Source organism: Streptantibioticus silvisoli (genome assembly GCF_027947535.2).
GTDB classification, from domain to species: Bacteria; Actinomycetota; Actinomycetes; order Streptomycetales; family Streptomycetaceae; genus Streptantibioticus_C; species Streptantibioticus_C silvisoli.
Window position 1 is genome coordinate 1 of record NZ_JAAGKO020000012.1, and the last position, 57671, is coordinate 57671.

Consider the following 57671-nt stretch of genomic DNA (forward strand, 5'->3'; position numbering starts at 1 on the left):
CCGTCCCACCCCGGCCGGCGCCGGGCCCCGCCCCCGTTCGTCCCGGGCCGGAACCCCCGTCGTCCCGAACCGGACCCGCCCCCGCCCCGAACCGATCCCGGCCAACCCCTGGCCCCCTGTATCGTTGGAACGGTACCGTTACGCCGTACCGCTACCGTACCGCCCGGTGACCCGGCGGCTCAGGGCGGCATGCCATGATGATCGAGGCCCGAGAACGCGGTGAACCCGCGATGGAAGCCTCCTGACCGGCATCCGATAACCTCTGCCGTCGAGCCCGTCCGGGACACCGCGGGGACGCGGTCGCCGCGCCGTGCCCGCAGCGGGCGCGCGACGCATCCGGAGGGCACGCGGGCCCGTCACACCGGACCACCGAGCACGGTGGCCGAGCCGCCGCCATGCCTCATCAGGGAGTGAGTTCACCTGTCGACCGCCATCCTCACCGGCACCCCGGCCGCGGGCTCGCCCCTGGAGGACGACCTGCGCGGCCTCGGGTTCGACGTCACCGTGGCGGACGGACCCGACGACCTGGCCGTCCGGCTGGCCGCCGTGCCGCCCGCCGTCCGCGTCGCCCTGGTGCACCCCCGCTTCACCGGCCACCGCCACGCGCTGCGCCTGGCGCTGACCGACCCGCGCTTCCCGGCCGGCGCGGTCCCCGGCGCGCTGGCGGTCGACGCCACCGCCCGCGCCGAACTGGCCGCCGCCGTCAAGGAACTGGGCGCCACCGCGGCACCCGACGCCGTCGCGGAGGCCATCGAGACCTCCGGCACCGCGGTCCACCGCCCCGAACTCGGCGTGCTGACCGCCTCGGTGCCGTCCGACGACGCCGAACTCGCCGCCGCCCGCGCCGCGACCGCCGCCGTCGACGACGAACGGGTCCGGCTGCGATCCGCCGTCAAGTCGCGCGACGGCTTCTTCACCACGTACTGCGTCAGCACCTACTCCCGCTACATCGCCCGCTGGTGCGCCCGGCGCGGCCTGACGCCCAACCAGGTCACCACCGCCTCCCTGGTCGTCGCGCTCATCGCCGCCGCCTGCGCCGCCACCGGTACCCGTACCGGATACGTCGCGGCCGGCGTGCTGCTGCTGGCGTCCTTCGTACTGGACTGCACCGACGGCCAGTTGGCCCGCTACTCCCTGCAGTACTCCACGCTCGGCGCCTGGCTGGACGCCACCTTCGACCGGGCCAAGGAGTACGCGTACTACGCCGGACTCGCGCTCGGCGCCGCCCGCAACCACGACGACGTGTGGGCGCTGGCGCTCGGCGCGATGGTGCTCCAGAGCTGCCGTCACATCGTGGACTTCTCCTTCAACGAGTCCAACCACGACGCCACCGCCAACACCTCGCCCACCGCCGCGCTGTCGGACAAGCTCGACAGCGTCGGCTGGACGGTGTGGGTGCGCCGGATGATCGTGCTGCCCATCGGCGAGCGCTGGGCCCTGATCGCCGTACTGACCGCCGCCACCACCCCGCGCGTCGTCTTCGTGGTGCTGCTGATCGGCTGCGCGCTGGCCGCCTGCTACACCACCGCCGGCCGGGTCCTGCGCTCGCTGACCCGCCGCGCCCGGCGCACCGACCGCGCCGCGCAGGCGCTGGGCGAACTCGCCGACACCGGTCCGCTGGCCGAGGTGGTCGCCCGGTTCGCCGGCCGCGGCGTGCCCGGCCTCGCCGCGCCGGCCCTCGCGCTGCTCGGCGGCGCCGCGGTGGTCGCCACCGCCTGGCTCACCCCGTACGGCAGCTGGTGGCCGCTGGTGGCCGCCGCCGTCTACACCCTCACCTCCGGCGTCGCGGTCGCCGGCCCGCTCAAGGGCTCACTGGACTGGCTGATCCCGCCGTTCTTCCGGGCCGCCGAATATGTCACGGTGCTGGCCCTGGCCGCGCGTTCCGGCGTGCACGGCGCGCTTCCGGCGGCGTTCGGGCTGGTGGCGGCGGTCGCCTACCATCACTACGACACGGTCTACCGCATCCGCGGCGGCACCGGGGCGCCACCGCGCGGCCTGGTCCGCGCGACCGGCGGCCACGAGGGCAGGCTGCTCGTGGTCACCGCGCTCGCCGCCCTGCTCGCGACCCGCCCGACGTATCCCACGGCGCTGGCGGTCCTCGCCGGGGTCCTGGCGCTGATGGTGCTCATCGAGTCCATCCGCTTCTGGGTCTCCGCCGGAGCCCCCGCGGTCCACGACGAAACAGGAGAACCCTCATGATCGGCCTCGTGCTGGCGGCCGGCGCCGGACGGCGTCTTCGCCCCTACACCGACACCCTGCCGAAGGCCCTGGTCCCGGTGGACCCCGCCGGCGAGGGCACCACGACCGTCCTCGACCTGACCCTGGGCAACTTCGCCGAGGTCGGCCTGACCGACGCGGCGATCGTGATCGGCTACCGCGGCGAGGCCGTCGTGGAGCGCAAGGCGGCGCTGGAGAAGAAGTACGGCGTCAAGCTGCACCTCGTCGAGAACGACAAGGCGGAGGAGTGGAACAACGCCTACTCCCTGTGGTGCGCGCGTGACGTCATCAAGGAAGGCGTCATCCTCGCCAACGGCGACACCGTCCACCCGGTCTCCGTCGAGCACACCCTGCTCGCCGCCCGTGGCGACGGCAAGAAGATCGTGCTGGCCCTCGACACGGTCAAGAAGCTGGCCGACGAGGAGATGAAGGTCGTCGTCGACCCGGCCACGGGCGTGCGGCGCATCACCAAGCTGATGGAGCCCGCCGAGGCCACCGGCGAGTACATCGGCGTCACCCTCATCGAGGCCGAGGCCGCCGAGCAGCTCGCCGACGCGCTGAAGGCCACCTACGAGCGCGACCCGCAGCTGTACTACGAGGACGGCTACCAGGAGCTGGTCAACCGCGGCTTCCAGGTCGACGTCGCCCCGATCGGCGAGGTCTCCTGGGTCGAGATCGACAACCACGACGACCTCGAGCGGGCCCGGGGGATCGCGTGCCTGTACTGACCCGGCTGATCCCCTCGCCGGTCGTCGTCGACATCCGCGGCGGCGCCCTGGGCGACCTGGCCGCGCTCCTGGCCGACCAGCGGATCTCCACCTCGGGCAAGCTGGCCGTGGCCATCAGCAAGGGCTCCGGCGCCGCGCTGCGCGAGCGGCTGGCGCCGGCCCTGCCGGACGCCGACTGGTTCACCGTCGGCGGCGGCACCATCGACGCCGCGGTGAAGCTGGCCGACGCCATGCGCGGCAAGCGCTACGACGCGGTGGTGGCACTCGGCGGCGGCAAGATCATCGACGCCTCCAAGTACGCCGCCGCCCGCGTCGGCCTGCCGCTGGTCGCGGTCGCCACCAACCTGGCGCACGACGGCATCTGCTCGCCGGTCGCCACGCTGGACAACGACAACGGCCGCGGCTCCTACGGCGTGCCCAGCCCGGTCGCCATGGTCATCGACCTCGACGTCATCCGGGCCGCTCCGGCGCGCTACGTGCGGGCCGGCATCGGCGACGCCATCTCCAACCTGTCGGCGATCGCCGACTGGGAGCTGTCGCACCGCGAGAACGGCGAGCGCATCGACGGCCTGGCCGCCGCCATGGCCCGCAGCGCCGGCGAGTCGGTGCTGCGCCACCCGGGCACCATCGCCGACGACGGGTTCGTCACCACCCTCGCCGAGGGCCTGGTCCTGACCGGCATCGCCATGTCGATCAGCGGGGACTCCCGCCCGTCGTCCGGCGCCTGCCACGAGATCAGCCACGCCTTCGACCTGCTGTACCCGCAGCGGGCCGCCTCGCACGGCGAGCAGTGCGGCATCGGCGCCGCCTTCGCCATGCACCTGCGCGGCGCGGCCGGTGAGGCCGGTCACATGGTCGAGGTCCTGCGGCGGCACGGGCTGCCGGTGCTGCCGGGCGAGATCGGCTTCTCCGACGAGGAGTTCGTGACGGCCGTGGAGTACGCGCCGCAGACCCGCCCGGGGCGGTACACGATCCTCGAACACCTCAACCTGGACACCGACGCGATCAGGGATGCGTACGCGGACTATGCCAAAGCCATCAGTAGCTGAACTGCGCCCGGTCGTCCATCCGGCCGGCGTCAAGGACCGGCGCAGTGGTGAGCACTGGGGCGGGCGCCTGTACATGCGGGAGATCTCGCTGCGGATCGACCGGCACCTGGTCGGCACCCGGGTCACGCCCAACCAGCTGACCTACCTGATGACCTTCTTCGCCGTGCTGGCCGCGCCGGCCCTGCTGGTGCCCGGCATCGCCGGCGCCGTGCTCGGCGTGCTGATGGTCCAGCTCTACCTGCTGCTCGACTGCGTCGACGGTGAGGTCGCCCGCTGGAAGAAGCAGTTCTCGCTCGCCGGGGTGTACATGGACCGGGTCGCCGCCTACGTGTGCGACGCCGCGGTCCTGGTCGGCTTCGGCCTGCGCGCCGCCGACCTGTGGGGCTCGGGGCGGATCGACTGGCTGTGGGCCTTCCTGGGCACCCTCGCCGCCCTCGGCGCCATCCTGATCAAGGCCGAGACCGACCTGGTCGGCGTCGCCCGCCACCAGGGCGGTCTGCCGCCGGTGAAGGAGGCGGCGTCCGAGCCGCGTTCGTCCGGCATGGCGCTGGCCCGCCGCGCGGCCGGGGCGCTGAAGTTCCACCGGCTGGTGCTGGGGATCGAGGCGTCGCTGCTGATCCTGCTGCTGGCCGTCGTGGACACCGTCCGCGGCGGGCTGTTCTTCGAGCGGCTGGGCGTCGCCGTGCTGGCCGCCGTCGCGGTGCTCCAGTCGCTGCTGCACCTGGTGTCCGTCCTCGCCTCCAGCAGGCTGCGATGACGGCCGCGATGAAGCTCGGCGCGGTCGTGCTCACCATGGGCAACCGCCCCGTGGAACTGCTCGCGCTGCTGGACTCCGTGGCCCGGCAGAAGGGCGACCCGGTCGAGGTCGTCGTGGTCGGCAACGGCGCCCCGCTGCCGTCCCTGCCCCCCGGGGTGCGCACCGTCGAGCTGCCGGAGAACGTCGGCATCCCCGCCGGGCGCAACGTCGGCATCGAGGCGTTCGGAGCGAACGGCACCGAGGTGGACGCCCTGCTGTTCCTGGACGACGACGGCCTGCTGCCCCGTGAGGACACTGCGGAACTGGTCCGTGAGGCGTTCGCGGCCGACCGGGAGCTGGGCATCATCAGCTTCCGGATCGCCGACCCGGAGACCGGCGGGACCCAGCGCCGGCACGTGCCGCGGCTGCGGGCCGCCGACCCGATGCGCTCCTCGCGCGTCACCACCTTCCTCGGTGGCGCCAACGCGGCGCGCACCGCGGTCTTCGCGCAGGTGGGCGGCCTGCCGGACGTCTTTTTCTACGCCCACGAGGAGACCGATCTCGCCTGGCGGGCGCTGAACGCCGGGTGGATGATCGACTACCGTGCCGACATGGTGCTGGAGCACCCGAAGACGGCGCCCAGCCGGCACGCGGTCTACCACCGGATGGTGGCCCGCAACCGGGTGTGGCTGGCCCGGCGCAACCTCCCCGCACTCCTGGTCCCGCTCTACCTGGGGACCTGGATTCTGCTCACCCTGGCCAGACGCCCGTCCGGACCGGCGCTGCGCGCCTGGCTCGGCGGCTTCCGGGAAGGCTGGTCCACTCCCTGCGGACCACGCCGGCCCATGAAGTGGCGTACGGTATGGCGGCTGACCCGACTGGGACGACCGCCCGTCATCTGACAGTCTCGGATGACAAGCTCGGTTCGAAAGGCATCGGACGCGACCCGGGACCCCGCCCCGGCGCGCACCACCAGGACGAAAGTGTCAATTGTGAGCGATACCACGCACAACGGCGCGGTCGCCGTGAGCGCTCCGGAGAACGCCCCCCGGGTGCCGTCGGTGGACGGCGGTCTGTCCCTGCCCGAGCTGGCGACCAAGTACGGTCTGACGGTCAGCGGCGCCCGGCCGGGTCTGCTGGACTACGTCCGGCAGCTGTGGGGCCGCAGGCATTTCATCGCGGCCTACTCCATCGCCCGGCTCAGCGCCCAGTACACCAAGGCGCGGCTGGGCCAGCTGTGGAACGTCATGACCCCGCTGCTGAACGCGGCGGTCTACTACCTGATCTTCGGCGTGCTGCTCCAGACCAACCGGGGCATCGACAACTTCATCGCCTACCTGGTCACCGGCGTCTTCGTGTTCAACTTCACGCAGGCGTCGATCCTGGCCGGCACCCGCGGCATCTCCGACAACCTCGGCCTGATCCGCGCCCTGCACTTCCCCCGGGCGTCGCTGCCGATCTCGGTCACGCTCATCCAGCTCCAGCAGCTGCTGTACTCGATGATCGTCCTGGTCGCGATCGTGCTGATGACCGGTGAACTCCCGGACTTCTCCTGGTTCCTGATCATCCCCACGCTGGTGCTCCAGGCGATCTTCAACATCGGGGTGGCGCTGATCGTCGCCCGGCTGGGCGCCGAGGTCACCGACCTCGCCCAGCTGATGCCGTTCCTGCTGCGCACCTGGATGTACGTCTCCGGCGTCTTCTACAGCATCGCCAACGTGGTCAAGCACCTGCCGACCTGGGTCGGCTGGATGCTGGACCTGAACCCGGCGGCGGTCTACATCGACCTCATCCGGTTCTCGCTGATCGACAGCTTCACCCCCGCTCAGCTGCCGCACCACGTGTGGCTCGCGGCGGTCGCCTGGGCCGTGATCGCGGGCGTGGGCGGTTTCGTGTTCTTCTGGAAGGCCGAGGAGAGTTACGGTCGTGGCTGACATCCAACGCGGCGAAGACCGCAACAAGGAACTGGACGACCCGCGCGGCGACGGCCGCGTGCCCACCGTCATCTGCGACAACGTGCACATCGTCTACCGGGTGCACGGCGCGGGCAGCGGCAAGGGCAGCGCCACCGCGGCACTCAGCCGCATCGTCACCCGCAAGGCGTCGCCGAACGTCCGCGAGGTGCACGCGGTGCGCGGCGTCAGCTTCGTCGCCTACAAGGGCGAGGCCGTCGGCCTGATCGGCTCCAACGGCTCCGGCAAGTCGACCATCCTGCGCTCCATCGCCGGCCTGCTGCCGCCGGAGTCCGGCCGGGTCTACACCGACGGACAGCCCTCCCTGCTCGGCGTGAACGCCGCCCTCATGAACGACCTCACCGGCGAGCGGAATGTCATCCTCGGCGGCCTGGCGATGGGCATGGGCAAGGACGAGGTGCGCGAGAAGTACGAGTCCATCGTGGACTTCTCCGGTATTCAGGAGAAGGGCGACTTCATTTCGCTCCCGATGCGCACCTATTCGTCGGGTATGGCGGCCCGTCTGAAGTTCTCCATCGCCGCCGCCAAGAAGCACGACGTCCTCATGATCGACGAGGCGCTGGCCACCGGTGACCGCCGATTCCAGCGCCGGTCCGAGGAGCGAATCCGGGAACTGCGCAAGGAGGCCGGCACGGTCTTCCTGGTCAGCCACAACAACAATTCGATCCGGGACACCTGCGACCGGGTGCTGTGGCTGGAGAAGGGCGTCCTGCTGATGGACGGCCCGACCGAAGAGGTCCTGGAAGCCTACGAGGAGTTCACCGGCGGAAAGTGACGAACCGACCGTAAGGTGCGCGACGGCCCCCGCCGACTTCGGCGGGGGCCGTACGTGTGAAGGGAAAGCAACGGACCGGGGAACCGGGAAGTTTCATCAGCCAACGTTTGTTGACAGTTCGCAGCGGGTGCCACCCCGCCGTCGAGCAGTTCCTTGTACGGCGTACGCTAACGAAGTCCCGCCGCCGTCCCGCCGAAGACCGGGCATTACCGTCCGGGGCGCGGCACGGACAGCGCGGACCGAATGGGAGGGTGGCATTGGGTGCGGCGTGTCCGAAATGGGAAGTGCCTGAGGATCAGTGTAGAACGGGGGATGTGGCGGCCATGACGACGGGAACCAACCGGCTCCGGGGCACGTCCGCCGCTCACACCTGGGACCCCTCATGGTGACCGCGGGGGACAGTGCGCGGACCGGCTCCGCCGAGCCCAAGAACGTTGCGCCCGGCGGCGATCCGGCCGCGGCGCAGTCCCGCGCCGTGCTGGACAAGGCCGCCCGGGAGAACTTCCCCGTGGCGCCGTTCTTCCTGCCGCGCGCCTGGCGCCGCGACCTGATGGCCGTCTACGGATACGCCCGCCTGGTCGACGACATCGGCGACGGCGACCTGCCGCCCGGCCGCGACGACGCCGCCTGGCTCGGCGTCGAACCCGCGCTGAGCGACGACCGGCTCGCCATGCTCGACGCCTTCGAGGCCGACCTGACCCGGGTCTTCGGCACCGGCGCCGAGCAGCCCGGCCACCCGATCCTGCGCGCCCTGGTGCCCACCGTGCGCCGCCACCGGCTCACCCCGGAACCGTTCCTCGGCCTGATCGGCGCCAACCGGCAGGACCAGCGGGTGCGTCGCTACGCCAGCTGGGAGGAACTGCTCGCCTACTGCGAGCTGTCGGCCAATCCCGTCGGCCGCCTGGTGCTGTCCATCACCGGCACCAGCACCCCCGAACGCGTCCGGCACTCCGACGCGGTGTGCACCGCGCTCCAGGTCGTCGAGCACCTCCAGGACGTCGCCGAGGACCTGGCCCGCGACCGGATCTACCTCCCCCAGGACGACATGGCCCGCTTCGGCGTGTCCGAATCCGACCTGGCGGCACCCACCGGGGGCGCGTCGGTGCGGGACCTGGTGAAATACGAGGCGGAACGCGCCCGCGATCTGTTGAATGAAGGCACCCCGCTGGTGGGTAGCGTCCACGGCAGGCTCAAACTGCTGCTCGCCGGATTCGTGGCCGGAGGACGGTCCGCGCTGACCGCGGTGGCGGCGGCACGCTACGACGTACTGGCGGGGGCGCCGAAGGCGACGAAGACGGGACTGCTGCGCGAGGTGGGGTCCACATTGCGACGGAAGGGGTGAGCCGGACAGTGGACGGCATGGCGCACATGTCCGCGCCGGTGCTCGCGGCGTACCGGTACTGCGAGACCGTGACGAGCCGGCAGGCCCGCAACTTCGCCTACGGGATCCGCCTGCTGCCCGGCGAGAAGCGGCAGGCCATGTCGGCCCTGTACGCCTTCTCCCGCCGGGTGGACGACATCGGCGACGGCGAACTCGACCTGGCCACCAAGCGGGTCCGGCTGGAGGAGACCCGGGCGGTACTGGAACGGGTCAGGACCGAGGCGGTCGCCGAGGACGACGTCGACCCGGTCGCGGTCGCCCTGGCCGACGCCGCACGGCGCTTCCCGCTGCCGCTCGGCGGACTCGACGAACTCATCGACGGCGTGTGGATGGACCTCACCGGCGAGACCTACGAGACCTGGGACGACCTGAAGGTCTACTGCCGCTGCGTGGCCGGCGCCATCGGCCGGCTGTCGCTGGCGGTCTTCGGCACGGTGCCCGGCGCCCGCGACGCCGAGCGGGCCGCCGCCTACGCCGACACCCTCGGGCTGGGTCTGCAACTGACCAACATCCTGCGCGACATCGTGGAGGACGCGGACAACGGGCGCACCTATCTGCCCGCCGACGACCTGGCCAAGTTCGGCTGCGCGGCCGGGTTCTCCGGCACCCGGCCGCCCGAGGGCTCGGACTTCGAGGGCCTGGTGCACCACGAAGTGCGCCGCGCCCGCGCCCTGTTCGACGAGGGCTACCGGCTGCTGCCGATGCTCGACCGCCGCAGCGGCGCCTGCGTCGCCGCCATGGCCGGCATCTACCGCCGCCTGCTGGAGCGCATCGCGGCCGACCCGCGGGCCGTGCTGCGCGGCCGGGTCTCGCTGCCGGGGCGTCAGAAGGCGTACGTGGCGCTGCGCGGCCTCGCCGGACTCGACGCCCGCCAGGCCGCGCGGGGGCGCAGTTGACGCCCGTCCCGCCGGCCGGGCCGGGCGGTCGCCGGAACAACCCGCGGTGCCGCTCAACCCCGCGGGCCGCCAGCGCGTCCATGATCACGTCGTCACGTCCCGGCCCGGCCCGGGACGGCGGAAGGAGGAGTTCGTGAGCCAGGGCCCGACACCGCGGCCGGACGACGCGGGCCGCGCGACGGCCGTTGTGGTCGGCGGCGGCCTGGCCGGCGTCACCGCCGCGCTCACCCTCGCCGACTCCGGCGTCCGGGTCACCCTCGTCGAGGGCCGGCCCCGGCTGGGCGGCCTGGCGTTCTCCTTCCGCCGCGACAGCGAGGTCGGCGAACTGAGCGTCGACAACGGCCAGCACGTCTTCCTGCGCTGCTGCACCGCCTACCGCTGGTTCCTCGACCGGATCGGTGCGGCGGACCTGGTCACCCTCCAGGACCGGCTCGACGTTCCCGTGCTGGACGCCGACCGCCAGCGGCTGGGCCGGCTGCGCCGTACCGCGCTGCCGGTGCCGCTGCACCTGGCCGCCTCGCTGGCCACCTATCCGCACCTGTCGCTCACCGAACGGGCCACGGTCGGCCGGGCGGCCCTCGCGCTGCGCGGCCTGGACCCCGACGACCCGGCGCTGGACGCCACCGACTTCGGCAGCTGGCTGCGCGCCCGCGGCCAGTCGGCCCGTACCGTCGAGGCGCTGTGGGACCTGGTCGGCGTCGCCACCCTCAACGCCACCGCCGACCACGCCTCGCTGGGCCTGGCCGCCAAGGTGTTCAGGACCGGCCTGCTGTCCGAACCCGGCGCCGCCGACATCGGCTGGGCCGCCGCGCCGCTCGGCGACCTGCACCACGACCGCGCCCGCGCCGCCCTGGAGGCGGCCGGCGTCGAGGTGGTGCTGCGCGCCCGCGCCGCCACCCCGGTGCGCGGCGCCGACGGCCGCTGGCTGGTCCCGGTCGCCGAAGGGCCCGGCGCCGCCCGCGAACTGGCCGCCGACCACGTGGTGCTGGCGGTACCGCAGCGCGAGACGCACGCTCTGCTGCCGCCCGGCGCGCTGAGCGACCCGGACGCGCTGCTGGCCATCGGCACCGCCCCGATCCTCAACGTCCACGTCGTCTACGACCGCGTGGTCCTGCGTGAACGGTTCCTCGCCGCCATCAACAGCCCCGTGCAGTGGGTCTTCGACCGCACGCAGTCCTCCGGGCTCGCCGCGCTGCCCGGTGCGGCCGGTTCGCAGTACATCGCGCTGTCGCAGTCCGCCGCGCAGGACGAGATCGACCTGCCGGTCGCCGAACTGCGGGCCCGTTACCTCCCCGAACTCGAGCGCGTGCTGCCGGCGGCCCGCGGCGCCGGGGTCCGGGACTTCTTCGTCACCCGGGAACGCACCGCCACCTTCGCCCCGGTACCGGGCGTCGGACGGCTGCGGCCCGCGGCGGCCACCCGTGAGCCCGGCCTCCACCTGGCCGGCGCCTGGACCGCCACCGGATGGCCCGCGACCATGGAGTCCGCCGTCCGCAGCGGCGCCCTGGCCGCCGGCCACGCCTTGACGGAACTCGGCCGCCCGGCTCCGCGCGGGGCCCTGGAAGCCGTTTGAGCACCCATGCCGTATGAGCACCCATCAGGAAGCAGAGGAGAGCCCGTGATCCCGGCCCACGAGCAGGTAGCAGCGCCCGATACGCGCGAGGGCGTGACCGCGCTGCTGGAGCGCGGGCGGACCCTGTCCACCCCCGTGCTGCGCGCGGCGGTCGACCGGCTCGCGTCCCCGATGGACACCGTCGCCGCGTACCACTTCGGCTGGATCGACGCCGAGGGCAACCCGGTGGACGGCGACAGCGGGAAGGCGGTCCGCCCGGCGCTCGCGCTGCTGTCCGCCGAGGCGGCCGGCGCCGCCCCGCAGGTCGGCGTGCCCGGCGCGGTCGCCGTCGAACTGGTCCACAACTTCTCGCTGCTGCACGACGACCTGATGGACGGTGACGAGCAGCGCCGGCACCGCGACACCGTGTGGAAGGTGCACGGCCCGGCGCAGGCCATCCTGGTCGGCGACGCGCTGTTCGCGCTGGCCAACGAGATCCTGCTGGAGCACGGCACCGTCGAGGCGGGCCGGGCCACCCGGCGCCTGACGGTGGCCACCCGCAAGCTGATCGACGGTCAGGCCCAGGACATCTCCTTCGAGCACCGCGAACGGGTCACCGTGGCGGAGTGCCTGGAGATGGAGGGCAACAAGACCGGCGCCCTGCTGGCCTGCGCCAGCTCCATCGGCGCGGTGCTGGGCGGCGCGGACGACGTCACCGCCGACGCGCTGGAGTCCTACGGCTACCACCTCGGCCTGGCCTTCCAGGCGATCGACGACCTGCTCGGCATCTGGGGCGAGCCCGCGGTGACCGGCAAGCAGACCTGGAGCGACCTGCGGCAGCGCAAGAAGTCGCTGCCGGTCGTGGCGGCGCTGGCTGCCGAGGGGTCGGCTGCCGGGCGACTGGGTGAACTCCTGGCCGCTGACGCCAAAAACCCTGAGATCGGGGAGTTCAGCGAGGAAGAATTCGCCATCCGCGCCGCGTTGATCGAGGAGGCGGGCGGCCGTGAGTGGACCTCCCAGGAGGCCCGCCGTCAGCACGCCACCGCCCTCGACGCGTTGAACGGAGTGGAAATGCCGGAAGACACCCGGCGCAACCTTCTCGCGCTCGCCGACTTCGTTGTGGTACGAGAAAGATGATAACTGCAACTGCCTAATCGCGGTCGCCGACCGGACGTTGCACCGTGACGACGGCCGACGGAAGCCCCACAGGCGCAGTTCTGCACTGTAGAAGGGGAAGCCATGACAGCGACGACCGATGGAAGCGCGGGACCTCGGCGGTCCCGCGCCACCTCGGCCAGTGAATCGACCGATCCGACTCCCGTCGCCTTCGACCCGAATCATCCTGCCGCAGACGCCAGCCCGCCCACTTCGACCACCGCCCCGAAGGAGCGGACCGCGCCGCCCGGGGGACCGCTGCTCGACGGCCCCCTGCTCGACGGCGCCACGTTCGACGCCCTGCTGTCCGACGCTCCCGCGCCCGCCGGACCCGCCCCCGAGGCTCCCGCGCCCGACGGCGCGGAACCGCTGGAGCGGGTGGCCGCCCGCATCACCGAGCGCGCCACCGCCCGCCTGCTCGCCTCGCAGGACGAGGAGGGCTGGTGGAAGGGCGACCTGGAGACCAACGTCACCATGGACGCCGAGGACCTGATGCTCCGGGAGTTCCTCGGCATCTCCGACAGCGCCATTCTGGAGGCGGCCGCCCGCTGGATCCGCGCCCAGCAGCGCGAGGACGGCACCTGGGCCACCTTCCACGGCGGACCCGGAGAGCTGTCCACCACCGTCGAGGCCTACGTGGCGCTCCGGCTGGCCGGCGACACGCCCGAGGCGCCGCACATGGCGTCCGCCGCGGCCTGGGTGCGCGACCACGGGGGCATCGCCGCCACCCGGGTCTTCACCCGCATCTGGCTGGCCCTGTTCGGCTGGTGGAGATGGGAGGACCTGCCGGAACTGCCCCCCGAGGTCATCTACCTGCCCCGCTGGTTCCCGCTGAACATCTACTCCTTCGGCCAGTGGGCCCGGCAGACCATCGTGCCGCTCACCGTGGTCGGCGCCCACCGCCCGGTGCGCCCGGCCGCGTTCCGCCTCGACGAGCTGCACACCGACCCCGCGGTGCCCAACCCGCCCCGGCCGCCCGCCCCGCTGGCCAGCTGGGAGGGGTTCTTCCAGCGGCTGGACAAGGCCCTGCACGTCTACCGCAGGTTCAGCATCCGCACCGTGCGCCGCACCGCGCTGGGCCTGTGCGCCCGCTGGATCATCGAGCGCCAGGAGAACGACGGCTGCTGGGGCGGCATCCAGCCGCCGGCCGTCTACTCGGTCATCGCCCTGCACCTGCTCGGCTACGACATCGACCACCCGGTGATGCGGGCGGGCCTGAAGTCGCTCGACCAGTTCGCCATCTGGCACGAGGACGGCAGCCGGATGATCGAGGCATGCCAGTCCCCGGTCTGGGACACCTGCCTGGCCGCCATCGCGCTCGCCGACGCCGGCCTGCCCGCCGACCACCCGGCCCTGGTGAAGGCGGCCGACTGGATGCTCGGCGAGCAGGTGCTGCGGCGCGGCGACTGGTCGGTGCGCCGGCCCGAACTGCCCTCCGGAGGCTGGGCGTTCGAGTTCCACAACACCAACTACCCGGACATCGACGACACCGCCGAGGTGGTGCTGGCGCTGGCCCGGGTGGACCACCCCGACCCGCAGCGGATGCGTACCGCGATCGAGCGCGGCGTGGTGTGGAACCTGGGCATGCAGTCCAAGAACGGTGCCTGGGGCGCGTTCGACGTGGACAACACCAGCCGCTTCCCCAACCTGCTGCCGTTCTGCGACTTCGGCGAGGTCATCGACCCGCCGTCGGCCGACGTGACGGCGCACGTGGTGGAGATGCTGGCCGCCGTCGGCATGGAGCACGACCCGCGCACCCGGCGCGGCGTCAGCTGGCTGCTGGCCGAACAGGAGGCCAACGGCGCCTGGTTCGGGCGCTGGGGCGTCAACTACGTCTACGGCACCGGCTCGGTGGTGCCCGCGCTGGTGGCGGCCGGGGTGCCGGCCTCCCATCCGGCGATCCGCCGCTCGGTGCGCTGGCTGGCCGACGTGCAGAACGCGGACGGCGGCTGGGGCGAGGACCTGCGCTCCTACCCCGAGCAGGAACTGGCCGGGCGCGGCGAATCCACCGCCTCGCAGACCGCCTGGGCGCTGCTGGCGCTGCTGGCGGCCGGTGAGCGCGACGGCGACGCGGTGGCCCGCGGCATCCGCTGGCTGGCCGACACCCAGTTGGAGGACGGCTCCTGGGACGAGCCGTACTTCACCGGCACCGGTTTCCCGTGGGACTTCTCCATCAACTACCACCTGTACCGGATGGTGTTCCCGCTGACCGCGCTGGGCCGCTACCTCCACGGTGAGGCACCGATGCGGGTGCCGGCACCGCTGGTCGAGGCGGCGTGATGGACCCGTCACCGGGCACGGCGCCCCGGACCCGTCCGGCGGAGCACGCCGGCGCCGCGGCCGCCCCGGGGCCGCTGCTGGTGGTCTGCGCCCTCGGGGTCGAGCGGTACGCGCTGCGTGCCGCCGACCGCGCGGGCCCGGCGGTCGCGCTGCTGCGGGCCGGCATGGGACCGCGGCGCGCCGGTGACGCCGTCACCGGCGCGCTGGTGCGCGACGGCCGGCCGGCCGCCGCGGTGCTGGTCACCGGGTTCTGCGCCGGCCTCGCCCCGGGCGTGCTGCCCGGTGACGTGGTGGTCGACGACCGTTCCGACGCCGCCGCGGTCCTCGCCGCGGCGGCGCGGCACGCCGTCACCCCGGTGGCCGCCCGCCGCCCGGTGACCGTGCACACCGGCCGCGTCGCCGGCGCCGACCACGTCGTGCGCGGTGCCGAACGGGCCGCGCTGGCCGCGAGCGGCGCGCTGGCCGTCGACATGGAGTCCGAGGCCGTACGGCTCGCCGCGCTGGCGGTCGGCGACCGGCCGGTGGCCGCCGTCCGCGTGGTGGTCGACACCCCGCAGTACGAACTCCTGCGCCCCGCCACCCTCCGCAACGGATACACCGCGTACCGGGTACTGCGCTCCCTGGTGCCGGCCTTCCTCGACTGGCACCGTTCTTCCCAGCTCCCCTGGAGGTGAGCCAGATGGCCATGCCGCTTCGCCGGACCGTCCGGGCCGGCGGCTGTCTCCCCGGGCAGCGCGTGCTCGGGCGCCGGGAGAGGCTCCCGCACCCGGCAGTCGACGGGATCGTCCGCCGGCCGGCCGGGCGCGAGAAGTACGTTCCCCTCTGCACCGACGCCGTGCTGCTGCGCCGGGAACTCGACACGTTCACGCCTTCGAGGTATTCCGCCTTGGCCGTCCCCATCGACGGCCCGCGCGAGCGTCACGATGAGTCGGTCGCCGAGGAAGGCGTGTCCGACGAGACGGTCGCGGCGATCAAGGAGGCGAAGGCGCGCGCTTTCCGGGTGACCACCCCTTCCCTCTCCTCCACCACCGACACCCCGCCGGCCGTCCTCGACGACGTCGACGTTGCCGATCTCCTCACCGACGACCCGGCGGTGGGCGAGCCGCTGAACCCGCCCGCCCACGCCCACGAGACGGCACCCGGCCAGGAACACCTCCGCCGGGCCCGGCAGACCCGCGACCCGTCCAAGAAGGCGGTCGCGGGCGGCAACCGCAAGAAGTGGCGCCTGAACCACAGCCCGCTCCTCCCGGACTTCCCGGAGGGCAGGGCGGATCTCCCGCGCACCGCGCGGGCGGTCCCGAACCACTCGCTGCTCGGCTGGCAGCGCCCGTGCTATCTGATGAGCGACGGCCACGTGGCCACGTACCGCGAACTCCTGGAGAAGACCGACGGGGAATCCCCCGGCTGCGGCAAGGACCCGCACTGCGCCAATCGCATGGCGCACCGCGGGGACGAGCCGACCGCCGTGCCGGCGCCCACGGGGTCCGGCAAGGAGACGCTGCGCGCGGCCCGCGAGACCGTTGTCTCGAATCGAGGCTGAGAACACATGAGTACGACGGAGCCTGTTTCACTCGGTATGCCCGCTGTTCCGCTGAAGCTGGCCGAGCGCCGGCGGTCGCGTCAGATCCAGGTGGGGTCGGTGGCGGTGGGTGGGGACGCGCCGGTGTCGGTGCAGTCGATGACGACGACGGTGACGGCGGACATCGGTGCGACGTTGCAGCAGATCGCGGAGTTGACGGCGTCGGGTTGTCAGATCGTGCGGGTGGCGTGTCCGTCGCAGGATGACGCGGATGCGTTGGCGACGATTGCGCGGAAGTCGCAGATTCCGGTGATCGCGGATATTCATTTTCAGCCGAAGTACGTGTTCGCGGCGATTGACGCGGGGTGTGCGGCGGTGCGGGTGAATCCGGGGAACATCCGGCAGTTCGACGACAAGGTGAAGGAGATCGCGCGGGCGGCGTCGGCGGCGGGGACGCCGATCCGGATCGGGGTGAACGCGGGGTCGCTGGACAGGCGGTTGCTGGAGAAGTACGGGAAGGCGACTCCTGAGGCGTTGGTGGAGTCGGCGTTGTGGGAGTGCTCGCTGTTCGAGGAGCACGGGTTCCGGGACATCAAGATCTCGGTGAAGCACAACGATCCGGTGGTGATGGTGAATGCCTATCGGTTGTTGGCGCAGAGGTGTGATTACCCGTTGCATCTGGGGGTGACGGAGGCGGGGCCGGCGTTCCAGGGGACGATCAAGTCGGCGGTGGCGTTCGGTGCGCTGCTGGCGGAGGGGATCGGGGACACGATCCGGGTGTCGTTGTCGGCGCCTCCGGCGGAGGAGGTGAAGGTGGGCATTCAGATTCTGGAGTCGTTGAATCTGCGGCAGCGGCGGTTGGAGATCGTGTCGTGTCCGTCGTGCGGTCGGGCGCAGGTGGATGTGTACAAGCTGGCGGATCAGGTGTCGGCGGGGCTGGACGGTCTGGAGGTTCCGTTGCGGGTGGCGGTGATGGGGTGTGTGGTCAACGGTCCGGGTGAGGCGCGTGAGGCGGATCTGGGGGTGGCCTCGGGCAACGGCAAGGGGCAGATCTTCGTCAAGGGCGAGGTGATCAAGACGGTGCCGGAGTCGAAGATCGTGGAGACCCTCATCGAGGAGGCGATGAAGATCGCCGAGCGGATGGAGGCAGCGGGACAGGGCACGGATGACGCGGGGGGAGGGCCGACGGTGACCGTCGCCTGACCCGCGCGCCGCACGTCGCACCACCGGACGGGGACAACCAACGAAAGGAAGCCTCACATGTCGTTGTTGGAGAGCATCCGGGGCCCGCAGGACCTCAAGGCGCTCGCCCCGGAACGGCTGGAGGAACTCGCCGAGGAGATCCGCACGTTCCTCATCGACTCCGTGGCCAGGACCGGCGGCCACCTCGGACCCAACCTGGGCGTGGTCGAGCTGACCATCGCCCTGCACCGGGTCTTCGACTCGCCGAAGGACCGGGTGCTGTTCGACACCGGTCACCAGTCCTACGTCCACAAGATCCTGACGGGCCGTCAGGACTTCTCCAAGCTCCGGGTCAAGGGCGGCCTGTCCGGCTACCCCTCGCGCGCGGAGTCCGAGCACGACGTCATCGAGAACAGCCACGCCTCCACGGTGCTCGGCTGGGCCGACGGGCTGGCCAAGGCCAACGAGGTCCTCGGCCGGGACGACCACGTGGTCGCGGTCATCGGCGACGGCGCGCTGACCGGCGGCATGGCCTGGGAGGCGCTGAACAACATCGCCGCCGCCCGCGACCGGCCGCTGATCATCGTCGTCAACGACAACGAACGCTCCTACGCGCCCACCATCGGCGGCCTCGCCAGCCACCTGGCCACCCTGCGCACCACCAACGAGTACGAACGCGTGCTGTCGTGGGGCAAGGAGCTCATCCAGCGCACCCCGGTCGTCGGCCAGCAGCTGTACGAGTCGCTGCACGGCGCCAAGAAGGGGTTCAAGGACGCCTTCGCCCCGCAGGGCATGTTCGAGGACCTGGGCCTGAAGTACGTGGGCCCGATCGACGGCCACGACACGGCGGCGGTGGAGGGCGCGCTGCGCGGCGCCAAGCGGTTCCGCGGCCCGGTCCTGGTGCACTGCCTGACGGTCAAGGGCCGCGGGTACGCCGCCGCCGAGCAGGACGAGGCCGACCGCTTCCACTCGGTCGGCGCCATCGACCCGCTCACCGGCGTCGCGCTGGCCCGGCCGGCGGGCAAGTCGTGGACCTCGGTCTTCGGCGACGCCATGGTGGAGATCGGCCGCGAGCGTGACGACGTCGTCGCCATCACCGCCGCCATGCTCCAGCCGGTCGGCCTCGGCCCGTTCGCCGCCGAGTTCCCCCAGCGGGTCTACGACGTGGGCATCGCCGAGCAGCACGCCGCCACCTCCGCGGCCGGCCTGGCCACCGGCGGCCTGCACCCGGTGGTCGCGGTCTACGCCACCTTCCTCAACCGCGCCTTCGACCAGGTCCTGATGGACGTCGCGCTGCACCGCTGCGGCGTCACCTTCGTGCTGGACCGGGCCGGCATCACCGGCACCGACGGCGCGTCGCACAACGGCATGTGGGACATGTCGATCCTCCAGGTCGTCCCCGGCCTGCGGATCGCCGCCCCGCGCGACGCCGACCAGCTGCGCGACCAGCTGCGCGAGGCGGTCGAGGTCGACGACGCGCCCACCGTCGTGCGGTTCCCCAAGGAGACCGTCGGCGAGCCGCTGCCCGCGATCGACCGGGTCGGCGGCATGGACGTGCTGCACCGCGGCGACCACCCCGACGTGCTGCTGGTCGCCGTCGGCGTGCTCGCGCCGACCTGCCTGACGGTGGCGGAGCTGCTGCGCGACCGCGGCATCGGCACCACCGTCGTCGACCCGCGCTGGGTCAAGCCGGTCGACCCGGCGCTGCCGGAGCTGGCCGCCGGCCACCGGGTGGTCGCCGTCGTCGAGGACAACGGCCGGGTCGGCGGGGTCGGCGCCGCCGTCGCCCAGGCGCTGCGCGACGCCGAAGTCGACGTCCCCGTGCGGGACTTCGGCATCCCGCCGCGTTTCCTGCCGCACGCCAAGCGCGCCGAGGTACTGGCCGACCTCGGCCTGACCCCCGCCGAGATCGCCGCCCGGATCGCCGCCACCGTGCACCGCACCGCCGGCGCGCACCACACCGCCGCGGACCCCGCCGCGCCGCCCACGGTGCCGGCCCCCGCCGCCCGCCGGGGCCGCGCTCCCGCGACGGGAACGGCGACGCGGACGGTGACGAAGACAGCCGCGAAGTCAGCGGCCAGGACGGCGACGAAGACAGCGGCGAAGTCAGCGGGCAAAACGGTGCCGAAGACAGCGCCTGTGCCCACCGCGAAGCCCGCGGCGGACGCCGGGACGCCCACCGCGCCCGCCGGGCCCGCGACCGCGAAGCCCGCGCCCGCCGAGCCCGCCACCGCGAAGCCCGCGACCCCTGCCAAGCCCGCAACCACCACCAAGCCCGTGACGAAGAAGGAGACATCCGATGGCCGACGAGCCTGAGGTCGGCAGCCCGGTCAAGGGGTTCGACCTCGCGAGACTGCTGGCCGAACGCGGCGCCGAGCGCTACGAGTTGCACGCCAAGCACCTCAACCACCAGCTGCCGCGCATGCTGCACACCATCGGCTTCGACAAGGTCTACGAGCGGGCCGAGGGCGCCTACTTCTGGGACGCCGACGGTGACGACTACCTCGACATGCTCGCCGGCTTCGGCGTCATGGGCCTGGGCCGCCACCACCCGGTGATCCGCAAGGCGCTGCACGACGTGCTCGACGCCGGGCTGGCCGACCTCACCCGCTTCGACTGCCCGCCGCTGCCCGGCCTGCTGGCCGAGAAACTGCTGGCCCACGCCCCGCACCTGGACCGGGTCTTCTTCGGCAGCAGCGGCACCGAGGCGGTGGAGACCGCGCTGAAGTTCGCCCGGTACGCCACCGGCAAGCAGCGCATCCTGTACTGCACGCACGCCTTCCACGGCCTGACCACCGGTTCGCTGTCGGTCAACGGCGAGGCCGGATTCCGCGACGGCTTCGCACCGCTGCTGCCGGACACCGCCATCGAGATGGGCGATCTGGCAGCGCTGGCACGGGAGTTGAAGCGCGGCGACGTGGCCGGCTTTGTGGTCGAGCCGATCCAGGGCAAGGGCGTCCACCTGACGCCGCCCGGATTCCTGCTCGCCGCCCAGGAGTTGCTGCACAAGCACAAGGCGCTGCTGATCGCCGACGAGGTGCAGACCGGCGTCGGCCGCACCGGCCGGTTCTTCGCCTACGACTGGGAGCCGGGCGTCGAACCCGACCTGGTCTGCGTGGCCAAGGCGTTGTCCGGCGGCTACGTGCCGATCTCCGCGACGCTCGGCAAGGACTGGATCTTCAAGAAGGTCTACTCCTCGATGGACCGCGTCCTGGTGCACTCCGCCAGCTTCGGCTCCAACGCCCAGGCGATGGCCGCCGGCCTGGCCACCCTCACGGTGATGGAGGACGAGCGGATCACGGAGAACGCCCGGGTCACCGGCGACCTGCTGCGCACCCGGCTCGCCGCGCTGACCGAACGCTACGAGCTGCTGTACGACGTGCGGGGCCGCGGCCTGATGATCGGCATCGAGTTCGGCCGGCCCAAGTCCCTGAAGCTGCGCGGCAATTGGACCATGCTCCAGGCCGCCCGCAAGGGGTTGTTCGCCCAGATGGTGGTGGTCCCGCTGCTCCAGCGGCACCGCATCCTCACCCAGGTCTCCGGCGACCACCTCGAAGTCATCAAGCTCATCCCGCCGTTGACCATCGGGGAGAAGGAGGTCGACCGCTTCGTCGACGCGTTCACCGACGTGATGGACGACGCCCACCGCGGCGGCGGCCTGATGTGGGACTTCGGCCGGACCCTGATCAAGCAGGCGGTCGCCAACAAGTGACGACCGCCCGCGCGACCAGGGGTGGTTGACGGTGTGTCAGGTCAGGAGTCCGCGGCGGGCCAGCAACGGCTCGATCCGCGGGTCCTGGCCGACCACCGCGCGGTAGGCGTCCATCATGTCGACGCTGCCGCCGCGCGACAGCAGCCCCTCGCGGAACAGCTCACCGCTCTCGCGCACCGTGCGGCCGTTGCCCTCGAACCACTCGACCATGTCGGCGTCCAGCACCTCGCTCCAGATGTAGGAGTAGTACCCCGCGCTGTAGGCGCCGGCGAAGACGTGCGCGAAGTACGTCGTGCGGTAGCGCGGCGGGATCAGCTCCAGCGCCAGCCCGGCCGACTCCAGCGCCGCCGCCTCGAACGCCAGCGGGTCGCCCGGGTCGGTGTCCGCGCCGATGCTGTGCCACGCCCAGTCCAGCAGGGTGGCCGCCAGGTACTCCACCGTCCGGAAGCCCTCGCCGGACCGCCGCGCGCGCATCAGCCGTTCCACCACCTCGGCCGCCAGCGGCTCCCCGGTGACGTGGTGCACCGCGTACCGCGACAGGATCTCCGGCCGCGCCAGCCACATCTCGTTGACCTGGGACGGGAACTCGACCACGTCCTGCATCACCGAGGTGCCGGAGAACGACGGGTAGCGCACGTCGGACAGCAGCCCGTGCAGCGCGTGCCCGAACTCGTGGAAGAGGGTGCGCACCTCGTCGATGGTCAGCAGCGTCGGCTCACCGGCGGGCGGCTTGGCGATGTTGAGGTTGTTGACCACCACCGGACGCTCGTCGAACAGGTGGGACTGGTCGACCAGCGAGTTCATCCAGGCGCCGCCGCGCTTGCTGGCGCGCGCGTAGTAGTCGCCGAGGAACAGCCCGACCGGCGTGCCGTCCTCCTGGCGGACCTCGAAGACCCGCGCGTCCGGGTGGTACGCGGTCAGGTCCTCGCGTTCGGTGATCCGCAGCCCGTACACCTCGCCGGCCGCGTGGAAGACGCCGTCGCGCAGCACCCGTTCCAGCTCGAAGTACGGGCGCAGCGCCGCCTCGTCGATGTCGTGCTCGGCGGCCCGGACCTTCTCCGCGTAGAACTTCCAGTCCCACGGCGCCAGTTCACCGCCGTCCTCGACCGCGGCCTTCAGCTGCTCGGCCTCCGCGCGGGCGCTGGCCACCGCGAGCGGCACCAGGCGGCCGAGGAAGTCCTCGACGGCCCCGGTGGTGCCGGCGGTGCGGTTCTGCAGCACGTAGGCGGCGTGGCTGGGCAGGCCCAGCAGCGCGGCGCGCTCGGCGCGGGCGGTGGCGATCCGCACCACCAGGTCCCGGTTGACGTCCTCGCCGCGGCCCAGGGAGGCGGTCAGCAGCCGTTCGCGCACCGAGCGGTCGGTCAGCCACGCCAGTTCGCTCTGGTTGGAGAACAGCTTCAGGCTCAGCACCCAGCGCCCGTCGTACCCCAGCGTCCTGGCGTTCTCCGCGGCGGCGGCGATCGCGTCGGGCGACAGCCCGGCCAGCTCCTCGGCGGAGTCCAGCACCAGCGCCCGCGCCCGGGTGTCGGCCATCAGGTTCTGCTCGAACGAGGTCTCCAGGGTGGCGAGTTCGGCGTTGAACTCGCGCAGCCGCCGCTGCTCGTCCGGGCTCAGCCGGGCGCCGGCGCGCGTGAAGTCGGTGTGCACCCGTTCCAGCAGCCGCAGCGATTCCGGGTCCAGCCCGAGGTCGGCGCGGTCCGCGTACAGCGCGTCGATCCGCGCGAACAGCTCGCGGTCCAGCAGGATCGCGTCCTCGTGCGCGGCGAATCTCGGCTGGTACTCGGCGTCGAGTTCCTCGGTGCGGGGGCTGGAGTCGGCGGAGGTCTGGTTGGCGAAGACCACCCGGGCCCGCTCCAGCAGCCGCCCCGAACGCTCCAGGGCGACCACCGTGTTGTCGAACGTGGGCGCCTCGCCGCAGCCGGTGATCGCGGCGATCTCGGCGAGCTGCTCCGCCATGCCCCGGTCGAACGCCGGGGCGTAGTGCTCGGGGCGGATGGCGGCGAAGTCCGGCAGCCGGAAGGGCAGGGTGCTCGGGGCGAAGAACGGATTGGTCGAGGTCATCCAAGCGACCCTAGCGGTTGTCCTCCTCCAGCAGCAGGGTCCGCAGCCGCTCGCGCCGCTCGCCGGTCAGCCCGAGTCCGTCGGCCAGGTAGCGGTCGGCCGACCCCCAGCCCTCCTCGATGGCGTCGAACGCGCCGCGCAGGTACTGCGCCCGCGCCTCGAACAGCGGGCTGAGCAGCTCGTTGACCTCGGCGTTGGTGACCGGTTCGGCGTTCTTGCCGCGCTGGATCCGGTAGCGGCGGTGCGGGTCGTTGCTCAGCAGGTAGTCGGTGGTGATCTCCTCCTGGCGCACCCCCAGGGCCAGCAGCACGATGGCGATCGAGGTGCCCGCCCGGTCCTTGCCCGCCGCGCAGTGCACCAGCGCGGGCACCTCGCCGTCGACCAGCAGGTCCAGCAGCCGGGCGTGTTCCGCCGTGCGGTCGCGGATCAAGGTGGCGTAGGAGCGGGTCATCGCGGCGGCCGCCCTGCCGTCGCCCAGCGCCTCCCGCAGCGTGTCCACGTCGCCGTTGCGCACCATGCGCCAGAAGCCGTCCCCGGCCCGCGGGTCGCTCAGCGGCATGTTGACGTTGCGCACCCCGGGCAGTTCGACGTCCTGGCCCTCCAGGGCCATGTCGGAGGCGTTGCGGAAGTCGATGACGGTCCGCAGGCCCAAGGAGGCCAGGAACGCGGTGTCCGCCGGTGTGGCGTGCGCGAGGTGCCCGCTGCGGAAGAGCCGGCCCGCGCGCACCCGGCGGCCGTCGCCGGTCCTGAGGCCGCCCACGTCACGGAAGTTGCGCACCCCGGTCAGCTCGGGCTCCGGCGGGCGGGCGGCGGTCCTCGGCGTGGGCTGGTTCACCGGGTCTCCTTCTGGCGGGTCGGTCGTGCGCGCACGGGGTTTCGTGCACGCGGAATCGTTCGGGGTGAAGCCGACCCGACGACAGTAGTCCGGCCGCGTACCGCACGGTATGTGGCAGGTGCAGCCGCCCGCCATACCGGGCGGTCGGACCGTATTTCGATATTCCCGCGCGGGGGTCGGATATCACGTGGGATGAATCACGTCGCGTAAACCCGTGGTTACGGTGGCGTAGGTAGTTGTATGAGGTGAACCATGTACACGTGGCTGAAGTGAACGTTCAAGACCTGCCCGACCGGGCCGTCGTGGCCATCGGTTCGTACGCCGCGATCGGCGACAGTTTCACCGAGGGGGTGGGCGACCCCGGCCCCGACGGGAGCTGCGTCGGCTGGGCCGACCGGCTCGCCGTCCTGCTCGACCAGGGGCGCCCACCGGGCGAGTTCCGGTACGCCAACCTCGCGGTACGCGGCCGGCTGCTCGACCGGATCGTCGAGGAGCAGGTGCCGCGCGCGGTTCGACTCGCCCCCGACCTGGTCACCTTCGCGGCCGGCGGCAATGACATACTGCGCCCCGGCACCGACCCCGACGAGGTCGCCGACCGCTTCGAGAAGGCCGTCGTCGCGCTCACCGCCGCGGCCGGCACCGTGGTGGTGGCCACCGGCTTCGACACCCGCGGTGTGCCGGTGCTGCGCCACCTGCGCGGCCGGATCGCCACCTACAACGGCCACCTGCGGGCCATCGCCGACCGCCACGGCTGCCCGGTGCTCGACCTGTGGTCCCTGCGGGCGCTGCGCGACCAGCGGGCCTGGAGCGAGGACCGGCTGCACCTGTCGAGCGAGGGCCACGCCCGGGTCGCCCGGCTGGCCGCCCGGGTGCTCGGCGCCGACGTCACCCCCGACCCCGACCAGCCCTGGCCGCTGACCATCCCGGTCGCCCCGGCCGACGTGCGCCGGGAGAACATCCGCTGGGCCAAGGAGTACTTCGTGCCCTGGATCGGCCGCCGCCTGCGCGGTGAGTCCAGCGGTGACAACGCCGAGGCCAAGCGCCCGGAACTGCTGCCGCTGTGAGGCGGTCGGCGCGGTGAGCCGCTGGGAGGCGGGCGGCACCGCGAGTTGCTGGGAGGCAGGCCGCACCGCGAGCCGCTATGAAGCCGCCGGCGCGGTGGGTCGCTGGGAGGCGGGCGACACGGTGAGGTGAACGACCGCAGCCGTGGGCCCGGCCCACCCCCGCGGGGTCAGGCCCACGGCGTGGTCGCGGGGCGCAACGCGGTCGGCGTGCGCTACGCCCCGCCGCGGTGCCGCAGCACCGCCCAGACCAGACGGCCCCTGCCGTCCGGACAGGCCTGAACGCCCCATGCGAGGGCGACGGCGTTCACCAGTTGTAGGCCCCGGCCGCACTCCTCGTCGACGCCGGGTTCTCGCGACTGGGGCTCCGTCAGGCCGCATCCCTGGTCGGCGACCTCCAGGCGCAGCAGGTTGCCGGTGACCCGGACCGCGCAGGATATGCGCTCGCTGTCGCTGTGGCGGATCGCGTTGGTGAACAGTTCCGAGATCACCAGGCCCGCGTCGTCGCGGGCCTCGCCGTCCACGTTCTGTTCGACCAGCAGCGCCCGAAGACGCCTCCTGGCCTCGCCGACGCAGGCCCCGAGCGCGGGCAGGTGGAACACGTCCGTCCGGGACGTGCACCGCCGCCGCAGGGCGTCAGGAGCTGCCGGGCGCTCCAGGCGGAGAGCGTCATGGGAGGAAGGCACTGAGCCACTATGCGCGCAGCGCGCGACAGATGGCAAGATGCGTTCTGTAATTTGCAGAACTGGAATACCAAACCGCTGTCATATGCCTGACGGCGTGACACACTGCTTTTCCGGATGGGTAGTTGACCGGATCGCGGGTCGAAGGGAGCCACAGTGCCGGAAGCGCGCCCCCCGGCCGCACCCACTGTCCTGCGGGTGGTGCTGGGCAAGCGTCTCGCCGATCTGCGGGAGAAGGCCGCCATCGGGTACGAGCAGGCGGCGCGGGCGCTGGACGTCACCCACGCCACCATCCGCCGGATGGAGAAGGCGGAGGTCGGGCTCAAGCTTCCCTACGTCGAGAAGCTGCTGACCACCTACGGGGTGACCGACCCCGACGAGGTCGAGGGCTTCCTCACCCTGGCCCGGGAGGCCAACCGCCCCGGCTGGTGGCACCGTTACCGCGACGTGCTGCCCGAGTGGTTCAGCGCCTTCGTCAGCCTGGAGGGCGAGGCGAGGGTCATCCGCGCCTACGAACCGCACTACGTACCGGGGCTGTTGCAGACCGAGGACTACGCCCGCGCGGTGCTGCGGGCCGGTTCGCCCAACGCCCCGGCGGAAGCGGTCGAACGCGGCCTGTCCCTGCGGCTGGAACGCCAGGCGTTGCTGACCCGCGAGAACCCGCCCCTGCTGTGGGTCGTCGTCGACGAGACCGTGCTGCGGCGTCCCATCGGCGGCCCGGACGTCATGCGCGCCCAGGTCGACCGGCTGATCGAGGCGTGCGCGATGCCCAACGTCCGGCTCCAGATCATGCCGTTCTCGGCCGGCCCGCACTCCGCGATGTACGGACCGTTCCACATCTTCCGGTTCGAGATCCAGGAACTGCCGGACATGGTGTGCGCGGAGAGTCTGGTGGGCGCCGTCTACTTCGACGAGCGCGACGACGTGTCCACCTTCCTGGAGGCGTTGGACCGCATGAGCGCGCAGGCCGCGCCGGCTCACAGCACCGAGGCATTCCTCGGTCGCGTTCGCAAGGAGATCTGAACCGATGGACCGCAGGCAGAACGGGGAAGCCCACCTCCTCCACGGGAAGCACCAGTACGGGGAACGCATCTACAACGGCATGCCGGCCAACGAGCTGGGCACCGAGGGCTGGCACAAACCGTGGAGCGGTGGCAACGGCGGCAGTTGCGTCGAGGCCATGAAGCTGTGCGACGGCCGGGTCGCCATCCGGCAGTCCACTGACCCGGACGGCCCGGCGCTGATCTACACCCTCCACGAGATCCAGAGCTTCATCCAGGGCGCGAAGGCCGGCGACGCCGACTTCCTGCTCGCCTCGCCCACGCTGCGGACCGATTGGAAGACGGCATGACCGATGACGGTTCCGGCGACCAGGGCTTCGCCGCCGACCGGATCGACACCAGCAGGCCGCACCCCGCCCGGATCTACGACTACCTGCTGGGCGGCTGGGACAACTACGAGGTCGACCAGCTGGCCGGCCGCCGCGTCATCGAGCTCGCCCCCGACGCCCGGGTCTCCGTGCACGCCAACCGCGACTTCCTGCACCGCGCCGTCCGCGGGGTCGTCGGTGACGGCATCCGGCAGATCCTCGACATCGGCACCGGCATCCCCACCTCTCCCAACACCCACGAGACGGCCCAGGCGGCCGCCCCGGACACCCGCGTCGTCTACGTGGACAACGACCCCATCGTCGCCACCCACGCCGGCGCCAAGCTCACCAGCGCCGACCGCACCGGCTTCGTCCTCGCCGACGTCCGCGACCCCGGCTCGGTCATCGACCACCCCCGGGTCAAGCAGCTGATCGACTTCGACCGGCCGGTCGCCGTCCTGCTCGTCGCCGTCCTGCACTTCATCGAGGACAGCGAGGACCCGGCCGGCATCGTCCGCGCCCTGGCCGAACGCCTGGTCCCCGGCAGCCGGCTGGTCCTCACCCACTGCACCGTGGACTTCCACCACGGCACCGGCGACGCCACCGAGGTCTACAACGACGCCACGGCCCACCTGGCCGTGCGCACCTACGACGAGATACTCCCGTTCTTCGACGGCTTCGAACTTCTCGACCCCGGCCTGGTCCAGGTCCCCCTGTGGCACCCGGACGGCCCGCTCCCCGACGCCGACGAACTGCGCCGCATCGCGGTATACGGCGGCGTCGGCGTCAAGGAGTAACAGCGCGGGGGTGCGGGCCGGGTCGGGGGTGCGTGCCGCATCGGGGGTGGGCGCTCGTGCTTCGGCGATCGGGCGGGGACGCGGGTGCGGGGGTGCGGGGGGTGCCGGACGGGTCCGGCGCGGGTGCGGGCGCTCGTGCTTCGGCGATCGGGCGGGGGCGCGGTCTCAGTGCCCCTGGCGCGCGCCGAGGGCGAAGAGCAGGTAGAGGAACCCGGCGAACAGGTGGGCCCCCGCGGTGTACGCCAGCACCCGGATCGTCAGGCCGCGGCTGATCCACGCGGTGTTCAGCGACGGGACACGGGACTGCTCCGGCGCCTGCGGGCGCGGCGGCTGTTCGGCGGCGGGAGCGGTGGTTTCGGACAGGGTTTCGGGCATCGTTTCGGACATGGCGAGGCTACCTCCGGGACGGGAAGGGGGAACCGGGGTTTCGGGGGAACGGGGAGAGCGGGTTCGGGGGGCGGAGCTGGCGGCCGTGGGCGTCAGCGGGTGTCAGTGGGCGTCAGTGGGTCGTCAGTACTGGCGGCCGGGTGGTCCGACGCACAGCTCGCCGACCGGGCTCTGCATGAGGGTGTGGACGAAGAGCAGGTCGACTCCCCGCGGCGAGTCGGCCGCCAGCCGGTGCGGTGTCAGCGAGTCGAAGTGCGCCGAGTCGCCGGCGTCCAGCAGGTGGACCGCCCGGCCCAGACCGAGCCGCAGGCGGCCGCTGAGCACGTAGAGCCACTCCTCGCCCGGGTGCACGCGGACGACCGCGTCCTGGACGGCCGGCGGGATGTGCAGCCGCAGCGGCTGCATCGCCCGGTCCGGCACACCGGCCTGCCGGTAGCTCCAGCCGCCGGCCCGGCCGGGTTCCATGGCGCCGGCCCGGATCACCGGGTCGTGCCCGCCGCTCTGCTCACCCAGCAGGTCCGCGACCGTCGTCAGGTAGGCCCGCGACAGGCCGAGCAGCACCGGCAGCGACGGCTGGCGCCGGCCGGTCTCCAGCCGGGACAGATAGGCGGGCGACAGGCTCACCCGGGCCGCGGCGGCCTCCAGGGTCAGGCCACTGCGCCGGCGGCGTTCGCGGAGTCTGGCGCCCAGGCCGGCCATCTCGGATACCGTTGGCTCGGCGGTGCCGTGCGTTTCGCCGGCCTCCGGCCCGGCCGGGGCCTCGGCGGGGGAGTGGTCCGAAGGGCTCATGGTCCCCAGTGGACACCCCCACCTGCCTCGGCGGCAAACCCTTTGCCTCTCAGGCAAAATTCCAGGTCAGGACCGGTTGGCCGGGTCCTGGGTCACCGCGTCCTGGTACAGCGTCGCCACGGCGTCGCCGAAGACCGCGCTGTAGGACACGTCCGGCGTGTCGCCGCCCTGCTCGTAGCCGCCGATCACGCCCATCACGGTGTTCTGCCGGGTCACCCACGGACTGCCGCTGGTGCCGCCGCTGTACGCGGCGCAGACGATCCGCAGCTGGGTGGCCGAGTACGCCGTGATCCGGTTGACGCAGGTCAGCGGCGCGTCCGCGTCCGAGGGATACCCGGTGAGCCGGATCGTCGCGGACGGCGCGTGGTCCGTCTCCAGGCCGAAGCCGCCGACCACGTCCTGGAGCCGCCGCCCGCCGAGCGGCAGCACGGTGGCGAACGCGACGTCCGCGTCCGGGTCCTGGTCCCTGGTCCACCGCGGGTCCAGCGTGACGTCGCCCAGCCGCCACACCCCGTAGGGCGCCCGGCCGTCGTGGTACCCGGGGACGAACGACAGCCCCGCGGTGCTGCCGCTCAGGCAGTGCGCCGCGGTCACGATCATGTCGCCCTGCGGGCTGTCCACCACGCCGGCGCTGCAGAAATGGTCGCCCGACGAGGACACCGTGCCGTGGAAGATCGCGCCCACCGCCGAGGTCGCCCGGGTGTCGTGCACGGCGTGCGAGCCGCCCAGTGCCGTACCGCCGCCGGTCAGCCCGCTCGCGCTCGCGGTGCTGCCGATCGCCAGCACGGCCAGCCACGAGACCGTCAGCACCGTGTTGCGCCCCAGGCGTCCGGGCACGGCGCGCGTCCGGACGGCGCGCAGGTACCGGGACGGCCTGAACGACATGCGGGGAGCCTTCCTGCCGAGGAGGTTCTCGCTTCGGAAGAAGATCCTTGCCAACGTCGATGAGAATCCGCTGTGAGGGACTTGAGAGCCCGGTGATTCCCGGCCCGCCATCCGGCTGACCTGGCACGCGAGGGGCGTGCGGGCCGTCGTCCGGAACGCCGCCGGGTCGTTGCGGACGGCCGCACTCCCGGACGGCGCGGGCCCGGGACCGGGGCCCGGTTGCTGTCGTTGGTTGGTGGTTACCGGCCGGCTGTTGGCAGTTCGCTGTTCGCCGGTCACTGGTCTTCGTCGGCTGTGGGGGTGACGGCCGGGGGCTGCGCCGGCCGGTGCCGGTCGCCGCCCGGGCCGGCGTGTTCGCTGATCGCGGGTATCGGACGAGGGGATGAAGTCGTCTTCGCAGCAGTATCACCCGATTACCCGCACACGTCCCGTTCGGTGACGCTGTGTATCCGAAAACGGTACGTATTGCGCGTAGAGTGCCGCCATGGCTACGCAACGTATCGCGCACACGGTCTGGGAAGGCAGCCTCGGCGAAGGCCGCGGCACCATCACCTTCGGTTCCTCCGGCATCCCCGACCAGCCCGTCACCTGGGCCTCCCGCGCGGAGAAGGCCGAGGGGCGCACCAGCCCCGAGGAGCTGATCGCCGCCGCCCACTCCAGCTGCTTCTCCATGGCGCTGTCCCACGCCCTCTCCGAGGCCGGCACGCCCCCGGCCCGGCTGACCACCGCCGCCGAGGTCGCGTTCCAGCCCGGTACCGGGATCACCGGCATCCACCTCAGCGTCGAGGGCGACGTCCCCGGCCTGGACGCCGACCGCTTCCAGGCCGCCGCCGAGGACGCCAAGGCCAACTGCCCGGTCAGCCAGGCGCTCACCGGTACGACGATCACCTTGACCGCTACGTACGTGTGAAGCTGCTGCGTATGCGTGGACGGCTGCGTACGTGTGGACCGCGGCGTACGCGTGGACGGGTACGTACGTGTGACCGCTGCATACGGGTGGACGGGTACGTACGTGTGAAACGGCTGCATACGTCTGGGCCGCTGTATACGTGGGAAACGGTTGCGTACGTGGAACCGTCCGGGGCGACGTGGCCGCCCCGGGCGCTGACGGCGTCGTGTCCGGTGTGCGGGGCGACGTGCGACCCGCCGGCCGCACGGGCCCGGCCGTCGCCGTCGCGCCGGTCGGGCCCGCCGTTTCCGGTCGGCGTGGCGGGAACCAAGCGGAGGCCGGCCGCGTTCTCACTGGCAGCGGATGATGGACTCCGCGGTACCGCGGCTGACGCCGTGGACGGAGGACGAAATGTCAAAGGGTGCATCGATCACCGTCGGTGGCGTGGCGGTCGGCATCGTGCTGCTGGTGCTCGGCCTGCCGCTGTGGGCGGTACTGCTGATCATCGTCGGGGTGCCGGTGGCCGGCTACCTCATGCTGGACAAGTCCCAGCGGTCCCGGCTGCGCGGAGTCTCCCGCAAGCGCCTCGGACGCTGACCCGCCGGCGTTCCTGCCCGGCCCCGCTCGACCGGGGCCGCGGCGGCCTGACGCCGATCCCGCGTTTCCTGGGCCCCCGCGATCGCCGCGGCCCCGCTGAGGCCGACGCCGGTCCCGGGGCGGTCCGGGCCGCTCAGCCCAGCGTGAAGTACGCCAGGCTCCCCAGCCCCGCCAGCGTGCAGTAGATGGCGAACGGCGTCAGCGTGCGCGTCTCGAAGTACTTCGTGAGGTACTTGACGGCCACATAACCGGCCACGAACGACGCCGCGGCGCCCGCCAGCACCTGGCCGCGTATCCCGTCGCCGGCCGGCCCCAGCAGGGACGGCACCTTCAGCAGCGCCGCCGCGCCGATCACCGGCGTCGCCAGCAGGAAGGCGAACCGTGCCGAGTCCTCGTGGTTCATGCCCTTGAAGACGCCGGCGCTGATCGTCGAACCGGAACGGCTGATCCCCGGGCACAGCGCCAGGATCTGCGCCGCGCCGATCACCATCGCCGTCCTGAACGTCAGTCCCGCGATCCGCCGGTCCGACAACTCCTGCGGGTCCAGGTGTTCCTCGCCCGGCGCCACCGACGCCCCCGCCCGCCGCCGCCCGGTCCCGCCGCGCCGCAGCCGTTCGGTCAGGTACAGCACGACGCCGTTCAGCGACAGGAACACCGCCGTCGGCACCGGCCTGCCCAGGGTGCTGCGGAACACGCTGTCCAGCGCCAGCCCCGCGATCCCCACCGGGATGGTCGCCGCGACCAGCAGCCACGCCAGCCGCTGCTCCACCGTCTCGATCCGCCGCTCGCGCACCGAGCTGACCAGCCCGCGCAGTACCCGCGCCCAGTCCCGCCGGAAGAACACCACCAGCGCCAGCGCGGTCGCCAGATGCAGCCCGATCAGCACGTTCAGATACGGCGAACTCTCGGCGGAGACGTTCAGGTCACGCTGCCAGTGGCCGCCGAGCAGCGCCGGGACCAGGATGCTGTGGCCCAGGCTGGAGACCGGAAACAGCTCGGTGACACCTTGCAGGAGCCCGACGCCGACGGCCTCCGGGTAGGTCAGGACGGACATCGGCAGCTTTCGACGCGGGTCGCGGAGGCCGGCCGGCTCCCGTGGCGCGCACCGTACGGCCCCAAGATGACCGGCCCGCCAACGGAGGGTGACCCGCACGGAGACGACCGGACGCCAGGCTTCGCCATGGACGGGCGCCTGCCGCGGACGGGGATGCCGTACGCGGACGCGCGTGGGACGCCTGACGTGTACGGGTCGCGGGGTGCTTGTCGTGGACGTGGGATGCCGGGGGCGCTGGGTGCTTGTCATGGACGGGTCGCACGCACCGGACCGCGAGGCGCCTGACGTGTACGGGTCGCGGGCACCGGACCGCGAGGCGCCTGACGTGTACGGGCTGCGGGCACCGGACCGCGAGGCGCCTGACGTGTACGGGCCGCGGGCACCGGACCGCTGGACGCCTGACGTATACGGGCCGCGCGAAACCGGACCGCCGCGCGTTCCTACGATGAACCGGTGAGCGACGAGCTGTTCCCCCGGGAGCGCGCCGAGATCGCCCCGGGCGCGGTCCACCTTCCCGACTGGCTCGCCCCGGACGCCCAGCGGCGCCTGGTGGCCGCCTGCCGTGCCTGGGCCGCGCCCCCGGCCGGGATGCGGACCGTCGGCATGCCGGGCGGCGGGCGGATGTCGGTGCGTACCGTCGGCCTCGGCTGGCACTGGTATCCCTACGGCTACGCGCGCACCGTGGTGGACGGCGGCGGCGAACCCGTCAAGCCCTTCCCCGACGTCCTCGGCCGGCTGGCCCACGACGCGGTCACCGCCGCGTTCGGCGCCCCCGCGGGGGAGCGTTACGACATCGCGCTGGTCAACCACTACGGGCCCGGCGCCTCGATGGGCCTGCACCGCGACGCCGACGAACGCTCCGCCGCGCCGGTGGTCTCCCTCAGCCTCGGTGACACCTGCGTCTTCCGGTTCGGCAACACCGCCACCCGGACCCGCCCGTGGACCGACGTCGAGCTGCGCAGCGGTGACCTGTTCGTCTTCGGCGGCCCCGCCCGCCTCGCGTACCACGGCGTACCGCGGACCCGCCCCGGCACCGCCCCGCCGGACCTCGGCCTCACCGGGCGGCTCAACATCACGCTGCGGGTCAGCGGCCTGACCGGCTGACCGGACAGGGTGAACCGCGTCTCGTGCTGGAACACCCGGTCGAAGCCGAACGTTCACGAACACATGACGGCAAAAGACGAGAGACACGACGGGCTGCTGAAGCTGCTCACGGAAGTGGACGGCGGTGTACTGGCCACCGTGAAACGGGACGGGCGACCCCAGTTGTCCAATGTCAACCACGCCTACGACCCGGCCGCCCGGATCATCCGCGTCTCGATCACCGACGACCGCGCCAAGACCCGCAACGTGCGGCGCGACGCCCGCGTCAGCTACCACGTGACGAGCGCCGACCGGTGGGCCTACACCGTCGTCGAGGGCACCGCCCAGCTGTCCGGTGTCGCCGCCGACCCGCACGACGCCGCCGTCGAGGAACTGATCGACCTGTTCCGCGCCGTCCGGGGCGAACACCCCGACTGGGACGAGTACCGCGCGGCGATGGTCGCCGACCGCCGCCTGGTGCTGCGCATCCCGGTCGACCACGTCTACGGAGTGAGGCAGCGCCCATGAGCACCCTGCGTCCGGTCGCCTTCGGCGCCGACCCGACCGGCGAACGCATGGCGCGCATCCGCCGCTCGCCGCACTTCGCCGACGGCGTGTTCGTCAACCCCACCGGCCCCTCGCAGCCGCCGCGCGGGCCCAGCATCGCCCTGATCCGCACCCTGCTCGACAAGGCCGAACGCGTGCGCCGGCGCCCGGTGGGCTCGGTGCCGGTCCACCCGTTCACCATCGCCGACCTGGCCAAGCCGCCGGTCACCGGACTGCGGCTGACCTGGATGGGCCACTCCAGCGTCCTCGCCGAGATCGACGGCCGCCGGGTGCTGTTCGACCCGGTCTGGTCCGACCGCTGCTCCCCGTTCGACTTCATCGGCCCCCGCCGGGTGCATCCGGTACCGGTGCCGCTCAAGGAGCTCGGCCACCTGGACGCCGTGGTCATCTCCCACGACCACTACGACCACCTTGACCTGCCCACCATCCGTCAACTGGTGCGCGGCGGGACGAAGTTCGCGATACCCCTGGGTGTCGGCGCCCACCTGGAACGCTGGGGCGTCCCCGCCGACCGGATGGCCGAACTGGACTGGAACGAGTCCGCCGCCATCGCCGGCCTCACGTTCACCGCCACCCCGGCCCGCCACTTCTGCGGCCGCGGCCTGCGCAACACCCAGCACACCCTGTGGGCCTCCTGGGTCGTCAAGGGCCCCGAACACCGCGTTTACCACAGCGGCGACACCGGTTACTTCTCCGGCTTCGCCGACATCGGCGCCGAACACGGCCCGTTCGACGCCACGATGATCCAGATCGGTGCGTACTCCGACTTCTGGCCGGATATCCACATGACCCCGGAGGAGGGCCTGCGCACCCACCTCGACCTGGGCGGCGGCTCACCGGCCAGCGCCCTGCTGCCCATCCACTGGGGCACGTTCAACCTGGCCCCCCACCCGTGGGACGAACCGGCGGAACGCACCCTGGCCGCCGCCCGCGCGGCCGGCGCCCCGGTGGCCATCCCGCCGCCCGGTAAGCCCTTCGAACCGGCCGGCGAACTGCCCACCGACCCCTGGTGGCGCCCGATAGCCCGCCCGGCCGCGCTCACCCCCGCTCTGAACCCGGCCTCGGCGCGACAGGACGGCGTCCCGGCCTGAGGGGCTCGGGTTACGGCGGGGGCGCCGTGCGGGCGTCGTGGGGACGGGGCTTGCGAGGTGTGGTTGACGGGCGGTGGCTGACGGGGTTGCCGTGCGGGCGTCCGGTGGCTGACGCAAGCGTGATGCGGGTTGCCGTGCGGGCGGGGCTGACGGGTTGCCGGGCGCTGACGTCCCTGCGTCCCCCGGCCGCCCCGCCCTCCGCTGCCCGATCCTCCGCCCGCCTCCTACGCCTCGCCGTAGGAGGACGAAATCCGGTGCGGTACCACCCGGTCCGGCTCGCCGTCGACCGTGACGTGTACCGCGTCCTTCGTCACCGCCACCCGGAAGCCGGTCCGCAGCCGCGCGACGCCCGCCGCGTCGAGCGCCTCACCGGTGAGGACGACCAGCGTCACCCACACCCGCGCGGCCCCCGCCCCGACCGGCGCCGTCACGTACGGCACGGCGGCGTGGGGGCCGAACGCGTGGGCGTCCTCGGCCCGTTCCACCCCGGCCGAACGCCAGCCGTGCAGTCCCACGACCACCGACGTCAGCCCGTCGTCACGCTGCGACAGCGCCCAGTCCGCGCCGCCGAGCACCTCGGGCGCCCGCGACCCGGCGACCGCGTGGCCGCCGTCCCGGACCGTCACACCCTCCGCCACGCCTTCGGGCGCGTCGACCTCGCTGACCCGCACCTCGCAGGCGCCGTACGGCAACGATGTCGTCGTGACGTGGTACGTCCGTTCGTCACCCGGCAGTCGGGCCTCGTACCACGACGACGCCCGGTCGTCCCGCACGGCCAGCGGACGCACGACGGTACGGCGCGACGCGGTGCCGTCCGGGGCCAGCAGGGCGACGTGGGCGTCCAGATGGCGGTCCCGGACGTGTACGCCGGTCAGCGGTGCGCAGCGTGAGGTATACGTCAGCTTCGTGTAGTGCGGCTCGTCCCGCGACCAATCGGTGTGCGGCGCGTAGTGGTCGGTGCCGTGGTTCAGCAGCCGCACGATCCCGTCCGCCCGGGTGCCGTGCAGCAGCCAGCCGGGAGCGGTGATCACCCGCCTGGTGTCCGACTCCTCGATGGGGAGCGGGAGTTCGGCCGCCGTCCACACCGGGTCCCCGGGCGGTAGCAACAGCCCCAGGAACCCCTTGCTCGCCCAGTACGGCGACGCCGGCCCCGAGTAGGACTGCGTCACCGGCGCGTACGGCCCGTACCACCCCGGTCGCAGCAGTCCCGCACCGTCGGGCGCCCCGCGTTCCGCGAAATGCCTCAGCGCGCCCGACGCCAGCCGGCGCGTCAGCCCCGGCGGCAGCGGACTCGCCCCGGCCAGCGCGCCCATCCACACCGGCGCCACCGCCGCGAACCGGTACGTCAGCGACCGCCCCTGGTGCACCGGCGCGCCGTCCGCGCCGAAGAAGTGGACGTAATCGTCGAGGAAACGGCTCAGCCGCGCCCGGTACGCCGCCACCCGGCCCCCGTCCGCGCTCCCGCCGCCCGCCCCGGCGATCCGCGCCCACAGCAGCGGGTAGAAGTGCATCGCCCAGCCGACGTAGTAGTCGAAGTTGCGCCCGTCCCCGTCGCGGTACCAGCCGTCGCCGTCGTACCAGTCCTCGATCCGGTCCAGCCCGGCGTCGATCTCCGACTGCCGGTACGTGCCGCCGACCGACGCGAGGAACTGCTCGGTGACGACCTGGAAGAGCCGCCAGTTGTTGTCCACCGGGTGCTTGCCCACGAAGCCGGCCAGCCAGTCGGCGACCTGCTGCCGGGTGCGGTCCGGCAACCGGTCCCACAGCCACGGCCGGGTCTCGTGCAGCCCGATGGCGATCGACGCGGCCTCCACCATCGGCTGCGACCGCTCGGTGATCGGCGGCCAGGCGTCCGGCGAGTCCGGATCGGTGCCCGTTGTCAGACCCCGGGCGTAGCGTTGAGTCAGTGAGTCGATCCGTTCGGTGACCGCCGGGGGGAGCGGCCCGGTCGCGCCCGCGTGCGCGCCCGCGATACGGAAGGAGGCCAGCAGGAATGTCCGCGCGAAACCCTCAAGACCGTCGGAGTGCTCCCCCGACCAGCTCGCCCGGCCCGGCAGCCGATACTGCGCGAAGCCCGGCGAGGCGTACGGCACCAGTGCGTCCAGCAACCGGTCGGCCACCGCCTCCCAGTGCGCCCGCGTCCACCCGGTCCGCGGCGACAGCACGTGATCCGGCGGCGGGAGCACCAAGCCCGGCGCGGGCGGCTGCCACTCCTGCGGCGGAAGGGGCGAGTTCGCTGCGGGCATCCGGAACTCCCTGGCGTGAGGCGACCGGCCGCCCCCATCCTCCGGCCGCCGTGCCACCCCCGGCAAGACGCCCTCCCGGCCACGGACCCGCCCCACCCGTTCGGCCGGCCGGGTGCGTCGGGGTGGCGGGTGCGTCGGGGCGGGTGGGCGCTGCGACGCGGGCCGGGGGAACGGCGACGTTCCGCCGACCTCTGGGCTGGGCGAGGTCCGGGAACGGCGTCACCGTCCGGGAACGGCTCCGCGTTCCGCGAGTTGGCGAAGGGCGCCGCTGTCCGGGAGCGGCCCGGCGATCCGTCAACAACGCACGGTCCACGATCGGCGCCGCGGTCCGCCATCCGCCGACCCCTCGGCGATCCGCCGCGGCCGTGATCGGTTCGGCGGACCGGTCAGGAGACGATGTCCTTCGTCCGGAAACGGCGGAACGCCAGCGCCAGGAAGACGATGGCGAACGACACCGCCACCGACGTGCCCTTGAGCATGCCCGACCACTCCGCACCCGGCTGGAGCAGATCGGCCCAGGCGAACTGCCAGTGCGTCGGCAGCACTTGACGCACCGGGCCGAGTGCCGTGATGGCGTCCAGGATGTTCGACAGGATCGCCGCGCCCACCGCGCCGCCCACCGCCCCCAGCGGTGCGTCGGTCACCGTCGACAGCCAGAACGCCAGCCCGGCCACGGCGAGTTGGCTGACGAAGACGTAGACCACGATCACCGCGAAGCGGGCCGCCGCCGATCCGGCCGGCAGCGAACCGCCCGTCGGCAGATCCAGCCCGCCCCAGCCGTACGCCGCCGTACCCACCGCGAGGGCCACCGCGGGCAGCGCCAGCACCGCCAGCGCGCTGAACACGAAGGCCACCACCGCCTTGCTCACCAGCAGCCGGGCCCGCGGTACCGGCGCCGCCAGCAGATAACGCAGCGAGGACCAGCCCGCCTCCGAGGCGACCGTGTCCCCGAAGAACAACGCCACCGGGAGGGTCAGCAGGAAACCACTGGAGACGAACACCACCGCCAGCGCGAAGTTCAGCCCCGAGGAGGTCGCCACGTCCACCAGCGTCGGGACGTCGCCGCGGTCCCGGGGCCGTCCGCCGATCGCGAACGCCGCCCACACCACGATCGGCAGCGCCACCACGACCGCGAACGCCACCAGCGTCCGGCGCCGCCGCAACTGCCGCACCGCCTCCACCCGCAACGGCAGCGTGCGCCGCGCGTGGTAACCGGCGGCGCCCGCCGCGTCGCCCGCGTGTGCCGTACCGCCGCGCACCGCGGTCGCTCCGGTGCCGGGCAGTCCCGCGCCCGGTGTTCCGTCACCCTGCTCGCTCACGCCTGGCCTCCGATCAGGGTCAAGAACGCGTCCTCGAGCCGCTGGTGCCGGCCGACCCGTTCCACCGGCACGTCCAGCCGCAGCAGTTCGGCCAGCAGCCCCGGCACGCCGAGCCCGTCGAGCCGCACCACCAGGCCGTCCTCGGCCGGCTCCGCGCCCGACACGCCGGGCAGCTCCGCCAGCTCGGCGGCCACCCGCTCCAACTGCGGCGCGGTCGCGCCCGGCGCGCCGACGAACAGCGCGTCGCTCCCACCGATGATCTCGTCCACCGGCCCGGCCGCCATCAGCCGGCCCTTGTCCATGACCACCAGGTGGGTGCAGCTCTGCTCCACCTCCGACAGCAGGTGGCTGGAGACGATGACGGTCCGGCCGCCGGCGGCGTACCGGCCGATCACCGACCGCATCTCGCGGATCTGCGGCGGGTCGAGCCCGTTGGTCGGCTCGTCGAGGATGAGCAGGTCGGGCAGGCCGAGCATGGCCTGCGCGATGGCCAGCCGCTGCCGCATGCCCTGCGAGTAGGTGCGCACCGCCCGGTCCAGCGCCTCGCCGAGGTCGGCGATCTCCAGCGCCTGTTCGACCTGCGCGTCGGCCGCCGGACGACCGGTGGCCCGCCAGTACAGGTCGAGGTTGGCCCGCCCGGTCAGGTGCGGCAGGAACCCCGCGCCCTCGACGAACGCCCCGACCCGCGACAGCACCGGGGCGCCGGCGCTGATGGGCTGCCCGAAGACCGTGATCCCACCCGCGTCGGGGGTGATCAGCCCCATCAGCATCCGCATGGTCGTCGTCTTGCCCGCGCCGTTCGGCCCCAACAGGCCCAGGACCTGGCCGCGTTCCACCCGGAACGACAACTCCCGCACCGCGTAACGGTCCTGCGAGCCCCGGTAACGCTTCGACAGGCCGGAGATCTCCAGGGGGACGGATTCGTCCGGCGCGTTGCGGCCTGCCGGGCTGCCGCTTGCCGGGTTGTCGGCTGCCGGGCTATCGCCTGCCGGACGTTCACGGGGGGAGTGCCCGCGCCGACCTTGCGGGCCCGCGCCCGTCAAGTCCGCGCCGCCGGGATCCGTACCGTCGGAGTCCGTGCCCCCGGAGCCGGCGGCGTCGGGACCCGGGGCGGTCGTGCCACCGGCGTCAGCGGTCCGGCGGCGCCGTCCGGTGAGCAGCAGTGCGGCGGCCACCGCCAGCGCCACCAGCGGCAGGACCCACACCCACGCGGCCGTCGTGGCCCCGGCCGTCCGCAGCGTCGGAACCGTCGGCACGGTGAGTGCCGAACCGGCCGCCGCCACGCGGTAGTCGGCGGGCGCGGACGGCGAGGAGTAGCCGAGGTCGGTCGCCGAGAGCACCAGGCGCATCCGGTGCCCGGCGGCGAACTCGTGGTCGACCACCGGCAGCGTCACCGTCACGGTCCGCCCGCCGCTGCCCGCACCGGTGACCCGCAGCGGTGCCACCAGTTGGTGCGGCAGCGTCTGGCTCCCGTCCGGGCCCACGTCGTAGACCTTGGCGAACAGCACCGCGTCGCCGTCCGCGGCGTCCGACGACACCCGCACCCGCACCCGCGGCGCGCCGGTCACCGTCAACGGTTTCGTCAACGGCGCGGAATCGAAGGCCGCGAACTGGCCCGGGAAGTCCAAGGACAGGCTCTGCCCGAGCGACGACAACTGGCTCAGCGCGCCCAGCCCCGGCACGCCCGACACCGAGGGCGGCGAGCCGCCGGCCGGGTTGCGCACCGTCTGCGGGCCGCCGGACAGCCGTACCGTGACCTGCGAGGTGCCGTTCAGCCCCGGGTACCGGTCGGCGGTCGCGCCGCGCTGCACCGCCTCGCCGGTCGTGGTGTCCACTCCGCCCGATCGGGTGACGCGGAACGCTGGGCCGGTGTTCACCCGTTCGTGCTTGAGGTACGTGTCGAACCAGGTCTGCACCCGTCCGTCGACCCGGGCGGTCTCCTGGTCACCGCCGTCGTGCCCGCCCGACGACCAGTCGACGGAGACCGGCGCGCCGTTGGACGCGATGGTCCGCGCCATCGCGTCCGCCTGGTCCAGCGGGAACAGCGAGTCGTTCTGCCCCTGCACGATCAGCGTCGGCACCTTGATCCGCGAACCGACCGACGACGGGCTCGACCGCTCCAGCAGCGCGATCGCCGCCGGGTCGGCCCGTCCGGTCACCGCGGCCTGCCGGTAGACGGCGCACAGCGCGGCGGTGAAACGGCACCCGCCCGGCGCCGGAGCGGCGGCCGCCTGCCCGCCCGCGGTCTTCCCACTGCCGCCCGTCCGCCCCGCGGCCCGGCCCGTACTGGCCGCCCGCGGTCCGTTCGACCCCGCTCCGGACGCCGTTCCCGAACCCGTTCCGGAAGCCGTTCCTGATGACCCCGACCCGGAGCCCGTACCGGAAGCCGGACCCGCGCCGCCGGTACCGCCGCCCGGCGCGCCGCCGGTACCGGGCAGCGCGGGGGAGGAGCCGGAGGGGGTGCCCGTCGAGCCGGTGGTGAAGAAGATCCCGGCCCACAGCTTCTTGAACACGCCGGAATCGGCCGGCTCCCCCTGCGCGTTCTGCGGGAAGAGCGCCTGCGGGAGGTTCCACCAGGTGATCTGCGGCGCGATGGCGTCGATCCGCTTGTCGTACCCGGCGGCCAGCAACGAGATCGCGCCGCCGTAGGAAGCGCCGGTCACCCCGACCCGCGGATCGTCCGGCCCGTCCTGCACCACGTCCGAACGGTGTCCCAGCCAGTCCACCAGCCGTTCCACGTCGGCCACCTCGCGGTCCGGCGCGTCCAGCCCGATCGCGCCGGTCGACCGGCCGAAGCCGCGCGCCGACCAGGTCAGCACCGCGTAACCGTCCCGGGCCAGCGTAGTGGCCTGGCCCGTCATGTCGTCCTTGCTGCCACCGAACCCGTGCGCCAGCAGGATCGCCGGATGCCGCCCACCGCCGGCCGGTGTGAAGAACGACGTGTCGATCCGCACGGTCTGCTTGCTGCCCGGCGTCTCCGGCATCGTCATGAACGCGTTCGTCCGGTGCACCGCCGCCGGCGCGTCGTCGACCGCGACGGCCACCGACGCGACCCCCGCGCCCAGCAGCGCCGCCACCGCCACCGCTCCCGCGACGATCCGCCGCCGCGCGGCACGGCCGCGGGTCCGCCAGGGCCTGATGCGGGCCAGATGCATACGCCATCCTCGAAAGGTCGCGTTCCGGCCGGTATCCCGGCCGCCGGACGAAAGGCCCAGTCTGCCCTGCGGTGATCATCGGGGACGCGGCCGGGGTCCCGCCCGGGGCGGTGGCACCGGCGGGCCGCCGAAGTCACCGCCGCTCGCCCGGCCACTCGCCGCAGCGGTCTCGCCCGGCGTCGTCGGTTCCACCGCCGGACAGCGGAAGCGCCGGTCGGCGGGCGAGCCGGCCCCTCGGGGCGAGGCCGTCCACCGTCTCCATGTCAGTGGTGCGTATTACGGTCGTCGTGAACAGTCCGCTCAGGGACCGCACGCCCTGACCCGGAGGAACGGAGGAAGCCGCCATGCCCGAGACCGACGACGTCCGCGCCCTGGGGTTGCCCCTGCCGACCTCCGCCGAGAAGCCAACCCGGGACGAGCGCGCCTGGGCGAAGCCCGGTGGGGGCAAGTCCGGCTTCCGGGTGCGCGGCGAGGTCTTCGCCGCGCACTGCGTCAACGATGCGGTGATCAGCGTCAAGCGCCCGGTGTGCGTACGGGACGCAGTGATCCCCGCCGACTCCGGAACGTTCCGCATACGCGCCGATCACGACGTACGCGCCGGCCACGACATACGCGCCGACCCCGGTGGCGACTGATGTCGGCTGCGGGTACGCCTCGCCGCGGTGCTCGACGACGCCGCTGGGCTCGATGACCCCGCTGAGCACGAGACCGCTGCTGCGGGAGGTTGCTGGGGGAGGGGGCGGCACCGGTGACGCAGGACCGTCGGCACCGTCGGCACCGGTGACGTCGCTGGCCGGGCACCGGTGCGGGGGTCCCGACGGCACCGGTGCGGCAGCGCGCCCAGCACGGCCGCGGCGGGCTGCCTCGCACCGTCGCGGCAGCCCGCCCAGCACCGCCGCCGCCCGGCGCTCCGCACCGTCGAGGCCGCCGCCGCCCGGCCATGACGGCCGCCGCGGAGGGGGGGTCGCGTCGGCGTGCGTTCGCCCCGGCGCGCTCCGACCTGCGCGGCGCGATCGAACAACGGGACCGTCCGCTCTCGATTCCGTGCCCGGCCGCCCGCTACGCTCGCCCGGTGACCGATGACCCCGACCTCGAAGGCCAGGACCAGCCGGTGTTCGAACGCGGCACCGACGGACCGAAGGTGATCGTCGCCGGCATCGACGGTTCCGAGTCCTCCTGGCGTGCCGCGGCCTACGCCGCCGGACTCGCCCGGCGGCAGCGGTCCCTGCTCGCGCTGGTCTACGTCCAGCCGCTCTCGCTGGCCGGTACGGCCGGGCTCAGCGTGCCGATGGCGGAGGCCACGTCGCAGATAGCGGAGGAGATCGTCGACCAGATCCGGCTGTCGACCGAACGGCTGGGCGACGACTTCGTGCTGCGCTGGGAGTTCCACACCTTCCCCGGCGACCCGTTCAGCGGCCTGGCCCGGGCCGCCGACGACCTGCGCGCCGACGCGGTCGTCGTCGGCGCCTCCGAACAGGCCGGCCACCGCATCGTCGGCTCCCTGGCCGTCCGCCTGGTGAAGGCGGCCCGCTGGCCGGTGACGGTGGTCCCGTAGAACGGGGTGGTCCCGTGGAACGGGGTGGTCCCACAGAACGGAAGGGCGCGGGCCGGGCGTCCGGCCGGCGGGCGTTGCCGGGCGTCCGATCGGCGGGCGTTGCCGGGGCCGGCCGGTCAGCGCAGGAAGCCCGCGAGACGTTTGCGCAGGCCGGCCGCGTCCAGACCGTGGGCGGCGACGTGCTCCTGCCACGTCCCGTACCGCCGCAGCTCCTCGCGGCCCGTCCCCACCCCCAGCACGCGGTGCGGGACGTCGCACAGCGCCTCGGCCACGTACGGCACCGACGTCCCGGCCAGGTACGGCTCGACCAGGACCACGTCCGACCGCGCCGCGTTCCGCACCTCGGCCCGCAGTGTGGGGGCGTCGAACGGCCGCACCGTCGAGGCGTACAGCACCGTGACGTCCAGCCCCTCGACGGCCTCCAACGTCGCGTCCAGCAGCGGGCCCACGGCCACCACGACGCCGCCGGCACCGGACCGCAGCCGCTGGAAACCCTCCGGTCGCACCGGCAGGGCCGCCCGGTTCGCCTGCTCGCTCAGCCGGATGTAGACACGGCTGTCCCCGTCGGCCACCGCGTGCCGCAGCAGCGCCTCCGCCTCGTCCGGGTGCCCGGGAACGTGCACGGTCCAGCCGTCCAGCGTGTCCAGCAGCGCGATATCGCCCGGAGCCTGGTGCGTACGGCCGCCCGAAGCCATGTCGTACGAGCCGCCGGCGCTGACCAGCACCGCGCCGACGCCCTGGTGGTCGAGGTCGAGCTTCACCTGCTCGAAGGGGCGTTCCACCAGGAAGGACGCGAAGGTGTGCGCGATCGGCCGCAGCCCGGCCAGCGCCAGCCCGCCGCTCACCCCGATCAGCAACTGCTCGCGGATGCCGACGTCGATGACGCGGTCGGGATGGGCCTTCTTCGCCTCGGTGAACCGGTCCGACGAGATGACCGCGAGCACCACCGCCACGCGGGGGTCCTCGTCGAGCAGTTGTGACGCGGTCGCGGTGAATCGTTCACGCATGGATTCCATCGGGGAGTCGTCCTTCCGGGGACGGGTGGTTGACGGGGAGAGGCTCGCGAGGACGCTGTCCGGGGGCAGCGGGGGCGTTCATCACACCGGGGTGGGCTGTTCCGGACCGGCCGGTCAATCGGTCTTGCGCTCGACGTGCGCGACGACGGCGTGCGGCCGGTCCGGGTGCGGCGCGGTGAACGCCGCGAAGAGCGCCTCGTGGTCGCGGCCGTCCACATGCGCCGTCGACCAGCCCTCGTTGGCGAACCCGGCCTCCAGGCGCCCGGGCCGCCCGTAACGGGCCGACCGGTTGTCCACGACGACGACGTTCAGCCCGGCCAGCCCGACCGCTCCCGCGTAGGCGACGGCCTCGTGGTTGCTGCCCTCGTCCAGCTCGGCGTCGCCCACCAGAACCCAGGTGTTCGCCCCGCTCCCGCGCGCCTTCAGCCCGAGCGCGGTGCCGACCGCGAGGGGCAGCCCGTGGCCCAGCGACCCGGACCCGATCTCCACCCCCGGCACGAGCGTGCGGTCCGGGTGGAATCCCAGCGGCGAGTCGAACGTCCCGAAGCCGCTCAGCCACGCACGCGGCACGAAGCCCTTCCGGGCCAGCACCGCGTAGTACGCCATCGGTCCGTGCCCCTTCGACAGCAGGAACCGGTCGCGATCCGGATCCGCCACGGTGTGCGGCGAGACCCGCAGCACCCGGTCGTAGAGCACCCACAGCACGTCCAGCGTCGACGTCGCGGCCGGCCCGTGCTTCTCGTCGCCGGTCATCAGCGACATCAGCCCGTCCAGGTCCGCGTACTCACGGTTGTCTGTCATGCCACAGAGCGTGCAACTTCAAGCGCCCTTGAAGTCAAGTCGTACAGTATTCCCATGACCGGGCCCGTTCTTCTGACCATCGGCGAGCTCGCCGACCGCAGCGGCCTCGCCACGTCGGCGCTGCGTTACTACGAGGAGCTGGGCCTGATCCACGCGGAACGCACCGCCGGCGGCCAGCGCCGGTTCGCACGCTCCACCCTGCGCCGGGTCGCCTTCGTGCGCGCCGCCCAGCAGGTCGGCCTCACCCTCGAAGAAGCCGGCGCGGCCCTCGCCGGACTCCCCGCCGACCGAACGCCCAACGCCGCCGAATGGGCCGACGTCGCCACCACCTGGCAGGCCCGCGTCGACGCCCGCATCGCCGAACTCCAGCAACTGCGCGCCCGCCTCACCGGCTGCATCGGCTGCGGCTGCCTCTCCCTCACCCACTGCGCGCTCTACAACCCCCAGGACACCGCGGCGTCCGCCGGCCCCGGCGCCCGCTACCTCCTCCCCGGCACGCCCCCACCACCCCGGATTCCCCCCACCTGACCCCCTCCCCACCGCGCGCACCCAGCCTCCCGCATGCGGTATGGTTCTCGTGCGAGGTCAGCCAGGGGAAACCCCAGCTGAAACCGGCACCGGGACGTGGCGCAGCTTGGTAGCGCACTTGACTGGGGGTCAAGGGGTCGCAGGTTCAAATCCTGTCGTCCCGACCAGCGTTTACGCAGGTCGGAGGCCGTTTTCGCCGAAAGGCGGAGGCGGCCTTTTTGGTGTCCATTTCATGTGTGGTCGCATTGTGGTCGCGCTCTTTTGATCTTGTCGCTGTTGGGATGGGGAAGTCGGAGCGGGCCGGACATGCTTGATCAGGGTCAGCTGGTTGTGGTCCTGCGGGATGTGGTCGCCCTGTGGTCGCGGCTGCTCCTGCGATCGTGGTCAGGGTTCGGCGGCGTGCTCGCGCTGAGGGCGTGGTCGATGGTGTCGACGGCTTGGTGGGCGGCTTGGGCGGTCAGGTGGCTGTAGAGGTTCGCGGTGGTGGACAGAGTCGAATGGCGCAGGGTCTTGGAGACGACGGTGAGGGGTACGCCGGCCGTGATGGAGATCGTTGCGGTCAGGTGCCGAAGATCGTGGACCGTGGCGCGGGAGACACCGGCCTCGGCGGCGAGGTCGTGGAAGTGGTTCAGGACGTATTGGGGGTGGGGCGGTCGGCCGTCGGATCGGTGGAACACGTAGCCCTCGGTTGGTTGCTGAATTGAGGTGCTGGCTGTGTTGTGGGAACGGTTGCGGAGTGCGGTTTCGACGCGTGGTGATAGCGCCACCCAGTCCCTGCTGCTGTGGGTCTTGGGTGTGGTGAGGATCAGCTTGTTGTTGTCGATGGCGGAGAGGGTGTGGCGGACGTAGAGGACGTGCTGGTCGAGGTGGACGTCGTTCCAGTGCAGTGCGAGTGCTTCGCCTTTGCGCAGGCCGGTGCCGATGAGGACTTCGACGAGGTCGGCGAAGAGCGGGTCGGCTGTGTGGCTGTAGCGCAGGAAGCGGGCTGCTTCGGCAGGTGTCCAGATGTGGCGTTCGGCTGCTGCGGGCCGGGGGATGATGGTAGGCCGTGCAGGGTTGGCCGAGAGTCGGTGGTGGCGGACGGCGTCGCCGAGTGCGCTGGAGAGCGTGGCCACGAGGCGGTGGACGGTGACCTTGCCCCGTCCTTCGGCGAGTTGGGTTTGGACAAAGGCCGCGATGTGGGGGTAGCCGAGATCGTCCAAGCGGATGTCGCCGAGGGCGGGGATGAGGTCGTTGGTGACGTAGTCGCGGTAGCGGGCCATGGTGGTGGGTTTCAGCACCAGGTCCTTCGCTTCAAGCCAGGCGGTGAGGTATTCGGCGACGGTCTGGTTGGGGTCGGCGGTGAAGCCGGCGGCCTGTCCCTCAAGTATCCGCCGTAGTGCTGCGTGGGCTGATTCTCGGGTGGGGTAGCCGCCTCGGCGGACGGTGTGCCGTCCTGGCGCGGGTGAAGGAAGATCGACGGCGAAGTTCCAAGTGCCGTGGGTTGGGTCCTCGGCGAGCAGCGGGCAACGGGCTCCGAGCTGGCGGTGGTGCTGGTCGCGGCACCCGCACCTGCGGTACACCCGGCCGTGTTCTTTGGCGGTTCGCATCGTGATCGCCTCCCGAAGTGAGCAGGACGCGATGCACTTCCAGTGTCCACCGCGGCGACCTGCAAGCGGCGACCACAGTGCGACCACACTAGGCGGCGCAGGGCTCCTGATCTGCGGCGATCCCTTGTCATGGCGACAAGTGCACCGGGATGGATGCTGCGGACCGGAACTCCGCCCCGGAACCGGTAGCTTCCACCCCACCGCGGCAGGCCAGGCAGCGTACGTTCAGCTCGTCGACGGCTATGTGACGGGATAGGTGATCATGCGGGACGAGCGTTCGCCGACGGCGGCGCAGGGTACGAAACGGACGAGCGGAGCCCTCTTCGGTCTCCTCCTGTTACAGGCCGTTTGCACCGTGACTGCGCTCGGCATCCTGGGCGTGGCCCTTGTTGCGGGGACGTGGTTCGGTCAAACGGTCACATGTGCACAGCGTCTGACGGTATGGCATGACGTCGCCGTGTTCGTGGCGTGCGTGACCGTCCTGCCAGCGGGGGCGCTCTGCCGCGACCAGCGCGCCCTGCGGATCGAGGGCACCGTGGCAGCTGTGCTGGTGCTGGTGCTGGCGGTAGCCCACGAGGTGGCTGGACGCCACACCTGAACGCCACGCCGTCCTCGTGGGCTGTCGCCGTCCGCCTGAGCCGTCCGGAGGAACTTCCTTCCGGACGGCTCTAACCTTGGCGTTTCGCTTCGGATGGCTGGGCCGGACTGTTCGCGTTGGACCAGTGATTCCGGTTGCTGACCTGCCAGTTGGCATGGCGGGGGCCGGCGCAGTGATCGGGTTTTCCGCGGTCCTTCGAGTCGTGGGCCGTCAGGGGTGGCTGTTGGTCAGCTGGCCGGGCGGGGATGTGCGGCGAGGCGGTGGAAGGCTGTGGCCAGCTCGTGTCTCCATGGCCAGGTCGCCGAGGTCCGCATGCGCAGGCGTCGGCCGCCGCGGGTGAGGCGAGCGGCGACGTTGCGCCTGCCGAAAACCCCATCCATGCTGGTCAAGCGGCGTGTCGGTACTCGTGGAGTATGCCGGCGAGCCGGTCGTGCCGGTGTATGTCGAGGCGGGTGATTCGTCTGCTTTCGGTGATTGGATGGGGGAGTGCCCGAAGTGGAGTAGCCTGACCGGCGGCTGCCGGCGGCCTGCCCGCCGAGACCGTCACCACCGGGTACGACAGCCAGGACGAACCCACCTCCCTCACGGGGAACGGCACCAGCACCTGGGGCTACGTCACCGCGCTGGGCTACGACCCCCTGGGCGACCCCCTCCAGTACACCTTCGGCCCGTCCACCAGCGCCGTCTACCTCACCGAGCAGTACGACGAGCAGACGCAGGCGCTGACCGACGCCAAGACGCAGGACACCAGCCAGGCCGTCATCGACGACACCAGCTACACCTACGGCGGCACCGGCAGCGTGTCGCAGGGCACGGGCCTTCTGACGTCCACGACCGACAAGCAGAGTGCCGGCACGGTCACCGACACCCAGTGCTTCACCTACGACTACGCGGAGCGGGTCTCCGCCGCCTGGACCGCCACCGACAGCTGCGCGGCCACCCCGGCCACGGGCAGCAGCGCCTCCGTCGGCGGTCCGAACCCCTACTGGCAGAGCTGGACCTACGACGCCGCCGGTGACCGGCTGTCGCAGACCGACCACGACCCCAGCGGGAACACTCCTGCGGACACCACCACCGACTACGCCTACCCGACCGCCGGTTCGGCGACCGATCAGCCCCACACGCTGAGCTCGACCACCGCCACCGGACCGGGCGCCACCGCCGACACCGCGAGCTACGGCTACGACGCGGCTGGCAACACCACCTCCATAAGTGGCGGCGCCGCCGGTGCCCAGACCCTCACCTGGGACGACCAGGGAGACCTGGCCACCGACACGAGCGTCAGCGGCAGCTCCACCTATCTCTACGACGCCGACGACAACCTCGCCCTGCGCACCGACCCCGGTAAGGCGACGCTCTTCCTCGGCGACGAGCAGCTGGTCGAGGACACCGGGTCGGGAACGGTGACCGGAACGCGGTACTACACCATCGGCGGCGCAACCGTCGCCGACCGCTCCAGCACCGGGGACATCCAGTACCTCATCCCGGACCGCCAGGGCACCGACACCCTCGCCGTCGACGCGGCCACCGGCCACAACGCCGCCCGGCGTCAGTACACCCCGTTCGGCCAGACCCGCGGCACCGCCCCGGCCACTTGGCCGGCGGTGACACCGGCTACGTGGGCGGCACCCCCGACGCCACCACCAATCTGGAGAACCTCGGCGCCCGCGAATACGACCCGGCCGACGGCCGGTTCATCTCCGCGGACCCCGTCTTCGAGTCCGCCGACCCCAACCAGCTGGGCGGCTACGACTACGCCGGCAACGACCCCGTCACCGGTAGCGACCCCAGCGGTCAGATCTACCTCACCAACGGCAGCGGCGACCCCGTCGCCGAGGCGTCCGCCTACGGCGCGGTCAGCCTGAACGGCAGTTCGGGCACATCGGCGGGGCAGTACATCACCAGGTTCTCTGCCGCGGTCGTCCACCGGCAGTACCTCTTCGACACCGCGGCCCCCGTCGCCAAGCGCCCGGACCGCTCATCGGTCGCGGAGTACCTCAAGGACTCCGAGAAGTTCGGCGAGGGCCTGCTGGAGGGGCTCATCGGCCCGTCCATCACCATGATGCCCGACGGCCACGGTGGACACACCCCGAGTCTCGACGACCCCGACATCGCGTCCGGCCCGTCCGGGGCCGGTGACCTGATCGGGGAGATCCTGGACTCGCTGGACGACCCCTTCGCCGGGGTCAGCGAGTGCTACAGCTTCGCGCCCACGACTCCCGTGCTCCTGTCCGACGGCAGGACGAAGCCCATCGGCAAGGTGAAGGCGGGTGACAGCGTCAAGACCGGTGACTACCTCACCGGCAAGCCCAAGGGGTCGCAACAGGTCACCGCCGTCCACATCAACGACGACACCGACCTGCTCGACCTGACGGTCCGCACGGGCGACGGGCACTTGTCGACCGTCCACACCACCGGCAACCACCCCGTCTGGGACGTCACCCGCCACCTGTGGGTGCCCGCCGGACAGCTCAAGCCCGGCGAACGCCTGGGCACGACGACCCACACTGTCGTCCGCGTCGCAGCGGTCCACCGCGTGGCCGGCACGGCACACCGCTGGAACCTCACCGTGGCGGACCTGCACACGTATTACGTGATGGCGGGGGTCACGCCCGTCCTCGTTCACAACTGCAACACGACAGTATATCGATTTCAGACAGATCACCCAGACAGTCAGCGCTTGTCGGTCGATGCCCATGGGGACATCTCGATCAGTGGTGACGGAATGCTTCACCTGAACATGAGCGGGAACATTGCGCACACGGAGCAATTCCGCGGTTCAGGTGGTCAAATAATCGCTTTCGATGTTCCGAGTTCGTATGTGGCTAAGGTTCGCTCAGCTGCAATCGACCAGCGCCGTCCATCTGGTATGAGCAGGCGACAGTGGAACATCTTCTCGTCTGGGCGTCCACAGATTGACGACCCAGCCAAGGGGCCAGATTTGTACGGGCTTCCGTCGGAGATGTTCCCCGGGCTCCTGCGTGCGATAATTCCAGGATCGGGTAGAGTGCTGTGATCGACTTCTGGAACGGATCGCAGGTGATGGAGAGATGACGGGAAACGTTGAAAATGAGCCTGGTCGGCTATGGGTTCGTCCCATGGCGCCGCCCTCTGGTCCGCTGGCAGTGTTTTATGTGGAAGTCGGGCGGTGGGAAGAGGTGGAATTCTTTGCCCGTCGCGTTCGAGGGCTCGTCGCTGCCGGAGTAGAGATTTCCCGGCACGGAGACTTCGACTTGGATCAACTTCCAGAAGATGTCCTTCCGACATGGGTTGGAGGCGGTGATTCCTCTGAGGAGCAAAGAGACGCCCGCCTCCGGTATTCCCTGCACCGTGGGGAAGAGGAGTGGACGGCGCAGGATCTTCTGTTTTCCTTTGAGCCGAAGCAGAGGCGTTGGAAGTGGTGGGATGTGACTCTGCTCGGCGGGAATTTGCTCCAGGTATGGGTGGATTCCCTGGGGGAGCCAGTCTTCGCCTGTGACGAGTTGAGATGGATTCTCTATCTCAGTGGTGCTCATGCCGTCGTTGGGCCGTCGCTATCGTCGCCTGATCTTTGGGGTCAGGAGCGGTCGGTTGGCGTCGACGTAGGGTCCGCGAGCTCAGGTTGATCTGGTTTGGCATCCCTCATGCAAGTCGAAGCCCCGTCAGGCGCGTCCTGGCGGGGCTTCTGCGTGGGTGACGGCAGTAGTTGACGGCAACATCGGTGGCCGGTGGTTCCGCACAGCGGCGGGTCGTCGCTGTCGTCGCGGGTCGCCTTGTTGCTGGCGGGACCGTCAAGGGGGGTGTTGACGGTGCCGATGGTGTCGCGCTGGAGGCAGTTTCTCCACGTGTTCGTGCCAGTAAAGAGCGTTATCAGAGCGGGAGATGCTGCACGACTACTGAATTTCAACGACGCCCGGTGCAACTGTCGACTGCGGGCGTGCCGTTCTCCATGGAGGGTTACATGGTTTCCTGGATGAGCGGCGGGGGTAGCGACGCCTCTGTTCTCAGGTGATGAGGGGGCCTGCCCCTCGGGATCTCGCTCGACGCAGGCGGCCACTCGGGCTGGCTGGGCCGCATGGTCGAGCCGCGGGGGCGGCGAGTGCAAAGGACGTGCCCGGAGCGGGTGGGTGCGGGCCTCCGGGTGGTGACAGTACTCTGAGGGCCCCGCGCCCGGCGGCACGGCAGGGCTTTCACGTTCAGCAGGCCGCCCGTGGGGACGACGTCCCAACGGGCAGGGTGCGCCGAGGGACTTCCGCCTCTCACACGCTTCTCACGGACTGGGGTCACGAGACCACACGCGGCAGCACATCGCCAGGACGAAGCAGGCCCTGACCTGGGCACATTGGATAGAACAGCACCACCCGTCACCCCCTTCCGAACTGGGGGTCAAGGGGTCGCAGGTTCAAATCCTGTCGTCCCGACGGTGTTTTCGCAGGTCAGAGCCTGTCTCCACGATGTGGGGGCGGGCTTTTGGCGTGCGTATTGTCCGTTTCGGATGTGAGAAGTTGTGAGAGGCACCTGAGGGGGTCGTTATATCCGCAGGTCAGCGCATCGGGTGGACGCGAGTCACGTGACCTGCTGGCCTCGGCCCGGACCCCACCACCAAGAGGAGTACCGCAGACCGTGTGGAGACTCCCTGACTCCATCGCCCGCAACCTCCCGCTCGTCGCCCGCCCCCGCCCCGACTGCCTCCCGCTGCCCCAGCGCGTACAGGCCCTGACCGAACTCGCCGGCACCGCGGCAGAGCGGAACGACCCGAGCACGGCCTGCACGCTCTGCTACCAGGCCGCCCTGATCGCCTCCGACGTCGGCGTCCCGGCCACCGCCCTCGCGATGTGCCACCAACTCGCCGCCGCCTGCCTGCACGCCGCCCCCTTGAACTCCCGGGCTGCGATCCGCGCCCTCGAACCCGTCGTCAACCTCACCCGCCTGCGAATTCGCGCCGGGAAGGCCGACGACGGGTACCAGCACCTCTTGACGCTGTCCAACGCCGTCACCGCCGGCACCCCCATCCAGGTCGAGGACATCTCTGTGCCCGCGGACCTCGTGGTGAACGCCGCGCCGACCGCCAGGTGGTCCGTACCTGGCTGTGGGGCGTCCTCCTCGCCGACGGCACACGCGCCCCGACCACGGCCGGCCGCTGGGCCGAAGCACTCGTCCACGCCGAGACGCACCGCGGCGTCGGCCAACGGATGCTCGACGGCCGCCAAGTCGCCGTCTCGCAGCCCTCGCGAGCGGAAAGCACCTCGAAGCCAGCGGTCTCCTGGCCGGGAGGTACAGGACCACCGCACCCTCGTTCACGCCTGTTCACTCGGAGCTGGAGCGCTACCGACTGGACTGGACGACCAACTCACGGCAGCACTCCGCACGATCGATGGCGTCATTCGACGCGGCGTCTCCCCTCCAGAGCCGGCCTTCCACACCAGAGCCTTCTCCACCAAAGGCGTTGCCGCGACCCCTTCGGCGTCAACCTCCTGCTGACCGGTACCCGGGGTCGGGGCGGGCCGAGGTGGGCCCGGTGGCGTCCGTGCGGACCGCGCAACGTGGCCGGGATGCGCCTGTCCGGTTGCCGGGGCGGCTCGTACTCTCGCGGCACGGGGGGCAGTCCGGCCGCCCGGGCCCGTCCCTGTCCCGGAATCGAGGAAACGCATGCCCGTCAGAACGCGTCATCTGGCCGCCGCCGCGGGGGCCGCGGCGCTGCTCGCGGTCGCCGGCGCCGCGACGCCCGCGTCCGCCGCGGTCCAGTCGAACTCCACCTCCACCGGGTACGCCGCCGTCACCGGCACCTACACCTCCGTCTCCTCCTCCTGGACCCAGCCGACCGTCACGTGCGGGAGTCAGACCTCCTACACCACGTACTGGGTCGGCCTCGACGGCTACAACGACTCCGCGATGGAGCAGACCGGCACGGAGGCCGACTGCATCAGCGGCCGGGCCGTCTACGGCGCCTGGTGGGAGGTGCTGCCCGCCTCGCAGAGCGCGTACTCCAGCGTCACGGTCAAGGGCGGCGACCACCTGACCGCGACGGTGACCTACATCGGCAGCAGCAATTTCACGATGACGTTGTTCGACTCCACCCAGGACTGGACCAAGACCACCACCCACAAGGGCTCCTCCGGCTTCCAGAACACCTCCGCCGAGGTCATCACCGAAAGCACCGACGCCAGCGGCAGCATCGGCGCGACCGGAGGCGGCTCGGTCACCTTCACCGGCTCCACGGTCAACGGCGGCACGCTGGCCGCCGCCGATCCCGTACCGATCACCACCGACGACTCGACCGTCACGCCCATCACCGGCGGCGGGACGTTCACCGCCAAGTGGGGAACCGGCGGCGGCGTCGGTCCCCTCCTGCCCGGCCGCGCCGAACACTGACCGGACGGAACCGGGACAGGCGGGGCGGCTCGTCCCCCGTTTCACCGCTGCCAGGGGTACCGCCGTCCCGATGGGCCGCCACACCGGCGGCCGGGTGGTCCGGCTCCTGCCCCACCACACCTGTGTCTGCCTTCGGCATGGCACCTGGATCGGCCCGCCAGACGTCGACCACCCAGCCGCCGACCTCACCAGGTTCCCGGACGCCATCGACGCCCAGCGCCGACGTCTCCTCGTCCCGCGCCGCTACGGTTGGGCGGCCACCTACGACGCGGTACTGACCGCCCTCATGCGGGCCCTCGCCGACGCCCGGCGCCCACCCGGCCAGCCCCTGACCACCTACCCACCCGGCCTGGTCCGCCGCACCCTTCCCGGCATCGCCGCGAACCGGCTCGCCCGACACGGGAAGAGCGCGCTCCGGTTCAGCCGAAGCCGCCGCAGCCAGGGTTTGACTCTCCTGTTCCACGGCCACCTCAAACCCGTCCTCCTCCGGGACAGAGCCGCACGACGAGCCCGTCATCAACGCCGTCCGGCAACTCGCCGAAATCCGCGACATGACCATGGCCCAAGTCGCCGTCGCATGGGTCCTGCGCGACCCGCTCGTCTCCGCCCCCCATCGTCGGCGCAACCAAGCCCACCACCTCCAACAGGCCGCCGAAGCCCGTCGTTTCCGTCTGACAGACGAGGAAGCCGCCACGCTGGAAGCGTCCTACGCCAACGCCGGCCCGTCCTGGTTCTGAGCCCGACGCCCGCTCACCGACAAGGCTCCACGGATACTCCCCGCGGTGGTCCGGACGTAGGCCCGCCCGCCAAAAGGGAACCGCGAGATCGAACTGCCAACAGCGTTCCCGTACCGTGCAATCCGACCGTTCGGGCTCCAGGTGGACAACGGCATGCCCCGCGGAGTTGCTCCGCGACGGACACTCAAGGCTGTTGCCGGGCGGCTCGCGCTCGGCTGTCGGCGGCTGGTGCTTTTCTTGGCAGCAGTGGCGTCGAGGAAAGCAGGCGTCAACCGACGCGAGGAGGTGGTCCGTGACACCTGAGTCCGTTTCCCCTCGGGCTGAGATCCCCTGGGGCCCTGGCGGCCAGGGGTCGGGGTGACCCGCACCGGGACCGCTGTCGTCCTCACGGTGGCGGCGCTCGGCATTACCTCGCCGACGCTGTTGCGCGGATTGGCCCGGCAGCCGACGTGTCGTGCGGGGCCGGCCGGTGGTGTGCAGGCGCCCGTCCGGCCCCACGTGACCGGTGCCGGTGCGCGGTCCCGCGCTCACGGCGACCGCCGTGCCGTCCGCGAGGAGGAACTCCAGGAGGTCGGCCATGCGGTGCCTGCCCTTCGCTGCGGGCGCCGGTCAGGGCGCGACGGAGCACATCACGTGCGCCGGTACGGGGGAGTTGCCGGTCTTGTCCTCGACTTTGTCGAGCCCCGGGAGGAGCCTCGACAGCGTTCCGGGGTCGTGCACGTACTGCGGACCGCCCGGCACGCCCCGGCTCCCACCGTGCCGTAGCCGCCCGACACGGCTACCGTCGGAAGGGGCAGCCGCCTCCCTCGGAAGCCCACCGCCCGTGGCGTGTGCGAGGCAGGAGGTGCACTGGTGACTGTTCTGGCCATAGCGGACCGTGAAATGGACGACCTCGGCCTTCTTGCCGAGTGCTTCGAGACGCACGGTCTCGGCGAGACGGATGTGTGGCATCGCGAGCGGACCGACACATGGCCCGAGGCGCAGAACTACGACCTGGTCGTGTCGCTCGGGTCCGTATCCTCCGTGCTGGACAGCGAGACCGAGGCGGCGCGGAACAGGGAGCAGGACGTCTACCGGCGCGCGGTGGAGAACCGGGTGCCCGTGCTGGGCATCTGCTACGGCGCCCAAGTGCTCGGTCTGGCGCTCGGAGCGCCGGCGCGGCGGTCGCCGAAGCCCGAGATCGTCTGGCTCGAGGTGGACAGTACCCGCCCGGACGTCGTCCCGGCCGGCCCGTGGCTGGACTGGCACATGGACCTGCTGACCGTACCGGCGGGAGCCACTGTCCTGGCGAGGACGGATACCGCTCCACAGGCATACGTGTACGACCGCTGCCTGGCGGTGCAGTTCCATCCCGAGATGACGCCGCAGGAGCTGGCCCGGCGAGTGGACGCCTACCGCGGCACCCTGGAGGAGGCCGGCGCCGACACCACGAAGCTCCTGACACAGGCGCATCGGCAGGCCGACGAGTCACGCCGTCTCACCCGCGCCCTGTTCACAGGCTTCTGGTCGCAGATCGCTCAGGCGGACTGACCGTCCGCCGCCCCGGAAGGTGGTTTCATGCGTCTGGGAGAACTGCTGGTGGCCCCCCTCGTCGACGGGCACGCGGTCATGGAACCGGAGGGGATCTTCCTCGACGCGCCGGCGGACGGGCTGCGCCAGGAGGGACTTCTGGGCTCGGGCGGCCTGCTGGAGTTCCCCTACGGCAGTTTCCTCGTGCGGGGACCGGCCGGGGAAGTCGTCCTGTTCGACCTCGGCGCCGGACCGGACCCCGGCTTCTTTCCCTTCGCCGCCCCCCGCCACGGCCTGCTGCCCTCCGCACTCGCCTCGCACGGCGTCGGGGAGGCCGACGTGACGGACGTGGTGCTGAGCCACCTGCACGCCGACCACATGGGCTGGGCCACGGTGGACGGGCAGGTCCGGTTCACCTCCGCCCGTCACCACGTGCACGCCGCCGATTGGCAGCACTTCGCGGAGAGCGACGCCTCACCGCACATCCGTGCGCGTCTCGCCCCGCTGCTCCCCCGTGTGCACCTGTGGTCGGCTCCGAGCGTGGAGCTCTTCCCCTGGCTCACCGTGACCGTGGCTCCCGGGCACACCCCCGGGTCTGCGGTGGCGGAACTGGAGTCGGGCACCGACCGGCTGGCGCTGGTCGGGGACCTCATGCACGATCCGGCCCTGATCCGTCACCCCGGCTGGGCCGGAGCCTCCGACTGGGACGCCGGTCTGGCCATTGCGGAGCGGCGGGCCTGGACGGCGCGCTGCCGGGCGCGGAACACGCCCATCGTTGGAGCCCACTTCCCCGCCATGCTCCCCGTCGCAGTCGACGGGGAGCATGGCGGGGACCGCGTCTGACAGCGTCGCCCGCTCGGCTCACCTGCTCGCTGCGACCGTCCGGGCCACCGTCCGAGCGAGCAGGTCCGCAGCGGTGGGCGAGAAGTTGAGGAAGAGGAAGGGCTCGGTCAGCTCGACCTCG

General features: G+C 72.0%; 50 protein-coding genes and 1 tRNA gene (1 of these 51 running past the window's edge). 36 read left to right on the forward strand and 15 right to left on the reverse strand.

Annotated elements, in window-relative coordinates; translation table 11 throughout:
• Positions 1-420 precede the first annotated feature (420 nt).
• The 17 genes from POF43_RS10845 (at position 421) to POF43_RS10925 (ending at position 21155) form a co-directional block, all read left to right on the forward strand.
• Positions 421-2199 carry a DUF5941 domain-containing protein gene (locus POF43_RS10845; RefSeq protein ID WP_271314565.1) on the forward strand — a complete coding sequence of 593 codons (1779 nt, stop codon included), beginning with the start codon at positions 421-423 and terminating at the stop codon, positions 2197-2199.
• The gene (locus POF43_RS10850; RefSeq protein ID WP_271314557.1) at positions 2196-2945 is read left to right on the forward strand and encodes a phosphocholine cytidylyltransferase family protein; all 750 of its coding nucleotides are present in this window, start codon (positions 2196-2198) and stop codon (positions 2943-2945) included. The genes POF43_RS10845 and POF43_RS10850 overlap by 4 nt, the downstream gene beginning before the upstream one ends.
• Entirely contained in the window at positions 2933-3994 is a 1062-nt protein-coding gene (locus POF43_RS10855; RefSeq protein ID WP_271314558.1) for an iron-containing alcohol dehydrogenase family protein, read from the forward strand. The genes POF43_RS10850 and POF43_RS10855 overlap by 13 nt, the downstream gene beginning before the upstream one ends.
• Complete coding sequence (locus tag POF43_RS10860) at positions 3972-4751, forward strand: CDP-alcohol phosphatidyltransferase family protein (protein WP_271314559.1); 780 nt, start codon at positions 3972-3974, stop codon at positions 4749-4751. The genes POF43_RS10855 and POF43_RS10860 overlap by 23 nt, the downstream gene beginning before the upstream one ends.
• 8 nt (positions 4752-4759) lie before the next feature.
• Entirely contained in the window at positions 4760-5632 is an 873-nt protein-coding gene (locus tag POF43_RS10865) for a glycosyltransferase family 2 protein (RefSeq protein ID WP_271323438.1), read from the forward strand.
• A gap of 90 nt (positions 5633-5722) precedes the next feature.
• Entirely contained in the window at positions 5723-6664 is a 942-nt protein-coding gene (locus POF43_RS10870) for an ABC transporter permease (protein ID WP_271314560.1), read from the forward strand.
• Position 6665: 1 nt separating this feature from the next.
• The gene (locus POF43_RS10875; RefSeq protein WP_271314567.1) at positions 6666-7478 is read left to right on the forward strand and encodes an ABC transporter ATP-binding protein; all 813 of its coding nucleotides are present in this window, start codon (positions 6666-6668) and stop codon (positions 7476-7478) included.
• 382 nt (positions 7479-7860) lie between these two features.
• Positions 7861-8820, forward strand: coding sequence for a squalene synthase HpnC (hpnC, locus tag POF43_RS10880; protein ID WP_271314561.1), 960 nt, complete (start codon positions 7861-7863; stop codon positions 8818-8820).
• On the forward strand, positions 8817-9755 hold the full coding sequence (gene hpnD, locus POF43_RS10885; RefSeq protein ID WP_271314562.1) for a presqualene diphosphate synthase HpnD: 939 nt from the start codon (positions 8817-8819) through the stop codon (positions 9753-9755). Before hpnC ends, hpnD begins: the two co-directional genes overlap by 4 nt.
• 133 nt (positions 9756-9888) lie before the next feature.
• Entirely contained in the window at positions 9889-11328 is a 1440-nt protein-coding gene (gene hpnE / locus POF43_RS10890; RefSeq protein ID WP_271314563.1) for a hydroxysqualene dehydroxylase HpnE, read from the forward strand.
• 6 nt (positions 11329-11334) lie between these two features.
• Positions 11335-12444 carry a polyprenyl synthetase family protein gene (locus POF43_RS10895; RefSeq protein ID WP_271314564.1) on the forward strand — a complete coding sequence of 370 codons (1110 nt, stop codon included), beginning with the start codon at positions 11335-11337 and terminating at the stop codon, positions 12442-12444.
• Positions 12445-12546: 102 nt separating this feature from the next.
• Positions 12547-14742 (forward strand): squalene--hopene cyclase, encoded by a 2196-nt coding sequence (shc, locus tag POF43_RS10900; protein ID WP_282704530.1) that lies wholly within the window; start codon positions 12547-12549, stop codon positions 14740-14742.
• A complete protein-coding gene (locus tag POF43_RS10905) occupies positions 14742-15416 on the forward strand; it encodes a phosphorylase family protein (protein WP_271325807.1) in 675 nt (224 codons plus the stop codon). The genes shc and POF43_RS10905 overlap by 1 nt, the downstream gene beginning before the upstream one ends.
• Before the next feature lie 5 nt (positions 15417-15421).
• Positions 15422-16282 carry a DUF3463 domain-containing protein gene (locus POF43_RS10910; protein ID WP_271325806.1) on the forward strand — a complete coding sequence of 287 codons (861 nt, stop codon included), beginning with the start codon at positions 15422-15424 and terminating at the stop codon, positions 16280-16282.
• A gap of 6 nt (positions 16283-16288) precedes the next feature.
• Positions 16289-17464, forward strand: a complete 1176-nt coding sequence (ispG, locus tag POF43_RS10915; protein ID WP_282698507.1) for a flavodoxin-dependent (E)-4-hydroxy-3-methylbut-2-enyl-diphosphate synthase — start codon at positions 16289-16291, stop codon at positions 17462-17464.
• 57 nt (positions 17465-17521) lie between these two features.
• A complete protein-coding gene (dxs, locus tag POF43_RS10920) occupies positions 17522-19759 on the forward strand; it encodes a 1-deoxy-D-xylulose-5-phosphate synthase (RefSeq protein ID WP_271323828.1) in 2238 nt (745 codons plus the stop codon).
• On the forward strand, positions 19743-21155 hold the full coding sequence (locus POF43_RS10925; RefSeq protein WP_271313227.1) for an aspartate aminotransferase family protein: 1413 nt from the start codon (positions 19743-19745) through the stop codon (positions 21153-21155). The genes dxs and POF43_RS10925 overlap by 17 nt, the downstream gene beginning before the upstream one ends.
• Positions 21156-21191: 36 nt before the next feature.
• Here the strand turns inward: POF43_RS10925 and POF43_RS10930 are convergent, their stop codons facing one another.
• Complete coding sequence (locus POF43_RS10930) at positions 21192-23216, reverse strand: M3 family metallopeptidase (protein ID WP_271323827.1); 2025 nt, start codon at positions 23214-23216, stop codon at positions 21192-21194.
• A gap of 10 nt (positions 23217-23226) precedes the next feature.
• Positions 23227-24051, reverse strand: coding sequence for a tyrosine-protein phosphatase (locus POF43_RS10935; RefSeq protein WP_271323826.1), 825 nt, complete (start codon positions 24049-24051; stop codon positions 23227-23229).
• 260 nt (positions 24052-24311) lie between these two features.
• Between POF43_RS10935 and POF43_RS10940 the strand changes: the two genes are divergently transcribed.
• Entirely contained in the window at positions 24312-25115 is an 804-nt protein-coding gene (locus POF43_RS10940; RefSeq protein WP_271323825.1) for an SGNH/GDSL hydrolase family protein, read from the forward strand.
• Positions 25116-25327: 212 nt separating this feature from the next.
• Here the strand turns inward: POF43_RS10940 and POF43_RS10945 are convergent, their stop codons facing one another.
• Positions 25328-25798, reverse strand: a complete 471-nt coding sequence (locus POF43_RS10945; RefSeq protein WP_271313223.1) for an ATP-binding protein — start codon at positions 25796-25798, stop codon at positions 25328-25330.
• A 153-nt stretch (positions 25799-25951) separates the two neighbouring features.
• Between POF43_RS10945 and POF43_RS10950 the strand changes: the two genes are divergently transcribed.
• The 3 genes from POF43_RS10950 to POF43_RS10960 are packed head-to-tail and all read left to right on the forward strand — an operon-like array spanning position 25952 to position 27961.
• On the forward strand, positions 25952-26818 hold the full coding sequence (locus POF43_RS10950) for a Sco1979 family transcriptional regulator (protein WP_271313222.1): 867 nt from the start codon (positions 25952-25954) through the stop codon (positions 26816-26818).
• 4 nt (positions 26819-26822) lie between these two features.
• Complete coding sequence (locus tag POF43_RS10955; RefSeq protein WP_271313221.1) at positions 26823-27146, forward strand: DUF397 domain-containing protein; 324 nt, start codon at positions 26823-26825, stop codon at positions 27144-27146.
• Positions 27143-27961, forward strand: a complete 819-nt coding sequence (locus tag POF43_RS10960; protein ID WP_271313220.1) for an SAM-dependent methyltransferase — start codon at positions 27143-27145, stop codon at positions 27959-27961. Before POF43_RS10955 ends, POF43_RS10960 begins: the two co-directional genes overlap by 4 nt.
• Positions 27962-28126: 165 nt before the next feature.
• Here the strand turns inward: POF43_RS10960 and POF43_RS10965 are convergent, their stop codons facing one another.
• The 3 genes from POF43_RS10965 to POF43_RS10975 all read right to left on the reverse strand — a co-directional run bounded on the left by POF43_RS10965 (position 28127) and on the right by POF43_RS10975 (position 30022).
• Positions 28127-28348 (reverse strand): DUF6126 family protein, encoded by a 222-nt coding sequence (locus POF43_RS10965; protein WP_282698506.1) that lies wholly within the window; start codon positions 28346-28348, stop codon positions 28127-28129.
• Positions 28349-28471: 123 nt separating this feature from the next.
• Positions 28472-29137 (reverse strand): helix-turn-helix domain-containing protein, encoded by a 666-nt coding sequence (locus POF43_RS10970; protein WP_372515958.1) that lies wholly within the window; start codon positions 29135-29137, stop codon positions 28472-28474.
• A gap of 66 nt (positions 29138-29203) precedes the next feature.
• On the reverse strand, positions 29204-30022 hold the full coding sequence (locus tag POF43_RS10975) for a trypsin-like serine peptidase (protein WP_271316651.1): 819 nt from the start codon (positions 30020-30022) through the stop codon (positions 29204-29206).
• 484 nt (positions 30023-30506) lie between these two features.
• Here POF43_RS10975 and POF43_RS10980 point away from each other — a divergent pair, with 484 nt between their 5' ends.
• Together POF43_RS10980 and POF43_RS10985 are read left to right on the forward strand one after the other, a co-directional pair.
• Positions 30507-30932, forward strand: a complete 426-nt coding sequence (locus POF43_RS10980; protein ID WP_271316652.1) for an OsmC family peroxiredoxin — start codon at positions 30507-30509, stop codon at positions 30930-30932.
• 390 nt (positions 30933-31322) lie between these two features.
• Complete coding sequence (locus POF43_RS10985; RefSeq protein WP_271316653.1) at positions 31323-31508, forward strand: tail-anchor membrane protein; 186 nt, start codon at positions 31323-31325, stop codon at positions 31506-31508.
• A 133-nt stretch (positions 31509-31641) separates the two neighbouring features.
• Here POF43_RS10985 and POF43_RS10990 read toward each other — a convergent pair whose 3' ends face one another.
• Positions 31642-32562 carry an undecaprenyl-diphosphate phosphatase gene (locus POF43_RS10990; protein WP_271324114.1) on the reverse strand — a complete coding sequence of 307 codons (921 nt, stop codon included), beginning with the start codon at positions 32560-32562 and terminating at the stop codon, positions 31642-31644.
• 453 nt (positions 32563-33015) lie between these two features.
• Here POF43_RS10990 and POF43_RS10995 point away from each other — a divergent pair, with 453 nt between their 5' ends.
• The 3 genes from POF43_RS10995 to POF43_RS11005 all read left to right on the forward strand — a co-directional run bounded on the left by POF43_RS10995 (position 33016) and on the right by POF43_RS11005 (position 35303).
• Positions 33016-33666 (forward strand): alpha-ketoglutarate-dependent dioxygenase AlkB family protein, encoded by a 651-nt coding sequence (locus POF43_RS10995; protein ID WP_271324113.1) that lies wholly within the window; start codon positions 33016-33018, stop codon positions 33664-33666.
• A 63-nt stretch (positions 33667-33729) separates the two neighbouring features.
• Positions 33730-34173: a PPOX class F420-dependent oxidoreductase gene (locus POF43_RS11000; protein WP_271316656.1), complete on the forward strand. Its 444-nt coding sequence runs from the start codon at positions 33730-33732 to the stop codon at positions 34171-34173.
• On the forward strand, positions 34170-35303 hold the full coding sequence (locus tag POF43_RS11005; RefSeq protein ID WP_271324112.1) for an MBL fold metallo-hydrolase: 1134 nt from the start codon (positions 34170-34172) through the stop codon (positions 35301-35303). Before POF43_RS11000 ends, POF43_RS11005 begins: the two co-directional genes overlap by 4 nt.
• A gap of 224 nt (positions 35304-35527) precedes the next feature.
• Here POF43_RS11005 and POF43_RS11010 read toward each other — a convergent pair whose 3' ends face one another.
• The 3 genes from POF43_RS11010 to POF43_RS11020 all read right to left on the reverse strand — a co-directional run bounded on the left by POF43_RS11010 (position 35528) and on the right by POF43_RS11020 (position 42023).
• A complete protein-coding gene (locus POF43_RS11010) occupies positions 35528-37549 on the reverse strand; it encodes a DUF2264 domain-containing protein (protein WP_271324111.1) in 2022 nt (673 codons plus the stop codon).
• Between the two features lie 386 nt (positions 37550-37935).
• Complete coding sequence (locus POF43_RS11015) at positions 37936-38808, reverse strand: ABC transporter permease (RefSeq protein WP_271324341.1); 873 nt, start codon at positions 38806-38808, stop codon at positions 37936-37938.
• 56 nt (positions 38809-38864) lie between these two features.
• Positions 38865-42023 (reverse strand): alpha/beta fold hydrolase, encoded by a 3159-nt coding sequence (locus tag POF43_RS11020; protein ID WP_271324340.1) that lies wholly within the window; start codon positions 42021-42023, stop codon positions 38865-38867.
• A 344-nt stretch (positions 42024-42367) separates the two neighbouring features.
• Here POF43_RS11020 and POF43_RS11025 point away from each other — a divergent pair, with 344 nt between their 5' ends.
• Together POF43_RS11025 and POF43_RS11030 are read left to right on the forward strand one after the other, a co-directional pair.
• Positions 42368-42658 (forward strand): hypothetical protein, encoded by a 291-nt coding sequence (locus POF43_RS11025; protein WP_271324339.1) that lies wholly within the window; start codon positions 42368-42370, stop codon positions 42656-42658.
• Positions 42659-43095: 437 nt separating this feature from the next.
• Positions 43096-43578, forward strand: a complete 483-nt coding sequence (locus tag POF43_RS11030) for a universal stress protein (RefSeq protein ID WP_271316553.1) — start codon at positions 43096-43098, stop codon at positions 43576-43578.
• Between the two features lie 116 nt (positions 43579-43694).
• Here the strand turns inward: POF43_RS11030 and POF43_RS11035 are convergent, their stop codons facing one another.
• On the reverse strand, positions 43695-44594 hold the full coding sequence (locus POF43_RS11035; protein WP_271324338.1) for a transketolase family protein: 900 nt from the start codon (positions 44592-44594) through the stop codon (positions 43695-43697).
• Positions 44595-44708: 114 nt separating this feature from the next.
• Positions 44709-45395 (reverse strand): thiamine pyrophosphate-binding protein, encoded by a 687-nt coding sequence (locus POF43_RS11040; protein WP_271324337.1) that lies wholly within the window; start codon positions 45393-45395, stop codon positions 44709-44711.
• Positions 45396-45449: 54 nt separating this feature from the next.
• Between POF43_RS11040 and soxR the strand changes: the two genes are divergently transcribed.
• Both soxR and POF43_RS11050 read left to right on the forward strand, forming a co-directional pair.
• Complete coding sequence (gene soxR, locus POF43_RS11045; protein WP_282698503.1) at positions 45450-45923, forward strand: redox-sensitive transcriptional activator SoxR; 474 nt, start codon at positions 45450-45452, stop codon at positions 45921-45923.
• 90 nt (positions 45924-46013) lie between these two features.
• Positions 46014-46090 (forward strand) — tRNA-Pro (locus POF43_RS11050).
• 153 nt (positions 46091-46243) lie between these two features.
• On the opposite strand, the gene POF43_RS11055 is transcribed toward POF43_RS11050, so the two are convergent.
• Positions 46244-47512, reverse strand: coding sequence for a tyrosine-type recombinase/integrase (locus tag POF43_RS11055; protein WP_271324639.1), 1269 nt, complete (start codon positions 47510-47512; stop codon positions 46244-46246).
• Between the two features lie 472 nt (positions 47513-47984).
• On the opposite strand from POF43_RS11055, the gene POF43_RS11060 reads away from it, so the two are divergent.
• Positions 47985-48110 (forward strand): hypothetical protein, encoded by a 126-nt coding sequence (locus POF43_RS11060; RefSeq protein ID WP_271324640.1) that lies wholly within the window; start codon positions 47985-47987, stop codon positions 48108-48110.
• 1618 nt (positions 48111-49728) lie between these two features.
• Positions 49729-51126, forward strand: coding sequence for a polymorphic toxin-type HINT domain-containing protein (locus POF43_RS11075; RefSeq protein WP_271324641.1), 1398 nt, complete (start codon positions 49729-49731; stop codon positions 51124-51126).
• A 67-nt stretch (positions 51127-51193) separates the two neighbouring features.
• Here POF43_RS11075 and POF43_RS11080 read toward each other — a convergent pair whose 3' ends face one another.
• On the reverse strand, positions 51194-51625 hold the full coding sequence (locus POF43_RS11080) for a hypothetical protein (protein WP_271324642.1): 432 nt from the start codon (positions 51623-51625) through the stop codon (positions 51194-51196).
• A gap of 2113 nt (positions 51626-53738) precedes the next feature.
• On the opposite strand from POF43_RS11080, the gene POF43_RS11090 reads away from it, so the two are divergent.
• The 4 genes from POF43_RS11090 to POF43_RS11105 all read left to right on the forward strand — a co-directional run bounded on the left by POF43_RS11090 (position 53739) and on the right by POF43_RS11105 (position 57550).
• Positions 53739-54461 carry a G1 family glutamic endopeptidase gene (locus tag POF43_RS11090; protein ID WP_271324077.1) on the forward strand — a complete coding sequence of 241 codons (723 nt, stop codon included), beginning with the start codon at positions 53739-53741 and terminating at the stop codon, positions 54459-54461.
• A 515-nt stretch (positions 54462-54976) separates the two neighbouring features.
• Positions 54977-55198 carry an aldo/keto reductase gene (locus POF43_RS11095; protein WP_271324078.1) on the forward strand — a complete coding sequence of 74 codons (222 nt, stop codon included), beginning with the start codon at positions 54977-54979 and terminating at the stop codon, positions 55196-55198.
• An 852-nt stretch (positions 55199-56050) separates the two neighbouring features.
• Complete coding sequence (locus tag POF43_RS11100) at positions 56051-56728, forward strand: type 1 glutamine amidotransferase (RefSeq protein WP_271314387.1); 678 nt, start codon at positions 56051-56053, stop codon at positions 56726-56728.
• Positions 56729-56755: 27 nt separating this feature from the next.
• Positions 56756-57550, forward strand: a complete 795-nt coding sequence (locus POF43_RS11105; protein ID WP_271324076.1) for an MBL fold metallo-hydrolase — start codon at positions 56756-56758, stop codon at positions 57548-57550.
• A gap of 18 nt (positions 57551-57568) precedes the next feature.
• On the opposite strand, the gene POF43_RS11110 is transcribed toward POF43_RS11105, so the two are convergent.
• Positions 57569-57671: the 3' portion of an ATP-grasp domain-containing protein gene (locus POF43_RS11110; protein ID WP_271324075.1), read on the reverse strand. The gene runs 806 nt beyond the window's last position; only the last 103 of its 909 coding nucleotides appear in the window; its start codon lies beyond the right edge, outside the window — the gene reads right to left on this strand; the stop codon is at positions 57569-57571.

Bases quoted from the DNA above. Each gene is read 5' to 3' on its own strand.
- POF43_RS10970 (WP_372515958.1), bottom strand. From the start codon at position 29,137: ATGAGCCCTTCGGACCACTCCCCCGCCGAGGCCCCGGCCGGGCCGGAG.
- POF43_RS10925 (WP_271313227.1), top strand. From the start codon at position 19,743: ATGGCCGACGAGCCTGAGGTCGGCAGCCCGGTCAAGGGGTTCGACCTC.
- POF43_RS11055 (WP_271324639.1), bottom strand. From the start codon at position 47,512: ATGCGAACCGCCAAAGAACACGGCCGGGTGTACCGCAGGTGCGGGTGC.
- POF43_RS10985 (WP_271316653.1), top strand. From the start codon at position 31,323: ATGTCAAAGGGTGCATCGATCACCGTCGGTGGCGTGGCGGTCGGCATC.
- POF43_RS10905 (WP_271325807.1), top strand. From the start codon at position 14,742: ATGGACCCGTCACCGGGCACGGCGCCCCGGACCCGTCCGGCGGAGCAC.
- POF43_RS10955 (WP_271313221.1), top strand. From the start codon at position 26,823: ATGGACCGCAGGCAGAACGGGGAAGCCCACCTCCTCCACGGGAAGCAC.
- POF43_RS10990 (WP_271324114.1), bottom strand. From the start codon at position 32,562: ATGTCCGTCCTGACCTACCCGGAGGCCGTCGGCGTCGGGCTCCTGCAA.
- POF43_RS11005 (WP_271324112.1), top strand. From the start codon at position 34,170: ATGAGCACCCTGCGTCCGGTCGCCTTCGGCGCCGACCCGACCGGCGAA.
- POF43_RS10975 (WP_271316651.1), bottom strand. From the start codon at position 30,022: ATGTCGTTCAGGCCGTCCCGGTACCTGCGCGCCGTCCGGACGCGCGCC.
- POF43_RS11035 (WP_271324338.1), bottom strand. From the start codon at position 44,594: ATGGAATCCATGCGTGAACGATTCACCGCGACCGCGTCACAACTGCTC.
- POF43_RS10980 (WP_271316652.1), top strand. From the start codon at position 30,507: ATGGCTACGCAACGTATCGCGCACACGGTCTGGGAAGGCAGCCTCGGC.
- dxs (WP_271323828.1), top strand. From the start codon at position 17,522: ATGTCGTTGTTGGAGAGCATCCGGGGCCCGCAGGACCTCAAGGCGCTC.
- POF43_RS11105 (WP_271324076.1), top strand. From the start codon at position 56,756: ATGCGTCTGGGAGAACTGCTGGTGGCCCCCCTCGTCGACGGGCACGCG.
- POF43_RS11020 (WP_271324340.1), bottom strand. From the start codon at position 42,023: ATGCATCTGGCCCGCATCAGGCCCTGGCGGACCCGCGGCCGTGCCGCG.
- ispG (WP_282698507.1), top strand. From the start codon at position 16,289: ATGAGTACGACGGAGCCTGTTTCACTCGGTATGCCCGCTGTTCCGCTG.
- POF43_RS11000 (WP_271316656.1), top strand. From the start codon at position 33,730: ATGACGGCAAAAGACGAGAGACACGACGGGCTGCTGAAGCTGCTCACG.
- POF43_RS11040 (WP_271324337.1), bottom strand. From the start codon at position 45,395: ATGACAGACAACCGTGAGTACGCGGACCTGGACGGGCTGATGTCGCTG.
- hpnC (WP_271314561.1), top strand. From the start codon at position 7,861: ATGGTGACCGCGGGGGACAGTGCGCGGACCGGCTCCGCCGAGCCCAAG.
- POF43_RS10965 (WP_282698506.1), bottom strand. From the start codon at position 28,348: ATGTCCGAAACGATGCCCGAAACCCTGTCCGAAACCACCGCTCCCGCC.
- POF43_RS10860 (WP_271314559.1), top strand. From the start codon at position 3,972: ATGCCAAAGCCATCAGTAGCTGAACTGCGCCCGGTCGTCCATCCGGCC.
- POF43_RS10930 (WP_271323827.1), bottom strand. From the start codon at position 23,216: ATGACCTCGACCAATCCGTTCTTCGCCCCGAGCACCCTGCCCTTCCGG.
- POF43_RS10960 (WP_271313220.1), top strand. From the start codon at position 27,143: ATGACCGATGACGGTTCCGGCGACCAGGGCTTCGCCGCCGACCGGATC.
- POF43_RS10850 (WP_271314557.1), top strand. From the start codon at position 2,196: ATGATCGGCCTCGTGCTGGCGGCCGGCGCCGGACGGCGTCTTCGCCCC.
- shc (WP_282704530.1), top strand. From the start codon at position 12,547: ATGACAGCGACGACCGATGGAAGCGCGGGACCTCGGCGGTCCCGCGCC.
- soxR (WP_282698503.1), top strand. From the start codon at position 45,450: ATGACCGGGCCCGTTCTTCTGACCATCGGCGAGCTCGCCGACCGCAGC.
- POF43_RS10865 (WP_271323438.1), top strand. From the start codon at position 4,760: ATGAAGCTCGGCGCGGTCGTGCTCACCATGGGCAACCGCCCCGTGGAA.
- POF43_RS11010 (WP_271324111.1), bottom strand. From the start codon at position 37,549: ATGCCCGCAGCGAACTCGCCCCTTCCGCCGCAGGAGTGGCAGCCGCCC.
- POF43_RS10895 (WP_271314564.1), top strand. From the start codon at position 11,335: ATGCCGTATGAGCACCCATCAGGAAGCAGAGGAGAGCCCGTGATCCCG.
- POF43_RS10910 (WP_271325806.1), top strand. From the start codon at position 15,422: ATGGCCATGCCGCTTCGCCGGACCGTCCGGGCCGGCGGCTGTCTCCCC.
- POF43_RS11080 (WP_271324642.1), bottom strand. From the start codon at position 51,625: ATGAGCACCACTGAGATAGAGAATCCATCTCAACTCGTCACAGGCGAA.
- POF43_RS11090 (WP_271324077.1), top strand. From the start codon at position 53,739: ATGCCCGTCAGAACGCGTCATCTGGCCGCCGCCGCGGGGGCCGCGGCG.
- POF43_RS11025 (WP_271324339.1), top strand. From the start codon at position 42,368: ATGCCCGAGACCGACGACGTCCGCGCCCTGGGGTTGCCCCTGCCGACC.